This is a genomic window from Streptomyces sp. NPDC127098 (assembly GCF_042722465.1).
GTDB classification, from domain to species: domain Bacteria; phylum Actinomycetota; class Actinomycetes; order Streptomycetales; family Streptomycetaceae; genus Streptomyces; species Streptomyces millisiae.
Genome location: NZ_JBHXFJ010000059.1, coordinates 1 through 46,760, shown reverse-complemented (window position 1 = coordinate 46,760; position 46,760 = coordinate 1). Strand labels below are relative to the sequence as shown.

The following is a 46,760-nucleotide window of genomic DNA, read 5'->3' as shown; positions in this document are numbered from 1 at the left end:
TGTGCGCCGCCGCGGGGGGGGGCGGGCGGGCGGCGCGCGGCGCCCGTGGCCTGACCCACCGCGCGGTCGACGAGGCGGCCGGGCTGCCGCCCGGCTCGACGTCCAACCGGGCGCGGACCCGCACCGCGCTGCTCGAACTGGCGACCAGGCGCCTCGCCGCCCGGGAGGCGGCGGTCCTCGGCGCCGGCGAACCGCTGCCCGCCGGCGCGGAGTCGGGGCCCGAGGCGGCGGGGGCAGTGCTGGCGATGGCCCTGCACCGGTCGATCAGCGAGGGCGCCGACCTGACCAGGGCCCGCGTCGAGCTGGCCCTGGAGGCGACCCGCAACCTCGAACTCCGTGCCGTCTACGGCGAGTTGGGCCGTGGGTTCCGGGACGCGCTGGCCGCCGTGCTGGCCGCGCTCGGCGCGCGGGATCCCGCGCGTCAGGCCCGCTCCCTGGCCGCCTGGTGCGAGGGCGTCCAGTTCCGCTTCGTGGCCGGCGCGGAGTCCGCGACCCCGCCGAGCGAGGCCGAACTCCGCACCGGCATCACCGAGTTGCTGCGCGGAATGCTGGCTTCCTAGCTGGTCGGCGGGGCGGCGGGTTGGCGCAGCATCGCCTCGACGAGGTCGGCCGCTCGCGTGGTGCCGCCCTCGGCGCGGACCTCTTCCCGCAGCCGTCGCGAGCGGCGCGCCACCTCGGGGTCGTCGACCAGTTCGGTGAGCGCCGCCCGCAGCGCCTCCGCCGTCGCGTCCGCCGTGTCGAGGCGGCGGGCCACGCCGAGCTCGACCAGCCGGTCCGCGTTCATGAACTGGTCGACGGCCTGTGGCACGGTGATCATCGGCACGCCCGTGAACAGCCCCTCGCTGCTGCCGCCCATCCCGGCGTGGGTGACGAACGCGTCGGCCTGCTCCAGGATCGCCAACTGCGGCACCCAGGGGTGCGTCTCGACGTTGGCCGGGATCTCGCCCAACTCGGCCGGGTCGGTGTGCCGGCCGATCTGGAGCACCACGTGCCAGCCCGGCAGGTCGCCGAAGGCCCGCAGGCACCGGCGGTAGAACTCGGGTTGGCGGGTGTAGGCCGAGCCCAGCGAGACCAGCAGCACCCGCTCGGCGCCGGCCGGGCGGGTCCACGCGTCGCGCGCCGTGCGGGTGCCGAAGCAGGGGCCGACGAAGGTCACCGTCTCGGTGTCGACCCGGTCGGCCTGCGGCTGCATCGCCCGGGGGATCAGCGCCAGGGCGCGCGACGGGCGCCCGGAGAAGGCGTCCACGTCGGTGGTGGTCGCGCCGCACGAGCCGAGCCAGTCGGCGAACCTGGCACGGTACGCGGCGGCGCCCGGCAGCTGCCAGAGCTGGGCGGCGACCTCCTCCTCGTACCCCTTCCAGGCCACGTAGGTCGGCGACAGCTGGAGCAGCGGACGCCCCTGCGCCTCGGCGAGGGCGCGGGCCGCGTAGGCGCCGATGTCGTACAGGTAGAGGTCGGCAGGGTCCGGGTCGTAGGCGGCCCGGAGCTGGGGGAGTGCCTGGACGGCGTCGTCGAGGAAGCAGCCCATGGCGGCGATCGGGTCGTCCGGCCAGTCGTTGTCGTCGACCGGCAACGTGGAGTGGCAGGGCACCAGTTCGGCGCCCGTCTCCCTGATGCGCTCGGCGACGCGTGCGACGCGCGGGTCGTTGGCGTAGGTCACGCGGTGCCCGCGGGACACCAGCTCGCGGACGACTTCGAGGCTCGGCAGGACGTGGCTGATGGCGGGGATGCCGACCATGGCGACATGGGCACGGCGACGAGACATGGAGACCACTCGTTTCAGATCTACGGCGAGAAGGGAACGACGAGCCGGGGCACCGCCGTTGGCGGCGCCCGCACGACACGTGGAGCGGAGGCCGGGCGCTGCCCGGGGTCCGCGTCAGCCGTACATCTGAAGCATGTGCATGGGTGCAGGCTACCCGGACATGATCACGCGCGCACCCGGGTTGTGGCCGCGGGGACGATGGCGCGCTCCAACAGCCCTTGCAGCGTGCGCTGTTCGTCTGCCGAGAGGGCGGCGAGCGGGGAGTCCTCGCCGAGGAGCGCGAGCAGCCGCTCCCGGAGCGCGGTGCCGTCCGGGGTGAGGAGCAGGTGCCTGGCGCGGCGGTCGGTGGGGTGTGGGCGGCGCTCGATCAGCCCCTGCTTCTCCAGCCGGTCGACCACGAAGGTGGCGTTGGAGGGCTCGCAGCTCATCCGCTCGGCGAGCTCCCGCATGGTCATCGGCCCGCTGAGCTCGCGCAGCGCGGTCGCCTGCGGCGCGGTGAGCCCGAGCGCGGTGGCGCGCTGGCGCAGGTGCTCGGCGATCTGCTGGGCCATCCCGTTCACCAGGCCGCAGAGCTGCCGCTCGGCGACGGCCCGCGTCTCCTGATCGTCGGTGCTCATGCGGACCATCCTAGCTCAAGCCTGAACATTGCAAGCTTGAATGTTTCTAGCTTGATGCTTTATGGTCGCCGTCATGGACACGGACGAACGACTGCGCAGGCCCGCGACCCTCAGGTCACTTCGGCTCGGCGAGACCAGGGTGACCTACGTGCCGGACGGAGCCGTCCAGCTCACGCCGCGCGGCTGGCTACCCACCACGACGGACGAGGACTGGGCCGCCCACCCCGAGTACCTGGACGACACCGGGCACCTCGCCGCCGGCGTCGGCGGACTGCTGGTGGAACGGGGCGACCGCGCCCTGCTGATAGACGCCGGCTTCGGCCCACAGTCCGTCCCGGCCGAACCGGGCAGCGCCATCGGCGCCATCCACGGCGGCGCGCTCCTCGACAACCTGGCCCGAATCGGCCGCGCGCCACGGGACATCGAGGCGCTGGCCTTCACCCACCTGCACGTCGACCACCTCGGCTGGGCCGGCCACCCGGCACTCGCCCACGCCCCCCACCTGGTCGCCGAGCCCGAGTGGACCCAACGCGACCTGCTGGAATCACACGGCACCGGCAAGGACGTCCTCGACGCGCTCGCCCCGCATGTCCGCACCATCGCGGACGGCGAGGAGATATTCCCCGACGTCCACGTCCGCCTGGCCCCCGGCCACACCCCCGGCCACGCCGTCTACGTCATCGCCTCCGGCGGCCGCCGCCTGATCGCCTTCGGCGACGCCCTGCACTCCCCGATCCAGATCAACCACCCGGAGTGGCACGCGGCCCCCGACCACGACACGACCTGGTCGACGGACGTCCGCCGCCGGCTGATCGCCGAACTCCGGGAACCCGACACGATCGGCTTCGGCATCCACTTCGCCGACGTGACCTTCGGCCGCGTTCGGGCCGCCGGCGACCGCCTGGCCTGGGTGCCGGTGGAGGCGTGACGGGGCATCTGCGACGTGCGGCGTCCTGCCGCGAGCGCGCTTCAGCGAGTCGGCGACCCGGCGGAGGGCGTCTCGACGTACGACGCCAGGTTGGCCAGCGAGGAGGCGATGCCGGCCTCGTGGTCCGCCTGGGCGATGCCGGATGGCACGTCGGTGGCGGTGACGGTCACCTCGGTCCCCTCGCCGGCCGGGGTGAGCTGCCAGGTCATCGTCATGGTGCCGGCGTACGACGGGTCGTCGGCCTCGAACACGGCCCGCTGCACCACGCGTTCCCCCGGCACCAGGTCGGCGAACCCGACCTCGACGACGTCCGTCGCGCCCGACGTCTTGCCGGGGCTGTCGGTGGGGTCGAGATAGGTGAGGACCATCCGGAACCCGCCGCCGGGCCGTGGGTCCCACCACTCGACGCGCCCGCGCATGCCGTCCGGCGGTAGCCATGCCTCGATGGCCCCCCGGTCGAGGAGGGCGTCGTAGACGGTCGTCTGTGGTGCCGCGATCAGCCGGCTGGCGCGGTCGGTCCTTGTCATGGACCGATACTAGGCACGCACCAGGTGGTCGAGGAACGACCTGAGCTCGGCGTAGGTGCAGCGCAGCGGCGCTCGTTCGGGGCTTTTGGAGTCGCCTATGGCCACGCCGCCGGCGAGACGCATGAGTCGGACGCAGTCGCTGCCACTGCCGTTGCTGTAAGACGACTTGACCCACCGGCCGTCGAGGGCGGCGGAGTAGAGGTCGACCTTGGGCTGGTTCATGTGAGTTCTCTCTCGATCTCTTCGATGCGCCGAAGGGTTTCCTGCCTGCCGAGCGCGTGCTCCGCGAGGTCGGCGAACTTGCGTCGCGCACGCCGCACGTCGGCAGGGTCATCGGAGAGCGTCTCACCGCTGATCGTCTCCTGCGAGACCACGCTGCGGTTGTCCGTGCCGGGGAAGTCGAGCACGGTGAAGGGGGAGGCATGGATGCTCGGTGCTCCCGTGGAGTGGGGCACCACGCGCAGGCCGATATGGGAGTGCTGCCCCAACTCGAGCAGGAGTCGAAGCTGTCGACGCATGACCTCCGGCCCGCCGACGACCGCGCGTAGGGCTGACTCGAGGCAGAGCAGGTCGACTGAGACGGGATTGCGACGGTGCAGGATCGCCTGCCGCCGCAGCCTGGCCTCGACGAAGACCTCCCGACGTTCGGCGCTCTCCTGCTTCTGCCCGAAGGCGGCGATGGCCTCGATGTACTCCTTCGCCTGCAAGAGGCCCGGAACGTAGGTGCCGGAGCTGTGGCAGATGCGTTCGGCCGCGTCCTCCACGTAGAAGTACCGGTAGGAGTCGCCCTGGAAGAGGTTCCGGAACGGCAACTGCTCCCACCACGCGCGCCCATACGACCTGCCGTGTTCGATCTTGGCCTTGAGGGCCGCGCGTTCCTCGACCGTGGCACGGTAGAGCCGGACGAGAGCGCGGAGTTGGTGCTCGGTGGGGAACGCCTTCCCGCGTTCGATCTTGCTGATCGTGTAGCGGGTGACGTTCAACCGCACGGCCGCGTCGTCCTGTCGTAGGCCGGCTCGGGTGCGGAGTTGCTGAAGGTTCTCGCCCACGTCACGCATGGCGAAGATGGCGTTGGTATTCACGGTGGCGGTCACGGTTCTCCCCTCCTCGGCGCGCTGAGCGTATCGCTCTGCTGTTGCGCCGCCACCTGCTGTAATTCTTTCGAGGGGTATTGGGTCGCCTTCCCTTGCGCGTGACGGGTCACGTGACCAACGCTCGTCCGGCAGACGAAGGGGGTTGTGATGCGGAAGCTCGGAGAGACGGTCGCCGCCAAGCAACGGACGTTCCGCTGGGTCCTGACGGCGCGAGCGTCGGAGATCGAACACTGGCGGCGGATCGTGAGCGAAGCGCTCGTCGGTTGGGGTGCGGACCCGCCGGCGGTCGAGTTGGCTCGGCTCGGCGTCTCGGAGTTGCTGTCCAACGTGATCAAGCACGTGGACAGCAAGCGCTGTTGTCTCACCGTCACGGCCAACGGCGCCGAGGCGATCGTGCGCGTCTACGACCGCTTGCCCGCGCCACCCGTCATCGGCGAGCCGGCCTGGGACGCCGAGTCGGGACGTGGCCTGTGGATGCTGCGCGCGATGGCGCCACGGTTCGGCTACGAGGCCGGCCGTCCCCGGAAGGGGAAGTGCATCTGGTTCGCGTGCGAGCTCTCGCGGTACGAGCGCGGCTCACGTACGTGAATCAGCGGTTGATCGTGGCGGTGTGCAGGCGTCCGTCACCACCGTCGTAATACGCCACCTCGTTGACGATGGTCGCTCGAGGGTCGTCGCCATCCGCCAGCTGGACCTGCCCCGTGGTCTCGCCGCTGTTGGTGTCCAGGAGGTACAGGTCGCCGAATTCCGTGACGACGTAGACAGCTTCGGCCGTGACGGTGAGCGACGCGTCCTCCCCCACCATCATCCGGTTCTCCCACAGCACGTCGCCGGTTTCCGCACTGACCGCGAGTACCTCGCCGTATCCCGTGTTGGGTTCGCTGACGCCGCTGGCGTAGACGACACCGCCGGACATGGTCGGGGGTTCCGGATGCTGGAGGTCGAGGTCGGTGCGGCGCGTCCGGAGCAGGTCGCCGGTATCGGCGTCCCAGGCGGACAGGGCGCCATCGCTGACACCGTGGATGACACCACCGGTAAAGGCGAGTGAGTGCATCATGTCGTCGACGTCATCGCCGATCCGTACCCTCCACAGCTGCTCGCCCGTACCGGCATCCAGGGTGTACAGATAGATGTTCCCAGAACTGGTGGTGTAGCCGCTGTAATAGACGACCTCGTCGGCCGCGGCCATCGCGTACATTCTGCCAGCCGAGTGGTTCCAGACGATTTCTCCGGTGGCCGCGTCCGCTGCGTACAGGATGCGTTGGAAGTCCGTGTCAAAGGTGGTGAAGTAGACGGTTCCGCCGATCGCGACTGGGCCCTCGCCCACCTCCACCTCCCCGTCGGGGTTGAGCTCCCAGAGGAGACTGCCGGTGTCGGCGTCCAGGGCGTACACGCGGTCGCCGCCGGGGTCGCCGAATTCGCCGCTACTGAAGAAGAGCGTGCCTTCAGCGAAGGCCAGCGGGCCCACGTAGCCCGTCGTCTGGTTGTGTTCCCACAGGTGATCGCCGGTGTCGGCGTCGACGGCGTAGACGGCGGCGTCGGCCGCGCCGGAGAGGCCGTGGGCGAAGTAGATCGTCCCGTCCTCGACCAGCGGCGGGCGGTTCGGGCTCTGCCTGTACGTCCACAGTTGCCGGAGTGCCGGTGCACGGGTCTCCTCGGCCCGCTCGACGGGATCGTCGCCGGACCCGCGGTCAGGGAGGAGCGTCGCTGCGGCGATGACCGCGAGGATGGCGGTGACGGCGAGGCCCGCAAGGTACCAGCCGCGCGTGAGCACGCGGCCTTTGCCGCCGGGGGACGAGACAGGTGACGAGGATTCCGGTTCTGGCACCGGCAGTTGTTCGACGAGCCTGCGCGTGAGCTCGACCGTCACCGGCTTGGGGAGCCAGCCGGCTTCCGCGGACGAGCCGTCAGCCTGTCCGGACCGCGGTCCCCGGCCCAGTTCGGCCACCAGGTGCGGCACGGTGGGGCGTTGGTCGGGGTCCTTGGCCAGGCATCGGGCCACGACGTCGGCCAACTCGGGCGGCAGGCCGGTCAGGTCCGGCTCCTCATGGACGACACGGTAGTTGAGGGCGTGGGCGTGACCGGTCCCGAACGGGCCCCTTCCGGTCGCCGCATGGACCAGCACGGCCCCCAGGGCGAACACGTCGCTGGCTGCCCCCACCGTACGGCCAACCAGCTGCTCCGGCGAGATGTAGCCCGGTGTCCCCACCACCATTCCGCTCTCGGTGAGCTCGGTGGACTCCGCGGCCAGCGAGATGCCGAAGTCGATCACCCGTGGACCGTCCGCGGCCAGCAGCACGTTGGACGGTTTGAGATCGCGATGCACAAGTTTCTGGCGGTGGATGGCCTCCAGCGCCTCCGCCAGCGCGGCACCCAGCGCCAGCACCGGCTCCGTCGGCCATGGACCGAACTCGGCCACCGCCGTCTCCAGCGACACCCCGCGTACGTACCTGGTGGCCAGCCACGGAGGCGTGCCTTGCGGCTCGGCATCCACGACCGCGGCGGTGAAGAACCCGGTCACCCGACGGGCCGCCCGTACCTCGTGGACGAACCGACTCCGGAACTCGGGGTCGTCCGCCAACACCGTCCGTACCACCTTCACCGCCACCGCGTAGCCGCCCGGCGTCACACCCAGATAGACCTGGCCCATCCCGCCCCGGCCCAGCCGACCCACGATCCGGTACGGCCCGATCCGCTCGGGATCCCCCACATCCAACGGCGCGACCGCCATCAACCCGCTCCTCCCGTCCCGCCGACGCCCATTCCGGGATGTCCATGCCTGCGTCTACCACGACGCAGTGCGGGGGCCGGGGGTTTCGCTTGCTTCAGGCGCCGCGGATGAGCCGGATCACGCCTCGGCCAGGTAGCTCGCCAGGGCGCGGCGGCTGCGTTGGAGGCCGGTGATGCGGTCGTCCATGGTGGCCAGCTCGCGGCTCAGGACGGCGCGCAGGTCCTCGCACCAGGTGAGGTGGGTGGGGTCGCGCAGTTCGCCGCGGACGCAGGGGAGGACGGTGCGGATCACGTCGGTGGAGAGGCCGATGTCCAGCAGGGTGCGGATCTGTCGCACGGTGGCGACGGCGTGCTCGTCGTACTCGCGGTAGCCGTTCACGCCCCGCCGCGCGGTGAGGAGGCCCTGGGCCTCGTAGTAGCGCAGCGAGCGGTGGCTCGCCCCGGTCAGCCTCGACAGCTCTCCGATCAGCATGTGCCGCACACCATCCGCGTTTGACCTTTCCACCGGTGTCAGGGCCTAACGTCGCCGGCGCTGTGAACATTCCGGATGTCCAGGGTTTCCAGGGAGCTGAGGGTATGACCTTCTTCGTCGTGCAACGGAACGGGCGGCCGGCGAGCGCCGAGGAGCTCGCGCCGTTGGCGTTCGCGGGATACGCGCACTTCACGGCCGCGCAGGTGCGGGGCGGGCGGATCAGGGGGCTCGACCTCCATCTGGCGCGGTTGCGGTCGGCGTCGGTTGAGCTCTTCGGGCGGGCGTTGCCCGACGAGCGGGTGCGGGAGCTGCTGCGGGCCGCGCTCGGGGAGTCGCCGGCCGATGCCTCGCTGACGGCGACGGTGTACTCGTCGGCGGGGGAGTTCACCGCCGCCGAGGGCGGGCTCGACGTGCTGGTGCGGACCGGGCCGCCCACGGACGGGCCGGCGGGTCCGCTGGCGCTGGCCGTGGTCGAGCACGAGCGGACGCTGCCCGGGGTGAAGCACGTGGGGGAGGTGGCCAAGACCCACCTGTTGCGCCGGGCCGTCGCCGAGGGCTTCGACGACGCGGCGTTCGTGGACCGGCGGGGGCGGTTGAGCGAGGCGACGATCTGGAACCTCGCGTTCTGGGACGGCGAGGCGGTGGTGTGGCCGGAGGCCGAGGTCCTGGGCGGGGTGACGATGGGGATCCTGCGCCGGCGGTTGGCGGGGCTCGGGGTGCCGCAGCGGGTCTCGGAGGTCACGCCGGGCGACGTGGCGGCCCTGAAGGGGGCGGTGGTCATGAACTCGTGGACGCCGGCGGTGCCGGTGCGCCGGATCGGGGCCGTGGAGCTGCCGGCGGCGTCGGCGTTCGTCGAGGCGCTGCGGCGGGGGTACGAGGCGGAGCCGCCGACCGCTCCCTGAGCGGGGCCGGGGCCGCCGCGTGCCCGCTTCGGGCCCGCGGCGGCCGTGCGGGGTACCCGAACGGGCAGACCGATCTCGCCTTGTGGCCGGTTGCCGCTGGCATGAGGCTTGGGGGAGATCGACCGCATCCCAGGCACCCCCGACCCAACGCCGCCCGTTTCGGCGACCGAGGAGATGGCATGCCCATGTCACAAAACGGTGAGTCCTTCGTCCAGACCGTCCGGGGCCCGGTCGGCGTCGACGACCTCGGCGTCACGCTCATGCACGAGCACCTGTTCGTGCTGACCCCCGACGTCCAGCAGAACCAGCCGCACCTGTGGAACGAGGAGGAACGTGTCGACGACGCCGTGGCCAAGCTGACGACGGCCCACGAACTCGGCGTGCGCACCTTCGTCGACCTCACCGCGATCGGCCAGGGTCGGTTCATCCCGCGGGTCCAGAAGGTGGCCGCCCGGGTGCCGCTCAACATCATCGTCGCGACCGGCGTCTACACGTACCACGACGTCCCCTACTTCTTTCACTACCGCGGCCCGGGGCGGCTCTTCGAGGGGCCGGAGCCCATGACCGAGCTGTTCGTGCGCGACATCACCACCGGCATCGCGGACACCGGGGTCCGCGCCGCCGTGCTCAAGTGCGCGACGGAGGAGGCCACAGTCTCCGAGGGCGTCGAACGCGTGCTGCGCGCCACCGCCCAGGCCCACCGCGAGACCGGCACGCCCATCACCACGCACTCCAACGCCTACGTCCGCAACGGCCTTGCGCAGCAGAAGATCCTCGCCGAGGAGGGCGTGGACCTCAGCCACGTGATCATCGGCCACAGCGGGGACACCGACGACCTCGACTACCTCAAGGAGTTGATGGACGCCGGCTCGACCATCGGCATGGACCGGTTCGGCCTCGACAACTTCACCCCCCACGAGAAGCGGGTCCGCATCGTCGCCGACCTCGTCGCCGCCGGCTACGCCGACCGCATGGTCCTCTCCCACGACTGCCCCTGCTTCATCGACTACTTCACCCAGGAGGACATGGCGGCGACCCTGCCCGACTGGGACTACACCCACCTGCACCGCCGCGTCATCCCCGCGCTGCTCGAACTCGGCGTCACCGAGGAGGACGTGCGCGTGATGCTCGTGGACAACCCGCGCCGCTACTTCACCCCCGTCGCGCCCTACTGACCCCCCGATCACGCGCAACACCGCGAAGGAGCCCCCGACATGAAGACCCGACTGACCGGCGACAGCGGACTCGAACTCTCCGCGATCGGCCTCGGCTGCATGGGCATGAGCTGGGTCTACGCCGAGTCCGAGCGCGACGACGCCGAGTCCGACCGCGTCATCAAGCGCGCCGTCGACCTCGGCGTCACCTTCATCGACACCGCGGACCTCTACGGCCCGTTCACCAACGAGGAGTTGGTCGGACGCGCGCTCGCCGGCCGGCGTGACGAGGTCGTGCTGGCCACCAAGTGCGGCCTGGTCCCGGACATGTCGCTCTACCCGACCAAGGTCAAGGTGACGCCCAACGGCCGCCCCGAGCACATCAGGGCCTCCATCGACGGCAGCCTGCGCCGCCTCGGCACCGACCACGTCGACCTCTACCAGCTGCACCGCATCGACCCCGAGGTGCCCATCGAGGAGTCCTGGGGCGCCATGGCCGAGCTCGTCGCCGCCGGCAAGGCACGGCACATCGGGCTGTCCGAGGCCAAGGTCGAGCACCTGGAGCGCGCCTCCGCCATCCACCCGGTCGCCACCCTCCAGTCCGAGCTGTCGCTGTGGTCGCGGGACCCGCTGGCCGACGTGCTGCCCTGGTGCCAGGCGAACGGCGTCGGCTTCCTGCCGTTCTCGCCGCTCGGCCGCGGCTTCCTGACCGGCACCATCCGCAGCGCCGACCAACTGCCGCCCAGCGACTTCCGGGCCCAGCAGCCGAGGTTCGCGCCCACCGCGCTGGAGCGGAACCTGCGCATCGTGGACGGCGTCGAGAAGGTCGCCCAGCGCCACGACGCCACCCCGGCCCAGGTCGCCCTGGCCTGGGTGCTCGCCCAGGGGCCGCACGTCGTGCCGATCCCCGGCAGCACCAGGCTCGCGCACCTGGAGGACAACGTGAAGTCCGTCGACCTGGAACTGGGCGAGGCCGACCTCGTCGAGCTCGACGGCCTGCCCGCGCCCGTCGGCACCCGCTTCTGACCCCGGCCTCCGGCACCGCAGCCGACCGTCCGCCACCCTCCCCCGGCCACCGCCGGGCGGGGCACCCAGGAAGGTGACCGCGCACCATGCCGAGCCCCGGCTTCCCCCACGCACCCCAGGCCCCCACCATCCCCACGCCCGACATCCAGTTCCACTCCACCATCAGCCGCAGCCGCGTGCACCGCGCGGCGCTGGCCGAGACGTTCGTCACCGACATCGTGCCGCTCGCCGCCGACCTGTTCGCCTGCGGTGCACAACTCCCGCGTTCCCACGCCTACTTCGGCGACGGCGGCCGAGCACCCGCGCACCACGACACGCTGCTGCTGGTCGAGATCGTCCGGCAGGCCGTGATGGCCGGCGCCCACGAGTTCCACGACATCCCGGAGCGCGACAAGTTCGTCCTCACCCACAACCGGATCGCCGTCACCTCACTGCCCGGACTCCGCGTCGGGCCGGCCCCGGCGCAGCTGACCGTCAACGTCCGCGTCGTCCGCACCGTGCTGCGCGACGACGCGGTCCGCGGCCTCGACTTCGAGGCCATCCTCATCATCGAGGGACACCCGGTGGCCGAGGTCGGCATGGGCATGGTCTACAAGACCCCCGACTCCTACTCCCGGCTGCGCGAACGCGGCCGGGCCGAGGCCGGACTCGCCGCCGAGGGAGTGCCGCTCGCGCCCCTCCCGGCCATCGCCCCCGACCTGGTCGGCCGCCGCGACCAGGACAACGTCGTGCTCGCCGCGCCGCGCGTCACCGGGCCCGGCGAGGTCACCGCCGACCTCCGGGTCGACCAGGACCACCCCAGCATGTTCGACCACCCACAGGACCACGTCCCCGGCATGGTGATGAACGAGGCGTACCGGCAGATCGCCCTGCACGCCGCCGACACGACCCACGCGCTCCACCCGTTCCGCGGCCGGCTCACCGGGCTCGACGCCGTCTTCGTCCGGTTCGGCGAGCTCGACCTGACCACCACCGCGACCGCCACCGCCGGCGCCCCGGTCACCAGGGGCGGGCTGCTCACCGTGCCGGTCACCGCGACGCTCGGCCAGCGGGACACGCCGATCTCCACCGCCGAGATCGAACTCACCTACCTGCGGCAGGGGGGTTGAGCGCCGTGCCGACCACGACCGACGTGGCCATCGTCGGCGCGGGCCCCACCGGACTGGTCGCGGCCTGCGAACTCCTGCGCCACGGGATATCGGTCCGGCTGATCGACGCCAGACCCGAACCCTCCGCCCACTCCAAGGCGTTGTTGCTGTGGCCGCGCAGCATGGACGTGCTCGACCGGCTCGGCGTCGCGCGGGGGGCGGCCGGAAGGGCCATCCCGCTGCGGCGGTTCAGCTACTACTCGTCGAAACGCCCGGTCGCGCACATCGACTTCGACACCGCGACCTTCCCGCAGTGCCTGCCGCAGCGCTCCACCGAGGAGGTGCTGACCACCCTGCTGCACGAGCTGGGCGGCACGGTGGAACGCGGCCGGCGGTTGGTCGAGCTCGACCAACGCCCCGAGGGCGTACGCCTGGTGACCCGGGACGCGGACGGCACGACCGACACCATGACAGCCGGCTGGGTGATCGGCGCCGACGGCGCGCACAGCACCGTGCGCGACCTGCTCGGCATCGAGTTCGTCGGCGCCACCTACCCCAACACCTTCATGCTGGTCGACGCCTTCGCCACCGCCCGCCGGCGCGGCGCGGGCGGCGACCTCCTCGCCCGCGACATCGCCCACTACTACCAGTCGCCCGGCGGCGTCCTGGTGGTGGTCCCGCTGCCCGACGGCCGCTCCCGGTTCTTCGTCAACGCGCCGACCGGGCAGCGGCAGGCCAGCCTCGAACTGCTCCAGGGCGTGGTGGAACAGCGCGGCCCGGGCGGCGTCGACCTGGCGGACCCGGAGTGGATCAGCACCTTCGAGGTCCACCACCGGCTGGTCACCCGCATGCGCGGTGGACGCTGCTTCCTCGCCGGCGACGCCGCCCACATCCACTCGCCCGCCGGCGGCCAGGGCCTCAACACCGGCCTCCAGGACGCCCACAACCTCGCGTGGAAGCTGGCCGCCGTGATCACCGGGCGCGCCGCGCCGACCCTGCTCGACACCTACCACAGGGAACGCCACGCGGTGGCCCGCCAGGTGGTCAGGGACACCGACATCCAGACCAGGGCCTGGCTGGTGTCGGCCCCCTGGAAGGTGCGGGTCCGCGACGTGCTGCTGCGGGCCGCCGACTCCACCGGCGTGCTCACCCGCCGGTACGCGCCCGTGATGGCGGGCCGCCGCATCACCTATCCGCCCATGCTGCGCCCGCCGGGACGGCGGGCACGCGCGCACGGCGGCGTCGGCGCCGCGTTCCCCGCCAGGCTGCCGGTCACCGGCCCGCAGCGGGACGGCTACCGCCTGGTGACCGTCGGCTCCGGCGCCCTCGCCCGGCGGGCCGGGGCCGTGGCCGCCGACTGGCCCGGCCTCCTCACGCACCACGCGCTCGACCAGGCCCGCGTGCCGTCGCTGCCCTGCGCCAGGGACGGCTACTACCTCGTCAGGCCCGACGGCTACGTCGCCGACCACGGACACCCCGACGACCTGGAGTCCGTGCACGCGCTGCTCGCCGCGTTCCACCCCGCGCGGCCGGCCGCGCCCGCCCCCACCTCCGAGGAGCACCCCATGACCACCGTCACCGACCCGGACGCGGGCGCCGCCTCCCACGACGGGCCCTGGAAGGAACTCGGCGCCGAACTCGAGGTCGACACCCGCGACGCCAGGTCCTGGGTGGAGCGCATCCCGCGCGGCGAGAGCCGGCCGTTCCACACCCACCACAGGCCCTGGCTGACCATCGTCGTCAGCGGCGGCTCGGCGCAGGTGAGCGACGCCGAGGGCGGCGAGCCCGAGGACGTCGAACTCGTCACCGGCACGGTCAAGTTCAACCCGCTCCCGGCGGGCGGCAGCGTCCGGCACGCGCTGCGCAACACCGGCGACACCGACCTGGTGCTGGTCGCGGTCGAACTCGGCGGGGCGGGTGACGCGCGATGACCACCCGCACCCAACGGCCCTACCTGGTGTTCTGCGACGTCGACGAGACGCTGATCAGCACCAAGAGCATGTTCGACTTCCTGGCGTTCCACACCCCGCCCGGCGTATACCGGCGGGTGGCGGGGGAGTTGCGCTCGATGGCCGACCGCGGCGTCCCCCGCACCGAGGTCAACCGCGCCTACTACCGGGCCTACCGCGGCGCCCCGGTGGTGGAGATCCGCGAGGCCGGCCGCCGTTGGTACGCCGACCGCGCCGCGCGCGAGGGCTTCTACCTGCCCGACACCCTCCTCGCGCTGCGCGAACACCGCCTCGCCGGGGCCGCGTTGGTGCTGGTCTCCGGCTCCTTCGACGCCTGCCTCGACCCGATCGCGGAGGCCGTGGACGCCAGCCACGTGCTGTGCACCAGGCCGCTGACCGCCCGCGGCCGCTACACCGGGGAGATCGAGACCCCCATGATCGGCGAGCACAAGGAGGCCGCCGTCCGGCAGCTGCTGGACGAGCACTCGACCGTCGACCCCGCCGACTGCTACGCCTACGGCGACCACCCCAGCGACCTGCCGATGCTCGACCTCGTCGGCCACCCGGTCGCCGTCGGCGACCACCCCGAGGTGCTCGCGCACCTCGCCGCGCGCCGGCGCCGTCGCGCGGGACACAGCACCGCGGGGCACAGCACCGCGGGACGATCGACCGCGAGAGGAGCGAGGGCATGACCGCCTTCCCCGAAGGCACCCCGGGCACCGGCATCGTCGGCGTGGGCTCCCACCTGCCGAGCCAGGTGGTGTCCAACAGCGTCGTCGCCGCCCGGGCCGGCGTCACCCCGGAGTGGATCGTCCGCAAGACCACCATCAGGGAACGGCGTTACGCGCGCCACTACGAGGCGACCTCGGACCTGGCGGTCAAGGCCGCCCGGGCCGCGCTCGCCGACGCCGGGATCACCGCCGACCAACTCGGCTGGGTACTGGTCGCCACCTCCACCCCCGACCAGCCGCAGCCCGCCACCGCCTGCCTGGTGCAGCACCAGATCGGCGCCCACCAGGCCGCGGCCTTCGACATCAACGCGGTCTGCGCCGGCTTCGTGTTCGCGCTCGCGGCCGGTGCCCGCCTGATGTCGGGCACCGGCGGCTACGGCCTGGTCATCGGCGCCGACGTCTACTCGCGCATCATCGACCCGAGCGACCGCAAGACGGCGATCCTCTTCGGCGACGGGGCGGGCGCCGTGGTGCTCGGTCCGGTGCCGCGCGACCGTGGCTTCATGGGCGGCGGTATGTCGAGCCGCGGCGACCTGTCCGGGCTCATCCGCGTCGAGGCCGGCGGCAGCCGTGTCCCGGCGAGCAAGGAGAGCGTCATCGACGGCTCGCACCACTTCCGGATGGACGGACGTGGCGTCAGGGAGTTCGTCACCGACCAACTGCCGGCGGCCGTCGCGAGCGTGCTCGACGCCAACGGCCTGACCGGGGACGACGTCGACCACTTCGTCCCGCACCAGGCCAACGGCGCGCTGCTGGCCGACGTCTGGCCGCTCCTCGGGCTCGGCCGGGCCCGCCAGGTGCTCACCGTGGAGCGGCACGGCAACACCAGCGCCGCCTCCATCCCGATCGCGCTCGACCACGCCCGTGGCGAAGGCGCGTTCGCGGACGGCGACCTGCTGCTCCTCGCCGGTTTCGGCGGCGGCATGTCGGTGGCCACCGCGCTTATCCGCTGGCACGAACGGCCTGCGGCCGGGTCGGGAGGGCCGCCCCATGCGGACTGAGCCCGCGGCGCGGCGGGATCGCGGCCCGGCCGCCCGCCGGGCGGCGACCGGCCCGCTGTGGGACCCCCGCCCGCCGTGCGACGACGCCGTCGCCTGCTGGTCGATGGGCGGCGGCCTGCCGGGCCGCCAGGTCTGCCTGCCGGGCTGCGACGCGCTCGACGACGGGCCCACGGCGCCCGCCTCAGGCGCCGACCCCGGCGGTTAGTGCGGTGTCCCGCTCGCGTGGCGGCGAGCGCGACCGGCGCGCCGCGGTGTCCCGCTGGTGCGGTGAACGCGGGGCCTGGCTCGCGTGGCGAACCTCGCGGTCAGCCTGTCGCGTCGCCCGCCTCAGGCGCCGACCCCGGCGGTTAGCGCGCGGTGTCGCCGGCGCCTGCGCGGCGGCGCGCTCGACGGCGAGCGTGACCGGCGCGGCGCGTCGCCCGGCTCGCGCGGCGAACACTGCGTTCCGCTCGCCCGGCCAACGCCGGGCCTGGCTCGCGCAGCGCATCCCGCAGCGACCCCGCCGCATCGCCCGGCCCGCGCGGCTAGCGCGGCGCGTCGTCGGGCTCGCGCAGCGACCCCGCCGCGTCAGCCTGTTCGCGCGGCGAATCCCGCGGGGCGATGATCCGCCGCGCGCACTCCGCCACGAACCGCTCGTGCTCCGCCAGCACGGCCGCGTCCGGCTCCCCGTCGAAGAGCAGCCGCACGATCTGCGGCACCGCGAACCAGTAGTTGACCATCCCCAGCAGCACGATCATCAGGTGTCTGGGGTCCAGCTCGGGGTCGACGGTGCCGGCCTCCTGGGAGGCGCGGACGGCGTCCAGCTTGTCGGCGAAGTGGGCGCGGCGCTCCTCGATCGCCGTGTCGCTCCGCATCCCGATCCCCTCCATCCCCTCCCACAGACAGAGCCTCAGATAGCGCGGGTCGTGCCGGTAGTGCCGGAACAGGCCCGCCACGTACTCGTCCAGCGCGTTGGCCTCAGGGGTGACGGTGTCCCCGTTGTGCCGCAGGTACTCGCTGAGCACCTGCTCGAGCAGCTCCTCCTTGAGGCCGTAGTAGCGGTAGATCGACTCCTTGTTCGCCCGCGCGTTGCGGGCGATCCGGTCGACCCTGGCCCCGGCCACGCCGTGCTCGGCGAACTCGGCGAGCGCGGCGGCCATGATGCGGCTCTTGGTGTCCAGCGACGTCATATGCCACTTCCTCCACGGGGTTGCCACACGGGAAACCATGCGGTTTCATGACGATAGCGCCCAACCAAACGGTTTGACTGTGTGGTTTGACTCCTTCGTCTAACTAACTAGTTGCAGCTGGGTAACCCAACCCGGCCCCGAAGGAAGACAGTTCGCATGCAGATAACGCCATCCCCCCGCTTTGTCTGGCTGCTGACGTTCGCGTGCGGCCTGACGGTGGCGAACCTGTACTACACACAGCCGTTGCTGCACGCCATCTCGGAGAGCTTCGGCGTCTCCCAGGGCAGCACGGGCGCCGTCGTGACCGCCACCCAACTCGGGTACGCCGCCGCCCTGGTGCTCCTCGTGCCGCTCGGCGACATCGTGCCGCGCCGCCCGCTGGTGTGCGGCCTGCTGCTGGTCGACGCCGCCGCCCTCACCGTCAGCGCGGCGGCGCCCAACCTCACCACCCTGATCGTCGCCGCCTGCGTCGTCGGCGTCAGTTCCGTGGTGGTGCAGATCCTGGTCCCGTTCGCGGCCTCGGTGGCCGGCGACGCCGCGCGCAACCGCGTCATCGGGATGCTGCTGAGCGGGATGTTGATCGGCGTGCTGCTCTCCCGCACCTTCGCCGGGCTCGTCTCCGAGGCCGTCAGCTGGCGCGCGGTCTACGCCCTCGCCGCCGTCTTCATGCTGCTCGCCGCCTCCGTCCTGTTCCGGCTGCTCGGCCCGCGCCCCGCCGACCTCAGCATCACCTACCGGCAGCAGATGCGGGCCATCGTCTCGGTCGCCGCCAGCCAGCCCGTGCTGCGCCGCCGTTCGCTCATCGGCGCCTGCGTCTACGCGGCCTTCAACTGCTTCTGGACGACGGCCGCGTTCCTGCTCGCGGACGACCCCTACCACTTCGACCAGGGCGACATCGGCCTGTTCGGCCTGGTCGGCGTCGCGGGCGCGCTCACCACCAACCTGGCCGGCCGGTACATGACCGACGCGCGGCAGAGCGTGCTCTCCGGTCTCATGCTCTCCGCGCTGGCGCTCTCCTTCCTCGCGATGGGGGCCGGCGGCGAGAGCCTGCTGCTGCTGATCGTCGGGGTGTTGGTGATGGACGCGACCGTGCAGGGCGTGCACCTGCTCAACCAGGGCGTGATCTACGCCCTTTCGCCCAGCGCGCGCGCCCGGCTGACGGCCGTCTACATGACGAGCTACTTCATCGGCGGCGCGCTCGGCTCGGCCATCGGCTCCGCCGCCTACCAGATGGCGGGCTGGGCGGGCGCCTCGGCGGCCGGCGGCGGCCTGTCGCTGGTCGCGTTCCTCGCCTGGGCCGTCAGGCCCAGATCCACCAAGCGCGCGGAGCCGACCGGACCGCAGGCTCCGGAAATCGCCACCGCCCGTACCAGCTAACGTTTACACGCACGTTTCAGAGACGATGTGCGGCACTTCGGCAGGGAGAAATTCTCGGCATTCTCAAAAACGCTTCCCGTGGCCTCTCCGTGATCAATATCGCGTCATTTATATGGTCTGGATTTGGGGATCCCTTGGGGTTACCTTTAAGTGCACTCCAATGACCAGGGGTGCTTGACCACACGACTGGGGGTCGTCATGTTGGATGTCACGGAAAGTCAGGAGAGAGGGAGTGTCACCGGTCGCGTCACGGTCGGAATCGGGAACGGCGTTGTCCGCCTCGGTGTCGAGCGGATGCTCCAACTCATGCCCCGGGAGCCCGAGATAAGCACCAGGTCGGGCCTCGCCGGCGCGCTGGACTCGGGCCTCCACGCGGGCGACGTGCTGATCGCGCTCCTCAACGAGGTGGACGAGGACTCCGCCAACGAGCTGCGGGACACCGTGGCCCGCGGCGTCGGCATCGTCCTCCTCGTCGAGGAGGGTGACCTCTTCGATTTACCGAAGGTCATGGGGCTTCGTGCCGGATTCGTCAGGGCCAGCAGCGTCAACGAGTCCAGCCTGCGCAAGGCGGTGGCCGCCGCGGCGAACGGCGGTGCCGCGATCCCGGAGGAACTCGCCTCCGATCTGGTGCGTTTCGCGGGCCGACACAAGGCACCACCACAGGTCCGACTGAGGCTCACCCCACGGGAACAGGAAGCCCTGGTTCTCATGGTCGAGGGGATGAGCAACAAGCAGATCGCCCGCGGTCTGCAGATATCGCAGAACGGCGCGAAGCGGCTGGTGGCCAACATCCTGGCGAAGATGGACTGCAACAACCGCACGCTCGCCGTTTCGAGGGCCCTCAGGGAGGGCCTGTACGAACGTTATGCGCACGCCAGGCAAGCGGCGCCGTAGCGCCTCGCCGCCCCGCCCGCCCCGTCATGCCAGTGACCGGTCCCCGCCACCCCACCGGGCGGGGGCCGGTCGACGTTTCGGGCGCCCGGCGGACCGGTCCGCCGGACCGGGGTCAGGCCGAGCCGCCCTTGCGGGTGGCGCGCAGGAACTCCCGGTTCATGGTGGTGATCGAGGACAGCGGGATGCCCTTGGGGCACACCGTGGTGCACATGCCGGTGACGGTGCAGCCGCCGAAGCCCTCGGCGTCCATGGTGTCGATCATGTCGAGCACCCGGCTCTCGCGCTCGGGGGCGCCCTGCGGCAGGGAGTTGAGGTGCACCACCTTGGCCGAGGTGAACAGCATCGCCGAGCCGTTGGGGCAGGCGGCCACGCAGGCGCCGCAGCCGATGCACTCGGCGTGCTCGAACGCGGTGTCGGCGGCCGGCTTGGGCACCGGGGTGGCGTGCGCCTCGGGGGCGCTGCCGGTCGGCGCGGTGATGTAGCCGCCGGAGCCGATGATGCGGTCGAACGCCGACCTGTCGACCACCAGGTCCTTGACCACCGGGAAGGCGGCGGCCCGCCAGGGCTCGACGTCGATGGTGTCGCCGTCGCTGAAGCTGCGCATGTGCAGCTGGCAGGTGGTGGTGCGCTCCGGGCCGTGCGCGTCGCCGTTGATCACCATGCCGCAGGCGCCGCAGATGCCCTCCCGACAGTCGTGGTCGAAGGCCACCGGCTCCTCGCCGCGCAGGATCAGCTGCTCGTTGAGGGTGTCCAGCATCTCCAGGAACGACATGTCGGGGGAGACGTCGGCCACCTCGTAGGTGGTCATGGCACCGGGGGACTCCGGGGCGCGCTGCCGCCAGATGCGCAGGGTCAGGTTCACGCGTAACTCCGTTGCGTGGGGTGGACGTACTCGAAGGTGAGGGCTTCCTTGTGCAGCACGGGCGGCCGCCCGGTGCCCGTGAACTCCCAGGCCGCCGCGTAGGAGAACTCCTCGTCCCGGCGGGCGGCCTCGCCGCCCTCGGTCTGGCTCTCCTCGCGGAAGTGGCCGCCGCAGGACTCGGTGCGGTGCAGCGCGTCCAGGCACATCAGCTCGGCCAGCTCCAGGTAGTCGGAGATCCGGTTGGCCTTCTCCAACGACTGGTTGAGTTCCTTGCCGTCGCCCGGCACCTTCACGCGGCGCCAGAACTCCTCGCGCAGTTCGGGGATGCGGCCGAGCGCCTTGCGCAGCCCGGCGTCGCTGCGGGCCATCCCGCACTCGTCCCACAGCAGTTCGCCGAGCTCGCGGTGGAACGAGTCGGGCGTGCGGTCGCCGTTGTTGGACAGCAGCCGGTAGAGCCGGTCGGTGACCTCGAACACGGCGTCGGTGACGGCCGGGTGGTCCTTGTCGACCTCCTCGTGCGGGTGACGCGCCAGGTAGTCGGCCAGGGTCGAGGGAAGGATGAAGTAGCCGTCGGCGAGCCCCTGCATGAGGGCCGAGGCGCCCAGCCGGTTGGCGCCGTGGTCGGAGAAGTTGGCCTCGCCGATCGCGAAGAGCCCCGGGATGGTGGTCTGCAGGTCGTAGTCGACCCACAGGCCGCCCATCGTGTAGTGGATGGCCGGGTAGATCCGCATCGGCACCGTGTACGGGTCCTCGGCGGTGATCCGGGCGTACATGTCGAAGAGGTTGCCGTACTTGGCCTCCACGGCCGGGCGGCCCAGCCGGGCGATGGCGTCGGCGAAGTCCAGGTACACGCCCTGGCCGCCGGGGCCGACGCCGCGACCCTCGTCGCACACGTTCTTCGCCGCCCGGGAGGCGATGTCGCGCGGCACCAGGTTGCCGAAGGACGGGTAGATCCGCTCCAGGTAGTAGTCGCGCTCGTCCTCCGGGATGTCGGCGGGGGCGCGGTCGTCGCCCGGGCGCTTGGGCACCCAGATGCGGCCGTCGTTGCGGAGCGACTCGCTCATCAGCGTCAGCTTGGACTGGTGGTCGCCGGATCGCGGGATGCAGGTCGGGTGGATCTGGGTGAAGCAGGGGTTGGCGAAGTAGGCGCCGCGCCGGTGGGCGCGCCAGATGGCGGAGGCGTTGGAGTTCTTCGCGTTGGTGGAGAGGTAGAAGACGTTGCCGTAGCCGCCGGTGGCCAGCACCACGGCGTCGGCCAGGTAGGTGTCGACGCGGCCGGTGATCAGGTCGCGGGCCACGATGCCGCGGGCCCGTCCGTCGACCACGATCAGGTCGAGCATCTCGGTGCGCGGCCGCATCTCCACGTTGCCCGCCGCGATCTGCCGGGAGAGCGCCTGGTAGGCGCCGAGCAGCAGCTGCTGGCCGGTCTGGCCGCGGGCGTAGAAGGTGCGCGAGACCTGCACGCCGCCGAACGAGCGGGTGTCGAGCAGTCCGCCGTACTCGCGGGCGAACGGCACGCCCTGGGCCACGCACTGGTCGATGATCTCCACCGAAACCTGGGCGAGGCGGTGCACGTTGGACTCGCGGGCGCGGAAGTCGCCGCCCTTGACGGTGTCGTAGAAGAGACGGTGGACGGAGTCGCCGTCGTTGCGGTAGTTCTTGGCCGCGTTGATGCCGCCCTGGGCCGCGATCGAGTGGGCCCGGCGCGGGGAGTCCTGGTAGCAGAACTGCAGGACGTGGTAGCCCTGTTCGGCCAGGGTGGCGCCGGCGGCGCCACCGGCGAGACCGGTGCCGACCACGATCACGGTGTGCTTGCGGCGGTTGGCCGGGTTGACCAGCTTCGCCTCGAAGCGGCGGCGGTCCCAGCGTTCGGCGATCGGTCCCGACGGCGCCCTGGTGTCCTGGATCGGGTCGCCCGTCGTGTAGTCGAGGTAGCTGAGGGAGTCGCTCATGGTCGTCACTACTCCACGATTCCGGTCATGACGCCGACGGGGACGGAGAGGAAGCCGACGGTCAGCAGCAGGGCGAGACCGTTGGCGACGCCCTTCAGCAGGCGGTCGCGGTCGCGGCCCCCGGCGCCGAGGGTCTGGGCCGCGGCGTGGAAGCCGTGCCTGATGTGCAGGCCGACGGCGAGCATGGCGACGACGTAGATGACGTTGCCGTACCAGGTGCTGAAGGAGGCGACGATGTTCTCGTAGGGGCGGCCGGCCTCACCGTTGGGGTTCACCGTGCCGGTCGTCAGGTCCAGGATGTGCCAGACCAGGAACAGCGCGATGATCACGCCGCCCCAGCGCATGGTGCGGGTGGCGTAGCTGGTGTGCGCCGGGCGGTGCCGGTACCGCACGGGCCGGGCGGCGATGTCGCGGCGGCTGAGCTGGTAGGCGGCCGTGCCGTGGGCGACGACGGCGGTCAGCAGGGCCACCCGCGCGATCCACAGGAACCACGCGTGGTGCAGCACCGGCTCGCCGATGGTGCGCAGCCAGTGGCCGTAGCCGTTCATCTCGTCGGGGCCGAAGAAGACCTTGAGGTTGCCGGCCATGTGGACGACCAGGTACAGCAGCATGATCGTGCCGCTGACGGCCATCACCGTCTTCTTGCCGACCGTGGAGTGCCAGAACCTGGCCGGCGCGGACGACGGCCGGCGGCGCTGGGGGGTCTTGGGGGGAGTCGGCGTGCGTGTCGCCAGAGCCATGTGATCGACGGTAGGAGAGACCCACGGAATCAGTCCAAGACATAGATCGGCTGCTTTCGATAGGTGATGCCTATCGTGCCGCCGTACGATTCCGGTCATGCAGCTACAGCAGCTCCGCTACTTCACGGCCGTCGCCGAGACCCGGCACTTCACGCGCGCGGCCCGCCAGGAGCACGTCGCCCAGCCCTCCCTCTCCCAGCAGATCCGGGCGCTGGAGCGGGAGCTCGGCGCCGAGCTGTTCTCCCGGGCCCGCGGCCACATCACGCTGACCGACGCGGGCGCCGCGCTGCTGCCGCTGGCCCGCCGGATCCTGGCCGACGCGGAGACGGCCCGCCGCGAGGTGCAGGAGGTCGCCCAGCTGCGCCGGGGGCGGCTGCGGCTCGGCGCCACCCCGAGCCTGTGCGCCAGCCTGGTGCCCGACGTGCTGCGCACCTTCCGGGACAGCTACCCGGGCGTGGAGCTGAAGGTGCACGAGGACGGCTCGCAGGACCTGGTGCGGATCCTGGCCGCCGGCGACCTCGACCTCGCGCTGATCATCACCCCGCTGACCGCGCAGGGGCCCGCGCTGGCCACCACCGAGCTGCTGCGCGAGGAACTGGTGGTGATCTCCTCGCCGGCCGGGCCGCCGCCCGGGGCCGGCGGGCGGATCAGGGTCGAGGACCTGCGCGACCAGCCGCTTGTGATGTTCCGGCACGGCTACGACCTGCGCGAGCTGACCCTCGCGGCCTGCCACGGGGCCGGCTTCGAGCCCTCGTTCAGCGTGGAGGGCGGCGAGATGGACGCGGTGCTCGGCTTCGTGCGCGCCGGCCTGGGGCTCGCCGTGGTGCCCAGCATGGTGGCCGACCGCTCGGGTCTTCGGGCCACCCCGTTCGCCCCGCCCGGGCTGCACCGGACGATCTCGGTGGCGCACCGGGGCGACGTCTCGCCGCCACGGGCCGCGCGTGAGCTGCAACGCATTCTCATGAGCCACCGCGGGCGGTTCCCGGATCTGGGATAGCATCCCGCATATGGGAGAAGCGTTGGAGGACCCGATCGACCGGCGGCTGGCCACCAGGCTCGGCGAGCTGCGCCGCGAACGCGGCCTGACCCTGGACGAGCTGGCAACCAGAGCCGGCGTCAGCCGGTCCGCGCTCTCCCGCCTGGAGCGGGCCGAGATCAGCCCCACCGCCGCCCAGCTGGGCCGCCTCGGCACGGTCTACGGGCTCACCATGTCCCGACTGCTCGCCGAGGTCGAGCGGGAGCCGCCCCAGCTGCTGCGCGCCGACCAGCAACCGGTCTGGCGGGACGAGGCCACCGGGTTCACCCGGCGCTCGCTCTCCCCGCCGCACCCGGGGCTGCGCGCCGAACTGGTCGAGGGCACGCTGCTCGCCGGCGCGACCATCGACTACGACGCGCCACCGGTCGCCGGTCTTGAGCACCATCTGTGGCTGCTCGCCGGCGAGTTGGAGCTGACCGTCGATGACCGCCCGCACCTGCTCGCCCCCGGCGACTGCCTGCGCTACCGGCTCTGGGGCGCCTCCCGCTTCCGCTGCGCGGGCCCGACGCCGGCCCGCTACGCCCTGGCTGTCGTCCTCCCGTGAAGGAGTCCACGCCCATGCACGACCGTCCGGATCCGGCACTCGTCAGCCTGTCGACCGGCGCCCAACTGCTTGACCACGTCGACGCGTTGGCCGACCTGCTGGTAGACACCGTCGCCGGCGGGGCCTCCGTCGGCTTCCTGGCGCCGTTCGAGCGCGCCGAGGCCCTGGCCTGGTGGGCCGCCCAGGCCCCGCTCCTGGCCGACGGCCGACAGACGGTGTGGCTCGCCAGCGGTGCCGGCGGCCAGCCGCTCGGCACCATAAGCCTGCTCAGGGCCGACAAGCCCAACAGCCGGCACCGCGCCGAGATCGTCAAGCTCATGGTGCGCCGCGACGCCCGCGGCCGGGGCGTGGGCGGCGTGCTGCTCGCGGCCGCCGAGGCCGCCGCGCTGGCCGAGGGCCGGACCCTGCTGATGCTGGACACCGAGACCGGCAGCCCCGCCGAGGCGCTGTACGCGCGGCGGGGCTGGACCAGCATCGGCGTCGTGCCGGGCCACGCGGCCGCCCCCTCGGGCGAGCCGCGGCCCACGACCTTCTTCTACAAGTCGCTCTCCGCCTGATCCCGCGCCGCCGACCGCTGCTCGACCGCGATACCGGCCAGCGCCAAGAGGCCGCCGGCCACCAGCGCGAGCGGCAGCAGCATCCACACGAACACCGCGCACATCAGCCAGGCGAACGCCAACAGCACGGAGCCGCCCGGATCGCGCACCGCGTGCTCGGCCGACTCCCGTACCAGCGCCAGCGGTTCGGCCCGCTCCGGGCGCCAGCCGGCGGCGGCGCGCAGCACCAGCACCCCAAGTGCCGCCATCATCAGCGGCGTCACCAGCAGCAGGCCACCGGCGCCCGGCAGCACGTCGGCCTGCGCCAGCGACAGGTTCCACAACAGCACGAGCGCGGCCACGGCCGCGGCCAGCCCGGCCGCCCACAGCGAGCGGCAGGCGGCCGCGAAGTCCCGCAGCAGGTCCGCCACCCGCACGCTGTCCCCCGACAGGTGCCGCCGCAGGTGCGCGGCGCCCGCGGCGAGCGCCGGCAGCGCGGTGACCACCGGCAGCGCCAGCACGGCCACCAGCACCCCGACGATCACCACCTCGCCGAAGAGCGCGAGGCTCGCGCCAAGACGCTTCCCGCCGCTCCGACCCGCCACGGCGCTCATCCCTTCAACCCCTGGGTGGCCACACCCTCCACGATGTACCGCTGGAAGAGGATGAAGAAGATCATCACCGGTGCCAGCGCCAGCACGGCCGCCGCCATCTGCGCACCGTAGTCCGAGACGGAGGTCTGGTCGGTGAACTGACGCAGCATCAGCGGCAGCGGGTACTTGTCCGGGCTCCGCAGGTAGATCAACGGCGCCAGGAAGTCGTTCCAGCTCCAGATGAACGCGAAGATCGACGACGTCGCCAGTACCGGACGCATCAGCGGCAGCATGATGGCGGAGAAGATCCGCAGGTGCCCGGCGCCGTCGATGCGCGCCGACTCGTCCAGCTCGCGCGGCAGGTTCCGCATGAACTGCACCATCAGGAAGACGAAGAACGCCTCGGCGGCCAGGAACTTGCCGACCAGCAGCGGCAGGTACGAGTCCGTCCAGCCGATCTCGTTGAACATGATGAACTGCGGGATGATCACCACGTGGAACGGCAGCAGCAGGGTGCCGATCATCAGGCTGAAGAACAGCCCCCGGCCCGGGAAGTCGATGCGGGCGAAGGCATACGCCGTCACCGAGCACGACAGGCAGACGCCGACCACCGAACCGACGGCCAGGAACAGGGAGTTCCCGAAGAACGTCCAGAACGAGATGCCGCCGATGCCGTCCAGCGCGTTCCTGAAGTTGTCCAGCGTGGTGTCGTCCGGGATCAGCCCCGTCTCACCGATGATCTGGTTGGTCGGCCGGAAGGACGACAGCAGCATCCAGACGCCGGGGTAGAGCATCACGATGGCGATCGCCCAGACCACGGCGTGGAACACGACGGTCCGCCCGGCCCGCCGCCGCTTGGCCCGGCGGCGTGACGTCTCGTGCTGCTCAGTGAGGGTGGCGGTGCTCATCGGCCCTCCCCGGTGTAGTGGACCCAGTAGCGGGAGGTCCTGAAGAAGATCAGCGTGATGACGCCGACCACGATCACCAGGAGCCAGGCCATCGCCGCCGCGTAGCCCAACTGCCCCTGCCCGAAACCGCGCTGGTAGAGGTAGAGGGTGTAGAACAGCGTCGAGTTGGCCGGGCCGCCGCGGCCGCCGGAGATGATGAACGCGGAGGCGAACACCTGGAAGGAGTGGATCGTCTCCAGCACCAGGTTGAAGAACAGCACCGGCGAGAGCATCGGCAGCGTGATCCGCGTGAACTTGCGCCACGGACCCGCCCCGTCCACCTCGGCGGCCTCGTACAGCTCGCCCGGGATCTGCTTGAGGCCGGCCAGGAAGATGACCATCGGCGCGCCGAACTGCCAGACCGTCAGCAGGACCATCATCGGCATCGTCTTGCCCGGGTCGCCGACCCAGCCACCCTGCCAGGTGCCGAAGAAGTCGCCGACGTCGTCGACGATGCCCTGGTCGTTGAACATCGCCTTCCACACGATGGCGATGGAGACGCTGGCCCCGATCAGCGAGGGCGCGTAGAACATCGACCGGTAGGGGCCCTGGCCCCGGCGGCGGTTGTTGAGCAGCATGGCCACGCCGAGCGCGGCGGCCAGCTTGATCGGCGTGCCGACGATGGCGTAGGTCAGCGTGACCTGGACCGAGTCCAGGAAGCGCGGGTCGTCGAACAGGCGGGTGAAGTTCTCCACGCCTATCCACTCGCCGCCGCGGATCGGGTGGAAGTCGGTGAAGGCCAGGTAGAGCGAGGCGATCATCGGCCCCGCGGTCAGGGCGATGAAGCCGAGCAACCAGGGCGCCAGGAAGGCGTAGCCGGCCCGGGTCTCGGCGGCCCGCCGCGACGGCCGCCGGTTCTGCGGCCGTCGCGGGGGCTTGCCGACCTGAGCGGACCGGGTCGCCTCATGGGTGATGGTCATGAGGGGGTTCCGTTCGGTGAATCGGTGTCACACGGGTCACATGGAGCCGACGCCGGTCAGGAGGTCACCAGGAGGTTGGACGCCTCGGAGAACCAGCGCTCGACGAACTCGTCCACGGAGATCTGCCCGTACTGGAACTCCTGGGAGAGGACCTCCACGTACTCGGTCTCCAGGGCACCGAAACCCTCCGGCTGGAACGGCACGGTCGCGGTGGCGTAGCCCTCGTCACGGACGCGCTGCTCGTACTCGATGACCCGCTGGTCCAGGCCGCCCTCCTCGACCTCCAGCGCCTCGAGCCGGGTCTGGGAGGACGGCACGCCCAGGTCGGTGCCGATGATCTGGCCCGCCTCCGGGTCGTTGATCAGGAAGTCGATCAGCGCGGCGGCCTCCTCGGGGTGGGCCGTGTTGGCGCCCATCGCCAGCTGCATGGTCGGCTTGAAGAACATGTGCTTCTGGCCGTCGGCGCCGGTCGGCATCGGCATCAGCTGGATGTTGTCGCTGCCGAGGTCGTTGCTGTAGCCGCTGATGAAGTTGTCCCAGTGGAACTCGACGGGCGCCTCGCCGCTGGTGAACCCACCCTTGGGCAGGAGCTGTTCGCCGCGTTCCAGCGGGAAGAAGGCGTCGCCGCCCGCGGCCTCGCGAACCGGGTCGGCGCTGCTGATGAAGTCGCGCATGTCGTCCTCGGTGAAGTTCATCTCGCCGGTCTCGGAGAACGGCTCGACGCCCTGCTGGACGAGGTACTGCATGAAGAACCACCAGGTCATGGTGTAGTCACCACCGCCGTACACCTGGGGGTCGCGGTCCGCGCCGGCCTCGCTGGCCGCCACGACGAAGTCCTGGTACTCCTCCCAGGTGTAGTCCCAGTCGGGCAGCTCGACGCCGAGTTCCTCCACCAGGTCCGGGTTGACCATCAGCGCCAGGGTATTGGAGCCCGTGGGAATGGCGGCCAACTGCTCATTGGTGCGGCCCGACTCGAGCAGCCCCTCGTCGATCGTCGAGGTGTCGATGCCGTTTCCCTCGAATTCGGTGAGGTCGTACAGCAGACCGTTGTTGGAATATTCCAGCAGTCGCGAGACGTCCATCTGCAGCACATCAGGGAGTTCGCCCGAGGTGGCGTCGGTGCTGCGCTGGGTCCAGTAGTCCTGGAACTCGGCGAAGCTCGTCTGGACCGTGATGCCCGGGTTCGCCTCCTCGAAGAGATCGATGGCGGCCTCGTAACGCTCGGACCGCTCGTCGCTGCCCCACCAGGTGAAGTTGAGCGTCACGTTTCCGTCGTCGCCGCCGTCATCGCCCCCGGAGCCGCAGGCGGTAAGGGCCAGCGAACCGGCCAGGGCGAGAGCGATGCCGCTCGTCGCGGTCTTTCTGATTGACATAGGAGCCTCCCTGCTCTGTCAATGTGGAACTACACTCCGGAGGCGGTGGCTTGGCCCTTTTCGGTTCCGGCGCCCGGCCGAAGTGAATCGTTACAATACCTCCGGGTCCCCGCCCGGCAACCGGATCGCGGATAACTTTTCAGAAACGCCGTCGTGACCCGGCGAAACATGGATCGACCACTGGATCAACTACGAGATCCATCGGAATAGCGGTCGGCCATTCCGACCGGCCGACTCCGCCCCGCGAGGGAAGGGAACCGGCCGATCAGAAAGGCTATTCAGTTGAGTCTGGACATTCAGTGCCGAGCCGTGTAGCGGATGTTCGGCCGCGGTTGCCGGTCGGCCATCCCCTCCCCGATGAAGTAGCTCGGATGCGGGGGCTGGTTGTAGGCGACGTTCTGCCAGGCCACCGCGAGCCGGTACTGCGGGTCGTGCATCAGCGTCCGCAGCCGCAGCTCCGTCTCCTCGGTCGTCGTGTAGACCCGCAGCGCGGAGTCGTCCTGGGTGCGGTAGACGACCTCCTCGCGCCAGTCGCCGTACAGGTCCGCCTGGAGCACCGGGGTGCCCTTGGTGTAGTTGTTGGAGTAGACGCCGTCCGGCTGGAAGACCACGCGCTGCTCGCCCGACTCCCAGTCCCACTCGGCGACATAGGGCCGGCCGGCCGGATCCGTACCCTCCACGAAGTCGTGGTCGAGGATCTCGCGCAGCGGATCGCCGTCCCACCAGATCATGAAGTTGGCCGAGGGGATGTCCGTGCCGACCAACGTGCCGTCCGCGGCCCGGAGTTGGCCCTCGCGTGAGTTCCACGCGCCGGTCGCGGTGACCGCCCAGCTCTCGGCGCCGTCGTACCTCGGGTCGATGTCGCCCACGGCGCCGCGACCGGTGTCCCTGGTGCCCGGCAGCTCGTGGATGATCTCGCCGGTGGCCGCGTCCCTGAACGTCGCGCCCCGGTTGCCCGAGGCCGACATGGACTCGTGCGGCGCGAACACCTCGAGCCCAGGCCGGTCCGGCGCGAAGTCGCCGACGTGCAGCGCGTCCCCGTGTCCGAGCCGGGTGTTGTACAGCGGGGAGCCGTCGTCGTCGATCGTCATCGAGCCGTAGACGATCTCGTCCCTGGCGTCCCCGTCCACGTCGGCCACCGAGAGGTTGTGGTTGCCCTGCCCCTCGTACTCCCGACCCGCCTGCGCCGAGTCGAAGGTCCAGCGGCGCTCCAGGCTCCCGCCCTCGAAGTCGTAGGCGGCCAGCACCGTGCGCGTGTAGTAGCCGCGTGCGAACACCACGGACGGGTGCTCGCCGTCCAGATAGGCGACGCCCGCCAGGAACCGGTCCACCCGGTTCCCGTAGCAGTCGCCCCAGGAGCAGGTGTCGCCGCGCGGCGGCGTGTACTCCACGGTGTCCAGCGCGGCCCCGGTCTCGCCGTCGAACACCGTCAGGTACTCGGGCCCGGCCAGCACGTAGCCGGAGGCGTTGCGGTGGTCGGCGGTCGGGTCACCGATGACCGAGCCCGTGCCGTCCACCGTGCCGTCGGCCGTCTTCACCGCCACCTCGGAGCGGCCGTCGCCGTCGAGGTCGTAGACCATCAGCTGGGTGTAGTGCGCGCCGGCCCTGATGTTGGGGCCGAGGTCGATACGCCACAACTGCTCGCCGTCCAGCGTGTAGGCGTCCAGGTAGACGTTCCCCGTGTAGCCGGAACGCGAGTTGTCCTGCGCGTTGCTCGGCTCCCACTTCTGCACGATCTCGTAGCGGCCGTCGCCGTCGAGATCGCCGACGCTCGCGTCGTTGAGGCGGTAGGAGTAGGTGGCGCCGGTCGGCGTCACGCCGTCCGGCGGGCGGTTCACCGGGATCTCCCGGTACTGCCGCTCCCACACTCCGAACCGCTCGGTGCGCTCGGCGACCCGGCCGCCGCGGACCACCGCCACCTGGTAGACGGAGTCCTCGGTGCCGCGCGGGTCGGTGAAGCTGGTCGCGCCGGTGACCGGGCGGCGGGTGATGCGCTCGCCGTCCCGGTACACGTGGAAGGCGACGGATTCCTGGTCCAGGCCCAGCATCCGCCAGCCGACGAAGACGCCGTCCTCGGTCGCCACGGCCACCGGGGCGCGGTCCAGGTTCTCCATCTGGCGCGCCGGGCGGTGCGGCCGGTCGGCGTCCGAGGCGGCCGCCGCCGGGGCCGAGAGGCCGGCCGCGGCCGTGGCGAGGGCGGCGAGCGCCGCGGTCAGCAGCGTGCCGAGGCGGGGCGCGCGCCGAGCTCTCGGGACGGGGGCGGCGGCTCTGGTGCCCATCCGGTGCTCCTTTGCTCGTCGGAGGGTGGCGGTGCGTTCTGCTCTCGGGCCCGGGGCGGGGCTTTTCGGGATGAATCGATTCATTCGAGCGATGGAAAGCGCTCTCATTGCGGGCGAGTCTCGCAATCGCTGATCGGTTCCGTCAAGACTTGTGTAAGCCTGTTGGAACGTTGATGTTTGTTGACGGACGGCGGGCCGGTGCGTCCCGGCCCGCGTCGGGGAAGGGCGGCGGTCAGCCCACCCTGGTGATCACCAGGCCGTTGAGGTGGCCGGTCTGGCCGTAGACGGTGACGCTCAGCTGGCCGTCCCGGACGTCGACCAGCGTGAAGGTCTGCCGGGTGATGGCGTTCGGCGAACCGATCACCTGCCCGCGGTCGCCGCCCTCGAGGACGAAGCCGGAGCGGGAGGAGCCGGCGGCGTCGCCGACGTAGGCGGTCACCGCGTAGGTGCCGTTCGGCGTGTCGGTCCTGAACTCGTAGCGCCCGTCGAAGTAGGCCACGAAGTCGCGCCCGAGGTCGTCGGTGCCGGGGCCGCGGTCCCGGGTGATGAGGCCGGTGGCGTCGGTGAAGCCGTAGCCGCGCTCCGGCGTGTACAGGGTCTCCGGGCTCACCCCGACGAAGCTCTCGGCGACCGGGCTGTCGGCCGGGCCGAAGTCGTACCGCAGGTCGGCGGTGCGGGTGGTGAGCCGCAGCCTGGGCGAGGGGGCGGACTGGCCGCGGCCGTTGACCGCGATCACCCGCAGGTCGTAGGCGGTGTCCTCGGCCAGGCCGCCGATGTCGGCCAGCGGGATGGGCGAGGTGGTGGCGAGGGTGTACTCGTCGTCCGGCACGTCGCGCCGCCGTCGCTGGATCCGGTAGAGCTCGGCGCCCGGCACCTCGTCCCAGGTGAGCCTGGCACCCTCGTGCGAGACCAGCGTCGCGGTGGGCGCGACGGTCGGCCGGTCGGGGCGGTGGCGCGGTGGCGCGGTGTTCCGGACGTGGCGCGCCAGCGGGACGCCGAGCCGGGCCACGTCGAGCGCGATCAGCCGGGCGATCCGGACGGCGCCGTAGTGCTGGAAGTGGGTCTCGTCGATGGTGCCGAACGGGCGGTTGGGGTAGACGCCGGGCGGCACGTGCAGGAAGACCGACCTGGCCTCCTCGATGCCGACCCCGTCCAGGTAGGCGCGGCTCGAGGCGGAGAGGTCGACCAGCGGCACGCCCTCCTCGGCGGCCACCTCGACGGCCTTCGCCACGTACTCGGGGAAGGAGACGTTGAACTTCCCGGTGGCGCGGTTGAAGTCACGGCGCGAGACGGGCGTGACCACCACCGGGACGGCGCCGCGGGCGCGGGCGCCGCCGATGTAGTCGTTGCGCAGGAACTCCTTGTAGTCGGCCGGCGGGGTGTAGCGCTCGGGCCGGCTGATCGTGGCGTCGTTGTGGCCGAACTGCACGAACAGGTAGTCGCCGGGCTGGATGACGTCGAGGATCGCCTGGAGTCGGCCCTCGGCGATGAAGCTCCGCGAACTCCGCCCGCCGATGGCGTGGTTGGCGACGGTGACGGCGTCCGAGAAGAACTGCCCGAGCACCTCGCCCCAGCCGGCCTGGGGCGCGTAGTAGGGGTCGTAGGTCTGGGCGGTCGAGTCGCTGGCGATGTAGATCGTGGGCCCGGTCGCGGTGCCCGCCGAGTCGGTCGCGGTGCCCGCCGAGTCGGCGGCGCGGGCGGTCCCGGGCAGCGCGAGGCCGGCGGCGCCGGCCGTGGCCGCGCCGGCGAGCGCGGCCCGCAGGACCGTCCGTCTGCGGTGGCCCGTGGGGGGCGTGGCAGCTCTTCCGTCCATCCGTTCACTCCTGTGTGGTTGGTGGCACGGGCTTGCCGGCGGGCAGGGCCGATCCCGGGGTGAATCGATTCATAAGCGGGATGTGGCGCGCGGCTCGTGAAACGTTCATCGGGATGGCGCGCGCCCGGCGGCAAGCGCTTGCTGATCGTGCGCCCAGAGTGTTCCCGGCGGGCTTGGCGGGAGTCAAGGGGTGTGACGGTGTGATGAGTTGGGCCCGTCACGCGGCTGGCGGCGCGGGCCTGGTCGGCGGCAGGCTCGTGCGGGGGGCGCTGGCACTGACCCCGGCGGCGCCCCACGCGACGCGTGGTGATCGGGTACGGCGACGATTCGGCGCACGAACCGTCCGGCATGATGCGGGCGAACCCCGCCACGGTCACGGTGGACCCGACGCGTCGTGCGGTGGGCGCCCGTGCGCCGGGTTCGCGGCGACTGTCAGTGGGCGGTGGGACGATCGCCGGATGACAGAGGAGATCATCCCGATCCTGCGGGTGGGGGACGCCGCCGCGGCGGTCGCCTGGTATGCGCGGCTCGGCTTCGTCCAGCAGTGGGAGCACCGCTTCGAGCCCGGCCTTCCCGTGTTCACGGAGGTCGCGCGCGGTGCGGTGCGGCTCTTCCTCTCCGAGCACGAGGGGGACGCGCGCCCCGACACCCTGGTCTACCTGCGGGTGCGCGATCTGGACGAGGTCGCGGCGGAGTTCGGCGTCCGGCCGGAGGAGGCGCCGTGGGGGCGTGAGATCGAGCTGCGCGATCCGGACGGGAACCGGCTGCGGATCGGCACGCCGAGCGGTTGAGCGGTCGCCTGGCCGGCGCGGCTCATGCCGTCGCCCGTCGCCCGTCGCCCGTCGCCCGTCGCCCGTGGCGCGGGCCCGGGTGGGTGCCCGGGCCCGCGGGGGGTCACTTCTTCAGTGGCTGGTTGAAGCGCAGCATGTTGCCCGCCGGGTCCCGGAAGGAGCAGTCGCGGACGCCGTAGGGCTGGTCCGTGGGCTCCTGCAGCACCTCCGCGCCCGAGGCGCTGACGCGCTCGAAGAGGGCGTCGCAGTCGTCCGTGGAGAAGATGACGCCGCGCAGCAGGCCCTTGGCCATCAGCTCCGCCATGGCCTGCTTGTCGGCCGGCGAGGTGTTCGGGTCGGCGGCCGGCGGTTCCAGCACGATGTTCACGTCCGGTTGGGAGGGCGCCCCGACGGTCACCCAGCGCATGCCCTCGAAGCCGACGTCGTTGCGGACCTCCAGGCCGAGGACGTCGCGGTAGAAGGCGATCGCCTTGTCGTGGTCGTCGACGGCGATGAAGCATTGGGAAAGGCTGATGTTCATAGTGATCACGCTACGGCTGGGGGGCGGCGCTCGCTTCTCCGTTCCTGACCGGTCGGGTGTGGATCTTGGCGATGCACGCCGGAATGGCCGCGCCGTGATCATGGTCCCGGGCCCGGTAGGCGCTCGGGCTCTCGCCGACCAGCTGGGTGAAGCGCGTGCTGAAGGAGCCGAGCGACGTACAGCCGACCGCGAAGCAGACCTCGGTCACCGAGAGGTCGCCGCGCCGCAGCAGCGCCTTGGCCCGCTCGATGCGGCGGGTCATCAGGTAGCTGTAGGGCGTCTCGCCGTAGGCGGCGCGGAAGCTGCGGGCGAAGTGGCCGGTCGACATCAGGGCCTCGCGCGCCAGCGCCGGGACGTCCAGCGGCTGGGCGTAGTCGCGGTCCATCCGGTCGCGGGCCCGCCGCAGCCGGACGAGGTCGTCGAGGTCCTGCCGTCTCACCCGGTCAGTCTGCCACGGCGGGCTTCCATGATGGGCGGCCGGAACCGATCAGGAATGAAGAAGCACCGGTCAGAGACGTGTACCTAGTGTTCGAGCCATGGACATAACCATTCACTGGACCTTCCTCCCGCACGACGACCCCGAGGCGTCCCTGGCCTTCTACCGCGACACCCTCGGCTTCGAGGTCCGCAACGACGTCGGCAGCGGCACGATGCGCTGGATCACCGTCGGCCCCGCCGGTCAGTCCGGCACCGCGCTCGTCCTCGAGCCGCCGGCCATGGACCCCGGCATCACCGAGGAGGAGCGGCGCACCCTCGTCGAGATGATGGCCAAGGGCAGCTACGGCCGCATCACCCTGGCCACCACCGACCTGGACGCCACCTTCGCGCGGGTGCGGGACAGCGGCGCCGACGTCGTGCAGGAGCCGACCGACCAGCCCTACGGGTTCCGCGACTGCGCCTTCCGCGACCCCGCGGGCAACATGATCCGTTTCAACGAGGTCCGCTGAACCACCGTCGTGCCGACGAAGGTGAATCAGACATACTGCACGACGCCGGTCGGATTCAGCCAGGCGACGCCGAGACCACGACCGCGAGGGCGGCCCTCGCACGACCCGGATCCCCGACCCGGATCCCGACACCATGGAGAACACGATGAGCAAGGCCACGGGGAAGGACGCGCCCGCGCCGCACGCCGCCGACAGCCACGATCTGATCCGCGTGCACGGCGCGCGCCAGAACAACCTCAAGGATGTCAGCATCGAGATCCCGAAGCGCCGGCTCACGGTGTTCACCGGCGTCTCGGGCTCCGGCAAGAGCTCCCTGGTCTTCGGCACCATCGCCGGCGAGTCGCAGCGGCTGATCAACGAGACCTACAGCGCCTTCGTCCAGGGCTTCATGCCGACCCTGGCCCGGCCCGAGGTCGACGTGCTCGACGGCCTGACCACCGCCATCGTCGTCGACCAGCAGCGGCTGGGCGCCGACCCCCGTTCCACGGTCGGCACCGTCACCGACGCCAACGCGATGCTGCGCGTCCTCTTCAGCCGGCTCGGGCAGCCGCGCATCGGGCCGCCCAGCGCGTACTCCTTCAACACCGCCTCGGTCCGGGCGAGCGGCGCGATCACGGTCGAGCGCGGCGCCAAGAAGGCCGTGAAGGCGACCTACTCCCGCACCGGCGGCATGTGCACGCGCTGCGAGGGGCGCGGCGCCGTGTCCGACATCGACCTCACCCAGCTCTACGACGACTCCAAGTCGCTCGCCGAGGGCGCGTTCACCATCCCGGGCTGGAAGTCGGACAGCTTCTTCACCGTGCGGGTCTACGCGGAGTCCGGCTTCGTCGACCCGAACAAGCCGATCCGCGAGTTCACCGAGCGGGAGATGGCGGACTTCCTCTACCGGGAGCCGACCAAGGTGAAGGTGGAGGGTGTCAACCTCACCTACGAGGGGCTGATCCCCAAGATCCAGAAGTCGTTCCTGTCCAAGGACAAAGAGGCGATGCAGCCGCACATCCGGGCGTTCGTGGACCGGGCGGTCACCTTCACCGAGTGCCCCGAGTGCGGCGGCACCCGGCTCAGCGAGGCGGCCCGGTCGTCGAAGATCGAGGGGACCAGCATCGCCGACGCGTGCGCCATGCAGATCAGCGACCTGGCCGAGTGGGTCCGCGGCCTCGACGAGCCCAACGTCGCGCCGCTGCTCACCGCGCTGGGCAGGACCCTGGACTCGTTCGTGGAGATCGGCCTCGGCTACCTGTCGCTGAACCGCTCATCCGGCACGCTCTCCGGCGGTGAGGCGCAGCGCGTCAAGATGGTCCGGCACCTGGGTTCCTCGCTGACCGACGTGACCTACGTCTTCGACGAGCCGACCATCGGCCTGCACCCGCACGACATCCAGCGGATGAACGACCTGCTGCTGCGGCTTCGGGACAAGGGCAACACGGTGCTCGTGGTGGAGCACAAGCCCGAGGTCATCGCCATCGCCGACCACGTCGTCGACCTGGGCCCGGGCGCCGGCGCGGCCGGCGGCACCGTGTGCTTCGAGGGCACCGTCGAGGGGCTGCGGGCCGGCGACACCATCACCGGCCGCCACCTCGACGACCGGGCCGCCGTCAAGGAGACGGTGCGCCGGCCGACCGGCACGCTGCCGATCCGCGGCGCCACCACGAACAACCTGCGCGACGTCGACGTGGACATCCCGCTCGGGGTGCTCACCGTCGTCACCGGCGTCGCCGGCTCGGGCAAGAGCTCGCTGCTGCACGGATCGCTGGCCGGGCGCCCGGGTGAGGGGGTGGTGGCGATCGACCAGGCCCCGATCCGTGGCTCGCGGCGGAGCAACCCGGCGACCTACACCGGACTGCTCGACCCGATCCGCAAGGCCTTCGCGAAGGCCAACGGCGTGAAGCCGGCGTTGTTCAGCGCCAACTCCGAGGGCGCCTGCCCCAACTGCAACGGCGCCGGGGTCGTCTACACCGACCTGGCGATGATGGCCGGCGTCGCGACCCCCTGCGAGGAGTGCGAGGGCAAGCGGTTCCAGGCGGCGGTGCTCGAACACCACCTCGGTGGCCGGGACATCAGCGAGGTGCTCGCCATGTCGGTGGCCGAGGCCGAGGAGTTCTTCGGCGCCGGCGAGGCGCGCACCCCGGCCGCGCACGCCGTGCTCGGCCGGCTCGTCGACGTCGGGCTCGGCTACCTGACGCTCGGCCAGCCGCTCACCACGCTCTCCGGCGGCGAGCGGCAGCGGCTCAAGCTGGCCACCCACATGGCGGAGAAGGGCGGCGTCTACCTCCTGGACGAGCCGACCACCGGCCTCCACCTGGCCGACGTCGAGCAACTGCTCGGCCTGCTCGACCGGCTCGTGGACTCCGGCAAGTCCGTCATCGTGATCGAGCACCACCAGGCGGTCATGGCGCACGCCGACTGGATCATCGACCTCGGCCCCGGCGCCGGCCACGACGGCGGCCGGATCGTCTTCGAGGGCACCCCCGCCGACCTCGTCGCCGCCCGTTCCACCCTCACCGGCCAGCATCTGGCGGCCTATGTCGGTGCCTGACGCCCGGGCGGGCGGCGAGCGGCCCGCCGGGGCGTACGATCGTACACATGGTCAAGGAGCACTTCGCGGGCGATCCGCGCACGCACCTGGAGCGGATGCTCGCGGGTGACCTCTACATCGCCGACGACCCGGAGATCGGCAGGCGGCTGCGGCACGCCATGCGGCTCGCCGCCCGCTACCAGGCGGCCTGCGTCGAGGACCCGGACTCCGCCCGCGCCCTCCTGGTCGAGCTGCTCGGCTCGCTCGGCGAGGGCGCGGAGGTGCGGCCCCCGCTGTACGTCGACTACGGCAGCAACATCAGCATCGGGGCCCGCACCTTCGTCAACTACAACCTGACCGCGCTGGACGTCGCCCGGATCACCATCGGGGAGGACTGCCAGATCGGCCCCAACGTCCAACTGCTCACCCCGACGCACCCGTTGGAGCCCGAGCCGCGCCGCGACAAGCTGGAGGCCGCGCGCCCCATCACCATCGGCGACAACGTCTGGCTCGGCGGCGGGGCGATCGTGCTCGCCGGCGTGACCATCGGCGACAACTCCGTGATCGGCGCCGGCGCGGTGGTCACCAGGGACGTCCCGGCCGACGTCGTCGCGGTCGGCAACCCCGCCCGCCCCGTCCGCGAGCTCTGACGAACGAGGCTTCCGGCGTCGCCCCGATCAGGGACGGTCCGGCGCGGCCGAGCCCGTGCCGGACCCAGGCAGGGCCCGGACGGTCTCGGCCAGGGAGTCCTCGATCGGCGTCGGGGTGAGGCCGAAGGTCTCGGTCGCGGCGGTGGAGTCGAGGACGAAGGGCCCTCTGAACTGGTACTGGGTCTCGCGCAGTTCGCGGACCAGGGGGTCGAACAGGCCGCCGAGCCACAGCACCGGGCGCGGCATGGTGGCCAGCCGGGGGGCGGGGGCGCCGGCGATGTCGCAGGCGAGCGAGGTGAGTTGGCGGATGGAACGCGGCGGGGCGCTCGGCACGTGCCAGGGGCGGCCCCAGGCGCGCTCGTCGCCGGCGGCCGCGACCAGGATGCGGGCGACGTCGCCGACGTAGGTCCAGCTGTGCGGGGCGTCGAGGTCGGCGGGGACCCGGGCCCGGCGGCCGGCAAGGGCCGCGGGGAGCGCGGCGGCGGTCAGCATCGAGAGGGTGCCGGCGCCCAGGTAGTCGGCGCCGCGCACCTCGGTGGCTCGGACAAGGCCAGCCTCGTGTGCGGCCAGCGCCTCCTGCCACAGGCGGGCCCTCAGCCGGCCCTTGACGCCCGTCGCGCGCAGCGGGGCCGCTTCCGTGACGGCGCCGTCGAACGGGCCGTACCCGTAGAGGTTCGAGGCGGTGACCAGCACCGCGCCGGAGGACTCGGCGGCGCCGAGCACGGCGGCGGCCAGCGGCGGCCACTCCTCGGCCCAGCGGTGGTAGGGCGGAGCGGCGCAGTTGTAGAGGGCCGTCGCCCCCTCGGTGAGCTCCGCGAGCCGGGCGGCGTCGGTGGCGTCCGCGGCGACCCGCTCGATCTCCGGGTGCTCGGGGCCCGTGCCACGCCGCGTCACCAGGCGTACCCGCTCGCCGCGTTCGGCGAGGAGAAGGGCGGTGGCCGTGCCGACCGGGCCGGCTCCGACGATCACGTGCTGGGGCATGACGTTGACCTCCTGGTACGCCGTTCTGTTTCGAGAACGGTGTTCTCTATGTAGGGGTAACCGTACACACGGGAATCCTGCCGCGCAAGAACAGTGTTCTCGAATCGCTCCCCCGTTCTCCTCGCGTGCCATAATCCGGTGTCATGCCAGGAAGAACACTCCGCCAACGCGTGCGTGCCGAGATCACCGAGGAGATCCTGGCGGTCGCCCGCCGGCATCTGGCCTCCGAGGGGGCCAATCTCTCCCTGCGCGCCGTGGCCCGCGACACCGGGCTGGTGCCGTCGGCGCTTTACCGCTACTTCGACAGCCGGGACGCGCTGCTCAGTGCCCTGATCACCGAGGCGTACGAGGCGCTGGCCGGCGCGGTGGACGCCGCTGTCGCCGCCTCGCCGACAGCGGGCCAGGCCGAGCGCTGGCTCGCCCTCTGCCACGCCGTGCGCACCTGGGCGCTCGCGCACCCGGCCGAGTACGCCCTGATCTACGGCAGTCCGGTGCCCGGTTACGCCGCGCCGCGGGAGACGGTGGGACCGGCCGCCCGGATCCTGCTCACGCTCGCCGGCATCCTGTTCGCCAGCGCGTCCGGCGGCGGCCGCCAGGCCGTGCCCGAGCGGCCGCTGCCGCCCGCGATGCGGGAGGACGTACGGCGGCTGATGGGCTACTGGCCCACCGAGCCCCCCGAACTGCCCGTGCCGCCGGACGGGGTGCTCGCCATGGCGCTGACCCTGTGGACGCAGCTCTTCGGCCTGGTCACCTTCGAGTGCTTCGGCCGGCTCGACGGCATGATCGACGCCCGCCACGAGTACTTCGACCACCAGGTGCGGGTCATGGCCGACCTGGCCGGCCTGGGCCTGCCCGACCCCGCCGGCCCACCGCGGGAGACCTGACGCCGTCGCGGGGCGACCGCTACCGCGCCCGGCCGTCCTGACCACGACGCCCCGCGGGAGGGTTCCGCGGGTGCGCGTCGTGGACCAACAGGGCTATCTGGACTCGGTTGTTGAGGCCGAGTCGGGTGAGGATCCGGGACACGTGGCTCTTCACCGTCGGGACGGCCAGGTGGAGTTCGCGGGCGATCTCCGCGTTGGAACGGCCGCGGCCGACCGCCTCGGCGACCTCGCGTTCGCGCTCGCCGAGCAGCGCCAGCCTCGCGCGCGCCGTGGCGGCCAGGACGTCGTGGCCGGTGCCGCCCGTGACCTGGTCGATGAGCTGCCGGGTGACGGCCGGCGAGAGCACCGGGTCGCCGGCGGCCACCGTGCGGATGGCGGTCGCGATCTCGCCCGGCGGGGTGTCCTTGAGCAGGAAGCCGGCGGCGCCGGCGCGCAGCGCCCGCACCACGTGCCCGTCGGTGTGGAAGGTGGTCAGGACCAGCACCTCGGGCGCCTCCGGACGGGCGCGCAGCGCCTCGGTCGCGGTCAGCCCGTCGACGCCGGGCATCCGGATGTCCATCAGCACCACGTCGGGGCGGTGCGCGGCGACCAGCGCCGCCACCTCGGCGCCGTCCGCGGCCTCCGCGACGACCTCGACGTCAGGGGCGCCGCCCAGCATCAGGCGCAGCCCGGCTCGCACGATCGCGTCGTCGTCGACGAGCAGGACCCGGATCATCGGCCGCCCTCCTTCTCCGCCACCGCCGGCCAGGGTAGCCAGGCGCACACCAGAAACCCGCCCCCGGCCGGTCCCGCCCGCAGCTCGCCGCCGGCCAGTCTGGCGCGTTCGGTCAGCCCGAGCAGGCCATGACCGCCGCTCTCCCGGCGGGTCGGGGCTGCGGTGGGCGGCGCGGAGTTGGTGACCTCCACGGTGAGCCGGCCGGCCGGGCGGCCGGCCACCCGGATGGTGACGGCCGCGTCCGGCGCGTGCTTGCGGGCGTTGGTCAGGGCCTCCTGGACGATCCGGTAGGCGGTCCTGCCCACCAGGGGCGGCGGCGCGGGATCGGCCGGCGGTCCGATCAGCTCGATCGACCCGCCGGCGGTGCGGGCCTCGGCCACCAGCCGCGGCAGGTCGGCGAGTTCGGGCTGCGGACGGTCGCCGTTCGCCGGGTCGGTACGCAACACGCCGATGACCTGGCGTAGGTCGCGCAGTGCCAGGTGGGCGCTCGCCCTGATCACCCCGGCGGCCGTGGTGATCTCGTCCCGGCTGGCGCCGGTGTTGAACTCCAGCGCGCCGGCGTGCACGCTCAGCAGCGACAACCGGTGCCCCAACACGTCGTGCATCTCGCGGGCGATCTCCTCCCGCGCCTCCCGCCTGGCCCGCTCGGCCCGCAACTCGGCGTCCGCCTCGGCCAGTTCCGCGCGCTCGCGGAGCGAGGCGATCAACTGCCGGCGGGAGCGCCTGAAGAGCCCCCAGCCGATCGCGCCGGCCAGCAGCGCGAAGTAGGTGCCGGCCGAGGAGGCGCGGTCCTGGCTCAGCTCGGGCAGCTGCCAGAGCACGGCGGGGAGCGGGGCGAACGCCAGCGCCGCCACCCAGGCCGTCACGCGCCAGGGGCGGTTCGCGGCCACCGTGAACAGCGCCACCATGGCCGGACCCGTCAGGTAGTGCGCCTGGCTGCCGGCCAGCAGCAGCGCCACGGCCAACTGCGTGGGCCAGCGCCGCCGCAGCAGGACGGCCGCGCATCCGAGGCCGCCGACCAGCTGGTCGACGGCCCGCCAGGCGGGGCCGGGAGCGCCGTCGACCGGTATGGACTGCGAGCTGATCGCCGCGAAGCAGGCGGCGAAGAGCAGCAGCGCGAGGTCGGCGGCCCAGTCCCGGCGGGTGCGGTGGACGGGAGGCAGGCGGCGCATGCCTCGGCAATCTACGCGCGACGCGGCCGGTCCCGGCGGCCCGGGCGACGACGCGATACCAAAGGACGAGCGGAGACCTACCTTCGTCCTGGCGGGTCGGAACCGAAGCCGGACGCGCGGCGCGCCCCGGGGCTCGTAGCGTCGAGCCATGATGTCGACCGAATCCCGCAGGTCCCCGCTCGCCGTCGGGTCGGGCCTGCTCTGCTTCGTCCTGGTCGTCGGCGGCGCGAGCGGGCTGCTGAACGAGTGGCTTGGCTGGTTCCGCGTGTTCGGCTTCCTGCGCTTCCTGGCGCCCGAGGGCTACGAGGTGTACAGCTATGTCGTCATGATCGCGGTGGGGGCGGTGATCGGCGCGGCCGGCGAGCGGGCCGGCAGGTAGGGCGGCGCGGCGGGAATCCCCTGGCCGGCTGTCAGTGGTGGCTGGGAGTATCGGGGCATGGACACGGAGCGGGGGAGGAGCCCGGTCGAGGCGCGGAGCCGCGAGGAGTTGGCGGCGCTGGTCGGCTCGGGGGCGAGGGTGAGGTGGCTGATGTTCTGGCGGCATCGGCCGCCGGAGGCGGACGGCTCGGCGGGGCCAGGGGTGTTCAGCCAGTGGTGCCCCTCGCCCTTCGTGGTGGACGGGCAGGAATACGCCACCGCCGAGCACTGGATGATGGCCGGCAAGGCGCGGCTCTTCGACGACGCGCGCTCGGTGGAGCGGATCCTCGCGGCCCGGCATCCGGCCGAGGCCCAGAAGCTGGGGCGGCTGGTGCGCGGGTTCGACGAGCGGCGCTGGGCGGCGGCCCGCTTCGAACTCGTGGTCCGGGGGAACGTGGCGAAGTTCGGCCAGGACCCGGCCCTGCTCGCCTACCTGCTGGGGACGCGCGACCGGGTGCTGGTCGAGGCGAGTCCGCTGGACCGGATATGGGGCATCGGCCTGGCGGCGGACGACGACCGGGCGGTGGACCCGGCGTGCTGGCCCGGCACGAACCTGCTCGGCTTCGCCCTCATGGAGGCGAGGGCCAGGCTGGCCGTGGCGCGGGCCTTCCGGCGCGGCGTAGCCGGCGGCCCGGCCCCGGTCACCGCCGGGCGAAGTGGGTGACCACGACGCCGTTGTCGAAGGACTCGGCTCGTCGCGGGGGCGGTCGAGCGGATCGTGGGGGAGGGCTGAGCGACCGTCTGAAGAGGGCTAGTCGTCGGCCGCGTCGAGGCGTCGGGCGATGGCGCGCAGGCCGAGGGCCAGGTCGGCGGCGCTCGGGGCGCGGTCGGGGTCGACCAGCCACTGGTGGATGAGGCCGATGGTCAGGGCCATGTGGACCGAGCCGATGGCCCGCGCCTCCCGCTCTTCGCCGTCCGCCTCGGCGCCGACGCCGTGCAGTTCCTCCGCCATCCGGGGGCGGGACCGCTCCAGTGCCTCGGCGATCTGCCGGCGGATCTCCTCGGAGCGCTCGGCCTGGGCGTAGGCCTCCACGGCGGCGACCAGCATCGGCCGGTGCGTGGTGACCGACTCGATGATGTCCGACCACATCCGGTCGAGCCGCTCGGCGTCGCCCCCTTCGGCCGCCGGCTCGGGCCGCGGTACCGTGCGGTCGCCCCACTCGTGCAGCGCTTCGAGCAGGGCGGCGTTGAGCAGGGCCTCCTTCGAGCCGTAGTGGTAGTTGATGGTGCCGAGCGGGGCCTCGGCGGCCGCGGCGAGGTCGCGCGAGGTGATGCGGGCGTAGCCGCGCTCCGCCAGGAGGCGCCTGGCGCCGGCCATCAACCGCTCACGGTGTCCCATGCGGTCACCCTATCGCGGGCTTGAACGACCGTTCAGACGAGCCGTCGTACGGCTGCCGCCGCCTTGAGGTCCGCCCACAGTCCAGGGCCGGCCGCGACGCGCGGACCGAGCCTGAGCACCGTCGTCTTCTCCAGGCCCCGGACGTGGAGATGGACCTCCGTCGGGCCGGGGTGGGCCAACACGGCCTCCTTCAGGCGCCGCACCGAGGCCGGGGTGATCGCGGACTCCGCCATCTCGAGCCGGACCGGGGCGTCGGAGCCGGCGTGGCTCAGGTCGGGTACCTGGAGTTCCATGGCGACGAGGCGGGGGACGTCCTCGCGTTTGTCGAGGCGGCCCTTGACGAAGACGACGGCGTCCTCGACGAGTTGGGTGGAGACGAGTTGGTAGGTGGCGGGGAAGAACATGCAGTCGAGGGAGCCGCCGAGGTCCTCGACGGTGGCGATGGCCCAGGGGTTGCCCTGTTTGGTCATCTTCCGCTGGAGTCCGGAGATGATGCCGCCGATGGTGACCACCGCCCCGTCGGGGTGGTCGCCGCCGTTGAACGCCGAGATCGCCGCGTCCGCCTTCTCGTCCAGGATGTGCTCGATCCCGAACAACGGGTGGTCCGACACGTACAGACCCAACATCTCCCGCTCCTGCGCCAGGAGCCGGGGCTTGGGCCACTCGGCCTCCGCGAAGTGGACCGGCGGACCGAGCACCGGCGACGAGTCGGAGGACGCGGTGCCGACGCCCCCGAAGAGGTCGAACTGCCCCTCGGCCTCCCGCCGTTTGACCGCGACCGCCGCGTCGATCAGCGGCTCGAACCGCTCGGCGAGACCCCGCCGGGTGTGGCCGAGCTGGTCGAAGGCGCCCGCCTTGATCAGCGACTCGGTGGCCCGCTTGTTGCAGACCACGACCTCGGCCTTGTCGAGGTAGTCGGTGAAGTCGGCGTACTTCCCCCGTGAGTCGCGGGTGCGGATGATCGAGTCCACCACGTTCCGGCCCACGTTGCGGACGGCCGTCAGGCCGAAGCGGATCCGGTCGTCTCCGCTGGGTGTGAAGTCGGCGTCCGACTCGTTGACGTCCGGCGGCAGCACCCTGATGCCCATCCGGCGACACTCGTTGAGGTAGACGGCCATCTTGTCCTTGTCGTCCTTGACGGACGTCAGGACGCCGGCCATGTACTCGGCCGGATGGTTGGCCTTGAGATAGGCCGTCCAGTAGGAGACCAGGGCGTAGGCGGCGGCGTGTGCCTTGTTGTAGGCGTAGCCGGCGAACGGCACCAGGGTGTCCCACACGGCCTGGATCGCCTCGTCCGAGTAGCCCCGCTCCCGCGCGCCGCGCTGGAAGGTGACGAACTCCTTCGCCAGCACCTCGGGTTTCTTCTTGCCCATGGCGCGGCGGAGCAGGTCGGCCTGTCCGAGCGAGTAGCCGGCGAGCACCTGGGCCGCCTTCTGCACCTGCTCCTGGTAGACCACCAGACCGTAGGTGACGTCCAGGACGTCACGCAGTGGATCCGCCAACTCCGGGTGGATCGGGGTGATCTCCTGCTGGCCGTTCTTGCGGAGGGCGTAGTTGATGTGGCTGTTCATGCCCATCGGGCCCGGCCGGTACAGGGCGGTGACCGCCGTGATGTCCTCGAAGTGGGTCGGCTTCATCATGCGCAGCAGCGACCGCATCGCGCTGCCGTCGAACTGGAAGACGCCCAACGTGTCGCCGCGTCCCAGGAGTTCGAAGGTGGCGCGGTCGTCGAGCGGTAGTGCGAGCAGGTCGAGCCGGTCGCCGCCGGCGCGCTCGATCAGCGCGAGTGCCTCGTCCATGATCGTGAGGTTGCGCAGGCCGAGGAAGTCCATCTTCAGCAGACCGAGCGACTCACAGGTGGGGTAGTCCCACTGGGTGATGGTGACCCGGTCGGTGTGCCTGACCCAGACCGGGATGTGGTCGGTGACGGGCTCGCTGGACATGATGACGCCGGCCGCGTGCACTCCCATCTGCCGGACCAGGCCCTCCACGCCCCGCGCGGTGTCGATGACCTTCCTGACGTCCGGCTCGTTCTCGTACATCGACCTGACCTCGGCCGCCTCGGCGTAACGCGGGTGGTCCCTGTCGGTGATGCCGGAGAGCGGGATGCCCTTGCCGAGGACGTCGGCCGGCATGGCCTTGGTGATGCGGTCGCCCATCGCGTACGGGTAGCCGAGGACCCGGGTGGCGTCCTTGATGGCGTTCTTGGCCTTGATGGTGCCGTAGGTGCCGATCAGGCAGACCTTGTCGGCGCCGTACTTCTCGGTGACGTACCGGATGACCTCGCCGCGCCTGTGCTCGTCGAAGTCGATGTCGACGTCGGGCATGGAGACGCGCTCGGGGTTGAGGAACCGCTCGAAGATCAGCCCGTGCTCCAGCGGATCCAGGTCGGTGATGCCCATCGCGTAGGAGACCAGCGAACCGGCCGCCGAACCGCGCCCGGGACCGACCGCGATGCCCTGCGACTTGGCCCACATGATGAAGTCCGCGACCACGAGGAAGTAGCCGGGGAACCCCATCTGGATGATGACGTCCATCTCGTACTCGGCCTGGCGGCGGTGGCGTTCGGTGACGCCGCCCGGGTAGCGGCGGGCCATGCCGCGCGCGACCTCCTCGCGGAACCACGAGATCTCGGTGTGCCCCTCGGGCACGTCGAACCGCGGCATCAGGTCGCGCTTCTCGAACCAGCCCGTGGTGTCGACCCGTTGGGCGAGGAGCATGGTGTTGGCGCAGCCCTGCTGCCAGGCGTCCGAGGAGTCGATGGCGTACATCTCCTCGGGCGACTTCAGGTAGTAGCCCGTGCCGTCGAA

At 71.7% G+C, this 46,760-nt stretch carries 47 protein-coding genes; 23 read left to right on the top strand and 24 right to left on the bottom strand.

Annotated features, from left to right (window positions below):
* A partial coding sequence (locus ACFWI8_RS28530) for a TetR/AcrR family transcriptional regulator (protein WP_387097263.1) occupies positions 1-560 on the top strand: 560 nt, incomplete at its 5' end.
* On the opposite strand, the gene ACFWI8_RS28525 is transcribed toward ACFWI8_RS28530, so the two are convergent.
* Together ACFWI8_RS28525 and ACFWI8_RS28520 are read right to left on the bottom strand one after the other, a co-directional pair.
* On the bottom strand, positions 557-1,765 hold the full coding sequence (locus tag ACFWI8_RS28525; protein ID WP_387097260.1) for a macrolide family glycosyltransferase: 1,209 nt from the start codon (positions 1,763-1,765) through the stop codon (positions 557-559). The two genes, ACFWI8_RS28530 and ACFWI8_RS28525, sit on opposite strands and share 4 nt — an antisense overlap.
* Positions 1,766-1,929: 164 nt before the next feature.
* The gene (locus ACFWI8_RS28520; protein ID WP_387097258.1) at positions 1,930-2,382 is read right to left on the bottom strand and encodes a MarR family winged helix-turn-helix transcriptional regulator; all 453 of its coding nucleotides are present in this window, start codon (positions 2,380-2,382) and stop codon (positions 1,930-1,932) included.
* A 73-nt stretch (positions 2,383-2,455) separates the two neighbouring features.
* Here ACFWI8_RS28520 and ACFWI8_RS28515 point away from each other — a divergent pair, with 73 nt between their 5' ends.
* A complete protein-coding gene (locus ACFWI8_RS28515; protein WP_387097255.1) occupies positions 2,456-3,310 on the top strand; it encodes an MBL fold metallo-hydrolase in 855 nt (284 codons plus the stop codon).
* A 41-nt stretch (positions 3,311-3,351) separates the two neighbouring features.
* On the opposite strand, the gene ACFWI8_RS28510 is transcribed toward ACFWI8_RS28515, so the two are convergent.
* Genes ACFWI8_RS28510 through ACFWI8_RS28500 form a run of 3 tightly spaced genes read right to left on the bottom strand, consistent with a single transcriptional unit; the run spans position 3,352 to position 4,931 of the window.
* On the bottom strand, positions 3,352-3,837 hold the full coding sequence (locus ACFWI8_RS28510; protein ID WP_387097253.1) for an SRPBCC family protein: 486 nt from the start codon (positions 3,835-3,837) through the stop codon (positions 3,352-3,354).
* A 9-nt stretch (positions 3,838-3,846) separates the two neighbouring features.
* Positions 3,847-4,059 (bottom strand): DUF397 domain-containing protein, encoded by a 213-nt coding sequence (locus tag ACFWI8_RS28505; RefSeq protein ID WP_387097250.1) that lies wholly within the window; start codon positions 4,057-4,059, stop codon positions 3,847-3,849.
* Positions 4,056-4,931 (bottom strand): Scr1 family TA system antitoxin-like transcriptional regulator, encoded by an 876-nt coding sequence (locus ACFWI8_RS28500; RefSeq protein WP_387097247.1) that lies wholly within the window; start codon positions 4,929-4,931, stop codon positions 4,056-4,058. The genes ACFWI8_RS28505 and ACFWI8_RS28500 overlap by 4 nt, the downstream gene beginning before the upstream one ends.
* A gap of 147 nt (positions 4,932-5,078) precedes the next feature.
* On the opposite strand from ACFWI8_RS28500, the gene ACFWI8_RS28495 reads away from it, so the two are divergent.
* Entirely contained in the window at positions 5,079-5,519 is a 441-nt protein-coding gene (locus ACFWI8_RS28495; protein WP_387097244.1) for an ATP-binding protein, read from the top strand.
* Between the two features lies 1 nt (position 5,520).
* Here ACFWI8_RS28495 and ACFWI8_RS28490 read toward each other — a convergent pair whose 3' ends face one another.
* Positions 5,521-7,662, bottom strand: a complete 2,142-nt coding sequence (locus ACFWI8_RS28490; RefSeq protein ID WP_387097242.1) for a PQQ-binding-like beta-propeller repeat protein — start codon at positions 7,660-7,662, stop codon at positions 5,521-5,523.
* 117 nt (positions 7,663-7,779) lie between these two features.
* Positions 7,780-8,133 (bottom strand): MerR family transcriptional regulator, encoded by a 354-nt coding sequence (locus ACFWI8_RS28485; protein ID WP_387097239.1) that lies wholly within the window; start codon positions 8,131-8,133, stop codon positions 7,780-7,782.
* A 104-nt stretch (positions 8,134-8,237) separates the two neighbouring features.
* Here ACFWI8_RS28485 and ACFWI8_RS28480 point away from each other — a divergent pair, with 104 nt between their 5' ends.
* From ACFWI8_RS28480 to ACFWI8_RS28445, 8 genes are all read left to right on the top strand, one after another.
* Entirely contained in the window at positions 8,238-9,035 is a 798-nt protein-coding gene (locus tag ACFWI8_RS28480; protein ID WP_387097236.1) for an aminotransferase class IV family protein, read from the top strand.
* 179 nt (positions 9,036-9,214) lie between these two features.
* Positions 9,215-10,210, top strand: a complete 996-nt coding sequence (locus ACFWI8_RS28475) for a phosphotriesterase (RefSeq protein ID WP_387097233.1) — start codon at positions 9,215-9,217, stop codon at positions 10,208-10,210.
* A gap of 39 nt (positions 10,211-10,249) precedes the next feature.
* Positions 10,250-11,215 carry an aldo/keto reductase gene (locus ACFWI8_RS28470; RefSeq protein ID WP_311600952.1) on the top strand — a complete coding sequence of 322 codons (966 nt, stop codon included), beginning with the start codon at positions 10,250-10,252 and terminating at the stop codon, positions 11,213-11,215.
* A gap of 86 nt (positions 11,216-11,301) precedes the next feature.
* The gene (locus ACFWI8_RS28465) at positions 11,302-12,324 is read left to right on the top strand and encodes a ScbA/BarX family gamma-butyrolactone biosynthesis protein (protein ID WP_387097230.1); all 1,023 of its coding nucleotides are present in this window, start codon (positions 11,302-11,304) and stop codon (positions 12,322-12,324) included.
* A 5-nt stretch (positions 12,325-12,329) separates the two neighbouring features.
* On the top strand, positions 12,330-14,234 hold the full coding sequence (locus tag ACFWI8_RS28460; protein WP_387097227.1) for an FAD-dependent monooxygenase: 1,905 nt from the start codon (positions 12,330-12,332) through the stop codon (positions 14,232-14,234).
* Positions 14,231-14,944, top strand: a complete 714-nt coding sequence (locus ACFWI8_RS28455; RefSeq protein ID WP_387097224.1) for an HAD family hydrolase — start codon at positions 14,231-14,233, stop codon at positions 14,942-14,944. Before ACFWI8_RS28460 ends, ACFWI8_RS28455 begins: the two co-directional genes overlap by 4 nt.
* The gene (locus ACFWI8_RS28450; RefSeq protein WP_387097221.1) at positions 14,941-15,984 is read left to right on the top strand and encodes a 3-oxoacyl-ACP synthase III family protein; all 1,044 of its coding nucleotides are present in this window, start codon (positions 14,941-14,943) and stop codon (positions 15,982-15,984) included. The genes ACFWI8_RS28455 and ACFWI8_RS28450 overlap by 4 nt, the downstream gene beginning before the upstream one ends.
* A complete protein-coding gene (locus tag ACFWI8_RS28445) occupies positions 15,974-16,189 on the top strand; it encodes a hypothetical protein (protein ID WP_387097219.1) in 216 nt (71 codons plus the stop codon). The genes ACFWI8_RS28450 and ACFWI8_RS28445 overlap by 11 nt, the downstream gene beginning before the upstream one ends.
* A 319-nt stretch (positions 16,190-16,508) precedes the next feature.
* On the opposite strand, the gene ACFWI8_RS28440 is transcribed toward ACFWI8_RS28445, so the two are convergent.
* Entirely contained in the window at positions 16,509-17,153 is a 645-nt protein-coding gene (locus ACFWI8_RS28440; protein ID WP_387097216.1) for a TetR family transcriptional regulator, read from the bottom strand.
* A 156-nt stretch (positions 17,154-17,309) separates the two neighbouring features.
* On the opposite strand from ACFWI8_RS28440, the gene ACFWI8_RS28435 reads away from it, so the two are divergent.
* Both ACFWI8_RS28435 and ACFWI8_RS28430 read left to right on the top strand, forming a co-directional pair.
* Positions 17,310-18,530 (top strand): MFS transporter, encoded by a 1,221-nt coding sequence (locus ACFWI8_RS28435; protein WP_387097214.1) that lies wholly within the window; start codon positions 17,310-17,312, stop codon positions 18,528-18,530.
* A 306-nt stretch (positions 18,531-18,836) separates the two neighbouring features.
* Positions 18,837-19,424: a response regulator transcription factor gene (locus tag ACFWI8_RS28430; protein WP_387097212.1), complete on the top strand. Its 588-nt coding sequence runs from the start codon at positions 18,837-18,839 to the stop codon at positions 19,422-19,424.
* Positions 19,425-19,536: 112 nt separating this feature from the next.
* Here ACFWI8_RS28430 and ACFWI8_RS28425 read toward each other — a convergent pair whose 3' ends face one another.
* From ACFWI8_RS28425 to ACFWI8_RS28415, 3 genes are read right to left on the bottom strand one after another with little or no spacing between them, the layout of a single operon-like run.
* Entirely contained in the window at positions 19,537-20,286 is a 750-nt protein-coding gene (locus ACFWI8_RS28425; protein WP_387097209.1) for a succinate dehydrogenase/fumarate reductase iron-sulfur subunit, read from the bottom strand.
* Positions 20,283-22,238: a fumarate reductase/succinate dehydrogenase flavoprotein subunit gene (locus ACFWI8_RS28420; protein ID WP_387097206.1), complete on the bottom strand. Its 1,956-nt coding sequence runs from the start codon at positions 22,236-22,238 to the stop codon at positions 20,283-20,285. The genes ACFWI8_RS28425 and ACFWI8_RS28420 overlap by 4 nt, the downstream gene beginning before the upstream one ends.
* Positions 22,239-22,246: 8 nt before the next feature.
* Positions 22,247-22,978, bottom strand: coding sequence for a succinate dehydrogenase cytochrome b subunit (locus ACFWI8_RS28415; RefSeq protein ID WP_387097205.1), 732 nt, complete (start codon positions 22,976-22,978; stop codon positions 22,247-22,249).
* A 97-nt stretch (positions 22,979-23,075) separates the two neighbouring features.
* Between ACFWI8_RS28415 and ACFWI8_RS28410 the strand changes: the two genes are divergently transcribed.
* The 3 genes from ACFWI8_RS28410 to ACFWI8_RS28400 are packed head-to-tail and all read left to right on the top strand — an operon-like array spanning position 23,076 to position 25,115.
* The gene (locus ACFWI8_RS28410) at positions 23,076-23,975 is read left to right on the top strand and encodes a LysR family transcriptional regulator (protein WP_387097202.1); all 900 of its coding nucleotides are present in this window, start codon (positions 23,076-23,078) and stop codon (positions 23,973-23,975) included.
* 10 nt (positions 23,976-23,985) lie between these two features.
* Positions 23,986-24,558: a helix-turn-helix domain-containing protein gene (locus ACFWI8_RS28405; RefSeq protein ID WP_387097199.1), complete on the top strand. Its 573-nt coding sequence runs from the start codon at positions 23,986-23,988 to the stop codon at positions 24,556-24,558.
* Between the two features lie 14 nt (positions 24,559-24,572).
* Positions 24,573-25,115, top strand: a complete 543-nt coding sequence (locus tag ACFWI8_RS28400) for a GNAT family N-acetyltransferase (RefSeq protein WP_387097197.1) — start codon at positions 24,573-24,575, stop codon at positions 25,113-25,115.
* On the opposite strand, the gene ACFWI8_RS28395 is transcribed toward ACFWI8_RS28400, so the two are convergent.
* From ACFWI8_RS28395 to ACFWI8_RS28370, 6 genes are all read right to left on the bottom strand, one after another.
* The gene (locus tag ACFWI8_RS28395) at positions 25,094-25,699 is read right to left on the bottom strand and encodes a hypothetical protein (protein WP_387097195.1); all 606 of its coding nucleotides are present in this window, start codon (positions 25,697-25,699) and stop codon (positions 25,094-25,096) included. The two genes, ACFWI8_RS28400 and ACFWI8_RS28395, sit on opposite strands and share 22 nt — an antisense overlap.
* 5 nt (positions 25,700-25,704) lie before the next feature.
* Positions 25,705-26,595, bottom strand: coding sequence for a carbohydrate ABC transporter permease (locus tag ACFWI8_RS28390; RefSeq protein WP_387097194.1), 891 nt, complete (start codon positions 26,593-26,595; stop codon positions 25,705-25,707).
* A complete protein-coding gene (locus tag ACFWI8_RS28385) occupies positions 26,592-27,554 on the bottom strand; it encodes a sugar ABC transporter permease (protein ID WP_311600973.1) in 963 nt (320 codons plus the stop codon). The genes ACFWI8_RS28390 and ACFWI8_RS28385 overlap by 4 nt, the downstream gene beginning before the upstream one ends.
* A gap of 56 nt (positions 27,555-27,610) precedes the next feature.
* The gene (locus ACFWI8_RS28380; protein WP_387097192.1) at positions 27,611-28,927 is read right to left on the bottom strand and encodes an ABC transporter substrate-binding protein; all 1,317 of its coding nucleotides are present in this window, start codon (positions 28,925-28,927) and stop codon (positions 27,611-27,613) included.
* Positions 28,928-29,223: 296 nt separating this feature from the next.
* Complete coding sequence (locus ACFWI8_RS28375; protein WP_387097190.1) at positions 29,224-31,206, bottom strand: rhamnogalacturonan lyase; 1,983 nt, start codon at positions 31,204-31,206, stop codon at positions 29,224-29,226.
* 232 nt (positions 31,207-31,438) lie between these two features.
* The gene (locus ACFWI8_RS28370; RefSeq protein ID WP_387097187.1) at positions 31,439-33,019 is read right to left on the bottom strand and encodes a GDSL-type esterase/lipase family protein; all 1,581 of its coding nucleotides are present in this window, start codon (positions 33,017-33,019) and stop codon (positions 31,439-31,441) included.
* 458 nt (positions 33,020-33,477) lie between these two features.
* Between ACFWI8_RS28370 and ACFWI8_RS28365 the strand changes: the two genes are divergently transcribed.
* Positions 33,478-33,810 (top strand): glyoxalase superfamily protein, encoded by a 333-nt coding sequence (locus ACFWI8_RS28365; RefSeq protein ID WP_387097184.1) that lies wholly within the window; start codon positions 33,478-33,480, stop codon positions 33,808-33,810.
* A 103-nt stretch (positions 33,811-33,913) separates the two neighbouring features.
* Here the strand turns inward: ACFWI8_RS28365 and ACFWI8_RS28360 are convergent, their stop codons facing one another.
* The gene (locus ACFWI8_RS28360) at positions 33,914-34,330 is read right to left on the bottom strand and encodes a VOC family protein (protein WP_311600979.1); all 417 of its coding nucleotides are present in this window, start codon (positions 34,328-34,330) and stop codon (positions 33,914-33,916) included.
* A gap of 10 nt (positions 34,331-34,340) precedes the next feature.
* On the bottom strand, positions 34,341-34,715 hold the full coding sequence (locus tag ACFWI8_RS28355) for a helix-turn-helix transcriptional regulator (RefSeq protein WP_387097266.1): 375 nt from the start codon (positions 34,713-34,715) through the stop codon (positions 34,341-34,343).
* Positions 34,716-34,866: 151 nt separating this feature from the next.
* On the opposite strand from ACFWI8_RS28355, the gene ACFWI8_RS28350 reads away from it, so the two are divergent.
* The 3 genes from ACFWI8_RS28350 (at position 34,867) to ACFWI8_RS28340 (ending at position 38,442) form a co-directional block, all read left to right on the top strand.
* Positions 34,867-35,277: a VOC family protein gene (locus ACFWI8_RS28350; RefSeq protein ID WP_387097182.1), complete on the top strand. Its 411-nt coding sequence runs from the start codon at positions 34,867-34,869 to the stop codon at positions 35,275-35,277.
* 145 nt (positions 35,278-35,422) lie between these two features.
* Positions 35,423-37,813 (top strand): ATP-binding cassette domain-containing protein, encoded by a 2,391-nt coding sequence (locus tag ACFWI8_RS28345; RefSeq protein WP_387097180.1) that lies wholly within the window; start codon positions 35,423-35,425, stop codon positions 37,811-37,813.
* Between the two features lie 47 nt (positions 37,814-37,860).
* Entirely contained in the window at positions 37,861-38,442 is a 582-nt protein-coding gene (locus tag ACFWI8_RS28340) for a sugar O-acetyltransferase (protein ID WP_387097177.1), read from the top strand.
* A 27-nt stretch (positions 38,443-38,469) separates the two neighbouring features.
* Here the strand turns inward: ACFWI8_RS28340 and ACFWI8_RS28335 are convergent, their stop codons facing one another.
* Entirely contained in the window at positions 38,470-39,423 is a 954-nt protein-coding gene (locus ACFWI8_RS28335; RefSeq protein WP_387097174.1) for an NAD-dependent epimerase/dehydratase family protein, read from the bottom strand.
* 143 nt (positions 39,424-39,566) lie between these two features.
* Between ACFWI8_RS28335 and ACFWI8_RS28330 the strand changes: the two genes are divergently transcribed.
* Complete coding sequence (locus tag ACFWI8_RS28330) at positions 39,567-40,307, top strand: TetR/AcrR family transcriptional regulator (protein WP_387097173.1); 741 nt, start codon at positions 39,567-39,569, stop codon at positions 40,305-40,307.
* Positions 40,308-40,326: 19 nt separating this feature from the next.
* Here the strand turns inward: ACFWI8_RS28330 and ACFWI8_RS28325 are convergent, their stop codons facing one another.
* Together ACFWI8_RS28325 and ACFWI8_RS28320 are read right to left on the bottom strand one after the other, a co-directional pair.
* Positions 40,327-41,022 carry a response regulator gene (locus tag ACFWI8_RS28325; protein WP_387097172.1) on the bottom strand — a complete coding sequence of 232 codons (696 nt, stop codon included), beginning with the start codon at positions 41,020-41,022 and terminating at the stop codon, positions 40,327-40,329.
* A complete protein-coding gene (locus ACFWI8_RS28320) occupies positions 41,019-42,194 on the bottom strand; it encodes a sensor histidine kinase (protein WP_387097170.1) in 1,176 nt (391 codons plus the stop codon). Before ACFWI8_RS28320 ends, ACFWI8_RS28325 begins: the two co-directional genes overlap by 4 nt.
* 148 nt (positions 42,195-42,342) lie before the next feature.
* On the opposite strand from ACFWI8_RS28320, the gene ACFWI8_RS28315 reads away from it, so the two are divergent.
* On the top strand, positions 42,343-42,573 hold the full coding sequence (locus ACFWI8_RS28315) for a hypothetical protein (protein ID WP_387097168.1): 231 nt from the start codon (positions 42,343-42,345) through the stop codon (positions 42,571-42,573).
* A 57-nt stretch (positions 42,574-42,630) separates the two neighbouring features.
* Positions 42,631-43,275 carry an NADAR family protein gene (locus ACFWI8_RS28310; RefSeq protein WP_387097165.1) on the top strand — a complete coding sequence of 215 codons (645 nt, stop codon included), beginning with the start codon at positions 42,631-42,633 and terminating at the stop codon, positions 43,273-43,275.
* Positions 43,276-43,362: 87 nt separating this feature from the next.
* Here the strand turns inward: ACFWI8_RS28310 and ACFWI8_RS28305 are convergent, their stop codons facing one another.
* Both ACFWI8_RS28305 and dnaE read right to left on the bottom strand, forming a co-directional pair.
* Entirely contained in the window at positions 43,363-43,950 is a 588-nt protein-coding gene (locus ACFWI8_RS28305) for a TetR/AcrR family transcriptional regulator (protein ID WP_387097162.1), read from the bottom strand.
* 32 nt (positions 43,951-43,982) lie between these two features.
* On the bottom strand, positions 43,983-46,760 hold a 2,778-nt coding region (gene dnaE / locus ACFWI8_RS28300), incomplete at its 5' end, for a DNA polymerase III subunit alpha (protein ID WP_387097159.1).

Excerpts from the sequence above, each read along its gene's own strand:
- ACFWI8_RS28525 (WP_387097260.1), bottom strand. The coding sequence starts at position 1,765 with ATGTCTCGTCGCCGTGCCCATGTCGCCATGGTCGGCATCCCCGCCATC.
- ACFWI8_RS28520 (WP_387097258.1), bottom strand. The coding sequence starts at position 2,382 with ATGAGCACCGACGATCAGGAGACGCGGGCCGTCGCCGAGCGGCAGCTC.
- ACFWI8_RS28515 (WP_387097255.1), top strand. The coding sequence starts at position 2,456 with ATGGACACGGACGAACGACTGCGCAGGCCCGCGACCCTCAGGTCACTT.
- ACFWI8_RS28510 (WP_387097253.1), bottom strand. The coding sequence starts at position 3,837 with ATGACAAGGACCGACCGCGCCAGCCGGCTGATCGCGGCACCACAGACG.
- ACFWI8_RS28505 (WP_387097250.1), bottom strand. The coding sequence starts at position 4,059 with ATGAACCAGCCCAAGGTCGACCTCTACTCCGCCGCCCTCGACGGCCGG.
- ACFWI8_RS28495 (WP_387097244.1), top strand. The coding sequence starts at position 5,079 with ATGCGGAAGCTCGGAGAGACGGTCGCCGCCAAGCAACGGACGTTCCGC.
- ACFWI8_RS28490 (WP_387097242.1), bottom strand. The coding sequence starts at position 7,662 with ATGGCGGTCGCGCCGTTGGATGTGGGGGATCCCGAGCGGATCGGGCCG.
- ACFWI8_RS28485 (WP_387097239.1), bottom strand. The coding sequence starts at position 8,133 with ATGCTGATCGGAGAGCTGTCGAGGCTGACCGGGGCGAGCCACCGCTCG.
- ACFWI8_RS28480 (WP_387097236.1), top strand. The coding sequence starts at position 8,238 with ATGACCTTCTTCGTCGTGCAACGGAACGGGCGGCCGGCGAGCGCCGAG.
- ACFWI8_RS28475 (WP_387097233.1), top strand. The coding sequence starts at position 9,215 with ATGCCCATGTCACAAAACGGTGAGTCCTTCGTCCAGACCGTCCGGGGC.
- ACFWI8_RS28470 (WP_311600952.1), top strand. The coding sequence starts at position 10,250 with ATGAAGACCCGACTGACCGGCGACAGCGGACTCGAACTCTCCGCGATC.
- ACFWI8_RS28465 (WP_387097230.1), top strand. The coding sequence starts at position 11,302 with ATGCCGAGCCCCGGCTTCCCCCACGCACCCCAGGCCCCCACCATCCCC.
- ACFWI8_RS28455 (WP_387097224.1), top strand. The coding sequence starts at position 14,231 with ATGACCACCCGCACCCAACGGCCCTACCTGGTGTTCTGCGACGTCGAC.
- ACFWI8_RS28450 (WP_387097221.1), top strand. The coding sequence starts at position 14,941 with ATGACCGCCTTCCCCGAAGGCACCCCGGGCACCGGCATCGTCGGCGTG.
- ACFWI8_RS28445 (WP_387097219.1), top strand. The coding sequence starts at position 15,974 with ATGCGGACTGAGCCCGCGGCGCGGCGGGATCGCGGCCCGGCCGCCCGC.
- ACFWI8_RS28440 (WP_387097216.1), bottom strand. The coding sequence starts at position 17,153 with ATGACGTCGCTGGACACCAAGAGCCGCATCATGGCCGCCGCGCTCGCC.
- ACFWI8_RS28435 (WP_387097214.1), top strand. The coding sequence starts at position 17,310 with ATGCAGATAACGCCATCCCCCCGCTTTGTCTGGCTGCTGACGTTCGCG.
- ACFWI8_RS28430 (WP_387097212.1), top strand. The coding sequence starts at position 18,837 with ATGCCCCGGGAGCCCGAGATAAGCACCAGGTCGGGCCTCGCCGGCGCG.
- ACFWI8_RS28420 (WP_387097206.1), bottom strand. The coding sequence starts at position 22,238 with ATGAGCGACTCCCTCAGCTACCTCGACTACACGACGGGCGACCCGATC.
- ACFWI8_RS28415 (WP_387097205.1), bottom strand. The coding sequence starts at position 22,978 with ATGGCTCTGGCGACACGCACGCCGACTCCCCCCAAGACCCCCCAGCGC.
- ACFWI8_RS28410 (WP_387097202.1), top strand. The coding sequence starts at position 23,076 with ATGCAGCTACAGCAGCTCCGCTACTTCACGGCCGTCGCCGAGACCCGG.
- ACFWI8_RS28405 (WP_387097199.1), top strand. The coding sequence starts at position 23,986 with ATGGGAGAAGCGTTGGAGGACCCGATCGACCGGCGGCTGGCCACCAGG.
- ACFWI8_RS28400 (WP_387097197.1), top strand. The coding sequence starts at position 24,573 with ATGCACGACCGTCCGGATCCGGCACTCGTCAGCCTGTCGACCGGCGCC.
- ACFWI8_RS28390 (WP_387097194.1), bottom strand. The coding sequence starts at position 26,595 with ATGAGCACCGCCACCCTCACTGAGCAGCACGAGACGTCACGCCGCCGG.
- ACFWI8_RS28385 (WP_311600973.1), bottom strand. The coding sequence starts at position 27,554 with ATGACCATCACCCATGAGGCGACCCGGTCCGCTCAGGTCGGCAAGCCC.
- ACFWI8_RS28380 (WP_387097192.1), bottom strand. The coding sequence starts at position 28,927 with ATGTCAATCAGAAAGACCGCGACGAGCGGCATCGCTCTCGCCCTGGCC.
- ACFWI8_RS28375 (WP_387097190.1), bottom strand. The coding sequence starts at position 31,206 with ATGGGCACCAGAGCCGCCGCCCCCGTCCCGAGAGCTCGGCGCGCGCCC.
- ACFWI8_RS28370 (WP_387097187.1), bottom strand. The coding sequence starts at position 33,019 with ATGGACGGAAGAGCTGCCACGCCCCCCACGGGCCACCGCAGACGGACG.
- ACFWI8_RS28365 (WP_387097184.1), top strand. The coding sequence starts at position 33,478 with ATGACAGAGGAGATCATCCCGATCCTGCGGGTGGGGGACGCCGCCGCG.
- ACFWI8_RS28360 (WP_311600979.1), bottom strand. The coding sequence starts at position 34,330 with ATGAACATCAGCCTTTCCCAATGCTTCATCGCCGTCGACGACCACGAC.
- ACFWI8_RS28355 (WP_387097266.1), bottom strand. The coding sequence starts at position 34,715 with ATGGACCGCGACTACGCCCAGCCGCTGGACGTCCCGGCGCTGGCGCGC.
- ACFWI8_RS28350 (WP_387097182.1), top strand. The coding sequence starts at position 34,867 with ATGGACATAACCATTCACTGGACCTTCCTCCCGCACGACGACCCCGAG.
- ACFWI8_RS28345 (WP_387097180.1), top strand. The coding sequence starts at position 35,423 with ATGAGCAAGGCCACGGGGAAGGACGCGCCCGCGCCGCACGCCGCCGAC.
- ACFWI8_RS28340 (WP_387097177.1), top strand. The coding sequence starts at position 37,861 with ATGGTCAAGGAGCACTTCGCGGGCGATCCGCGCACGCACCTGGAGCGG.
- ACFWI8_RS28335 (WP_387097174.1), bottom strand. The coding sequence starts at position 39,423 with ATGCCCCAGCACGTGATCGTCGGAGCCGGCCCGGTCGGCACGGCCACC.
- ACFWI8_RS28330 (WP_387097173.1), top strand. The coding sequence starts at position 39,567 with ATGCCAGGAAGAACACTCCGCCAACGCGTGCGTGCCGAGATCACCGAG.
- ACFWI8_RS28325 (WP_387097172.1), bottom strand. The coding sequence starts at position 41,022 with ATGATCCGGGTCCTGCTCGTCGACGACGACGCGATCGTGCGAGCCGGG.
- ACFWI8_RS28320 (WP_387097170.1), bottom strand. The coding sequence starts at position 42,194 with ATGCGCCGCCTGCCTCCCGTCCACCGCACCCGCCGGGACTGGGCCGCC.
- ACFWI8_RS28315 (WP_387097168.1), top strand. The coding sequence starts at position 42,343 with ATGATGTCGACCGAATCCCGCAGGTCCCCGCTCGCCGTCGGGTCGGGC.
- ACFWI8_RS28310 (WP_387097165.1), top strand. The coding sequence starts at position 42,631 with ATGGACACGGAGCGGGGGAGGAGCCCGGTCGAGGCGCGGAGCCGCGAG.
- ACFWI8_RS28305 (WP_387097162.1), bottom strand. The coding sequence starts at position 43,950 with ATGGGACACCGTGAGCGGTTGATGGCCGGCGCCAGGCGCCTCCTGGCG.